Origin of the sequence: Aurantimonas sp. C2-5-R2 (assembly GCF_036549495.1) — a bacterium.
GTDB lineage: Bacteria > Pseudomonadota > Alphaproteobacteria > Rhizobiales > Rhizobiaceae > Aurantimonas > Aurantimonas coralicida_A.
The window spans coordinates 55,845-102,189 of sequence record NZ_JAZHLJ010000012.1; the positions used below are offsets into that span (position 1 = coordinate 55,845).

The window sequence follows — 46,345 nt, forward strand, 5'->3', positions numbered from 1 at the left end:
AGTCGATCCAAGCCGAGGTGTCAACGAGGATCACTTGTCGCGCCGCATCTCATCCAAATCGCCTTCCCAGGTGACCTTGCCACGCAACGCCATCAGATCTTCATAAGCCTTGCGACGCTTGACGAGAAACGCCAACCCCGCCTCGACGGTTTCGCGTTTCGTCCTCAGGCCGGTGGCATCCATCGCGGCCTTCATCAGCTCATCGTCGATCTCGATGTTGGTGCGCATGATCAACCTCCGATGTGTAAAGCCGACATCATTCTACACATGGCGTTACTGATCTTCAACGGACGCCCCCCTTTCGCACTGCCGCATACCGTGGCAAAAGCCGCCCATGCTCCAGATAACCGATCTTTCCGCGCGCGTCGCCGGGCGCCTTCTCATCGATCATGCCAGCCTGACGCTGCCGAGCGGCACCAAGGCGGGTTTGGTCGGGCGCAACGGCGCCGGCAAATCGACCTTGTTTCGCATCATCACCGGCGATCTTGCGGCCGAAACCGGCTCTGCGTCCTATCCGAAGAACATGCGCCTCGGCCAGGTGGCTCAGGAGGCCCCGGGCACGGAAGAGTCGCTGATCGAGATCGTCCTGAAGGCCGATACGGAACGCCTCGCCCTCCTCGACGAAGCCGAGACCGCAAGCGACCCGCACCGCATCGCCGACATTCATTTACGCCTCGCCGACATCGACGCCCACTCGGCCGAAGCCCGCGCCTCGGCGATCCTGTCCGGCCTGGGCTTCGACATGGCCGCGCAGGCCCGTCCCGCCTCGTCCTTTTCCGGCGGCTGGCGAATGCGTGTCGCGCTCGCGGCGGTGCTGTTCTCGCGGCCCGATGTGCTGCTGCTCGATGAGCCGACCAACTATCTCGACCTCGAGGGCACCCTGTGGCTCGAGAATTTCGTCGCCCGCTATCCCTATACCGTGATCGTGATCAGCCATGATCGCGACGTCCTCAATAATGCCGTCAACTCGATCATTCATCTCGATCAGAAGAAGCTGGTCTTCTATCGCGGCGACTACGACCAGTTCGAGCGTCAGCGCGCCGAGAAGCTGCTGTTGCTGCAAAAGGCGATCGTCAAGCAGACCGCCGAGCGCAATCACATGGAAGCCTTCGTCGAACGCTTCCGGGCCAAGGCGTCCAAGGCACGGCAGGCACAGTCGCGTCTGAAGGCACTCGAGCGGATGCAGCCGCTGCAAGGGATCGTCGAGGAGCACGTCACGCCCTTCATCTTCGACGCTCCCGAAAAGGCGGCAGCGTCGCCGATCATCCGTATGGAAGGCGTCTCCGTCGGCTATCAGCCCGGGCGTCCGATCCTGTCGAAGCTCGACCTGCGGATCGACACCGACGACCGCATCGCCCTCTTGGGTCAGAACGGCAACGGCAAATCGACCTTCGCCAAACTCCTGGCCGAGAGGCTGCGGGAGCAATCCGGCACGGTCACCCGCGCGCCGGGGCTCAAGATAGCCTTTTTCGCCCAACACCAGATCGACGATCTGCGGCCGGCGGAAAGTGCGGTCCAGCACGTGCGCCGCCTGATGCCGGACGCGCCGGAAGCCAAGGTCCGTGCCAAGGTCGCGCGCATGGGCTTGCCGACCCAGAAGATGGACACGGCCGCCGAAAAGCTCTCGGGCGGCGAAAAGGCGCGGCTTTTGATGGGGCTGGCGACGATCGACGCGCCAAACCTCCTCATTCTCGATGAGCCGACCAACCATCTCGACATCGAGGCGCGCGAGAGTCTGGTGCGCGCCCTCAACGATTATCCGGGCGCGGTCATCCTGATCAGCCATGACCGCCACATGGTCGAGGCGACGATGGATCGGCTGTGGATCGTCGCCGAAGGCACGGTATCGCGGTACGACGGCGATCTGGAGGACTACAAGAAGCTTGTCCTGTCCGGCGGGACCAAGGGCAGTGGCGTGCAGGATCCGGGCGACAATCCACAGGCATCAGAACCCGCCCCTTTGTCCAAGATCGACCAACGCCGTATCGCCGCCGAGAAGCGCGAATCGCTCAAGCCGCTCAAGCAGAAGATCAGCCAGCTGGAAATTCAGATCTCGCGGCTACAGAAGACCCTTGAGGGACTCGACGAGTCGCTCGGCGACCCGGCGCTCTACACGCGCGATCCGGCGCGGGCGAGCGCCCTCAACAAGCAGCGGTCGGATGCCGCGAAGACGCTCGCTGGCTGCGAGGAAAACTGGCTGGCACTCACCGAAGAGCATGATTCCGCAATGGCGGCAGAGTAGGCGCGGCGAGCGCAAAGCAGCGCACGAGCGGTATCAGTCACGCGGTGGACGCTACACCTTCTTGACCCACCTGCCCCCATCGGTCTGCTGCCAATAGGTGACGTCGTGGCCGGCGGCTTTCTCGACCGTCCAGCGCTCCCGCGCCCGGCCGATCTGGTCCTCGTCATGGCCATCGAAGAGATAGACCGCGCGGACATAGCGCTCGAGCGCGGCGGGCGCCGCGCCTTCGACCAGGAACCGCACATGCGGATCGTTACCCTCCTGACCCGCCTCGACGGTCAGCAAGATCGGCTGCAGCGCGCCGGAGCCGTCGGCATCGCTGCCGTGCGGCAGAAAGCTCTCGTCCTTGTAGACCCAGAGATGATGGTCGAGAGCGTCGCGACGCTCCTCGCTGGCAAATTGCACGACGACGCGCCAGCCCTTGGCCAAGCTTCGCTCAAGAAGGCCCGGCAGGGCGTCCTCGAGCCGACTTTCCGTCAGATGGTAGAACAGGACCTCGGTCATGAAGCCCGGCCCGTCCTAGTGTGACTGATAGTGGTCGGCGACGAGTTGGTTAAGCAGACGCACACCGTAACCCGACGCCCAGGACTGGTTGTATTCATTGGACGGCGACCCCATCGCGGTACCGGCGATGTCGAGATGCGCCCAGGGAACGTCGTTGACGAAGCGCTGCAAGAACTGCGCCGCGGTGACCGATCCGGCCGCACGACCGCCGCCGATATTCTTGATGTCGGCGAATTTGCCTTCGATCATCTTGTCATATTCGGGAGCGAGCGGCAGCCGCCAGACCTTCTCGCCTGACGTCTTACCGGCAGCCGTCAGGCGCTCGGCGAGTTCGTCATTGTTGGAGAAGAGCCCGGCATGATGATTGCCGAGCGCCACGATGATCGCCCCGGTCAGGGTGGCGAGATCGATCATGAACTTAGGCTTGAACCGGTCCTGACAGTACCAAAGCGCGTCGGCCAGCACCAAGCGTCCCTCGGCGTCGGTGTTGAGGACCTCGATCGTGGTACCGGACATCGCCTTGACGATGTCACCTGGGCGCTGAGCGTTGCCGTCGACGGCGTTCTCCACCAATCCGACGATGCCGATCGCGTTGACCTTGGCCTTGCGGCCGGCGAGTGCCCGCATCAGGCCGGCGACTGCCGCCGCGCCGCCCATGTCGCCCTTCATGTCTTCCATCGACGCGGACGGCTTGATCGAAATGCCACCGGTGTCGAAGACGACGCCCTTCCCTACGAAGGCGATCGGCGCCTCGCCCTCGGGACCGCCGTTCCAGCGCATGATTGCCAATCGCGGCGGGCGGGGCGAGCCCTGCGCAACGCCGAGAAGCGCATCCATCTTCAGATCGCGCATTTCCTTTTCGGTCAGGATCTCGACCTCGAGTCCGTGTTCACCAAGCGCCGCGATGCGATCGGCGAACTCGACCGGCCCGAGCGTATTGGCCGGCTCGTTGACGAGATCGCGGGCGAGCACCGTACCGGCGGCAACGGCTTCTGCGAGCTGGTAGGCGGCCCTGGCCGCGTCCGGATTCTTGACGGCGATCGCGATCCGCGTCACCACGTCGGACTCCTCAGGCTCCTCGTCTTTCTTCGGCTTCTTGGTCTTGTAGAGATCGAAATCGTAGGATCGCAATGTCGCGCCGACCGCCAGGGTCGCGGCGTTCTCCGCGCTGACAGATTCTCCAGCGGGCCGTTCGCAGCGCACGGTGACGGCTTCGGCGCCCTTGGTCTTCGCGGCAATCACCCCGCCAATCTTCAGCCAATCCTCTTCCACCAGCGCCTTGTCGGAATGGGTGCCGACGACCAACAGGCGATCGACAGCCACCTCGCCTGGCGCCAGAAGATCCAGCGTGGCCAGCGACTTACCTTTAAATTTTGCGACCTTCGCGGCCTTCTCCACCAGCGCCTTCACCCGGGCATCGATGCCATCGGCCAGCGCTCCCGCTTTCCCGGCCAGCACAACCATGACGCCTTTGGGCGTTGCATCGCGCGAGACGAATTCGATCGTTGGAAGAGTGGCCATGAAAACTCCTGGAAGATTGTCCTGACTGGACCGGGTCGGCAGCAGCGGTTGTATCGCTCGCCCCTATGATGGTCCCGACCATAGGCTTTGCAAGAGCGATCGCAGCCGTTACACGACGTTAACCACAGTCCTTCGCCCTTCTTTAGCCAAGCTGCTACTGTCATTGGAGGGGCATCGTCCGGCTTCCGGTCAGCCTCGGACGCTAAAAGGCCAAGAGTGATGCCATCGGGCGGCACCTTGTAACGCGCGAGTCTCATGACGCTCCTCGAACGATATCTCTTCAAACGCGCCATTACCTATGCCGCAGCTTCTCTGGCGTCGTTGGTGTTGATCGTCTGGATCGTGCAGGCGCTGGCCCGCATCGATATCATCAAGACCAGCGCATCGGCGGCGGGCAACATTTTCTGGATCGCCCTGATGCTGCTTCCAGATTTGACAGCCGGGGTGGTCCCATTCGCGGTCCTCATCGGCGCGATCCAGGCACTGAACTCGCTGAACACCGACTCCGAACGTCCGGTCATTGCCGCGTCTGGCGCCTCACAATCGGTGATAGCCAAACCCATTATCGCGCTCGGCTTGATCGGCGGACTGCTTATTTTGTTTATCGCCCACATCATCGGCCCAGCCTCGGCGAGCGCCTTTCAAAACGGAATCCGCTCGATCAATGCCGACACCATTACGCTGTTTCTGCAGCCGGGCCGGTTCGAACGGGTGCAACCCGGGCTCGTGGTCAGCATCGGCGCCGCGCGGGGCTCGACCGTCGAAAGTCTCGTCATTGCCGATACGCGCGACGAGACGACCGATCTGACCTATTTCGCCCGCGAGGCAAAAATCCTCAAGCAGGACGACCAATCGCTGCTCCTGCTCTACGACGGCCAACTGCATCGTCGGAGCAAATCCGATGGCGGGATCTCCGTGATCGAGTTTCAGACCTATGCTTTTGACCTTGCAGAGCTGAAACCCGCCACGCAAGGCGACTGGATCCGGGCGTCCGAGCGGAGCACTTTCGCGCTGATTTGGCCCGACCCGAACGATACGCTCTCCCAGACTCGGCCCTCCGTCCTGACGGAGGAATTGACGGACCGGATGACGAACTGGCTTTACGCTTTGGCCTTCGCGTTATGGGCGGTGGTGGTCGCCGGCCAGCCGCGCACCAATCGGCAAGGTACCGGGCCGGCGATGGCCCTTGGGCTGATTGGCGGCCTGGGTCTGAAGGCGATCGGCTTCGTGACGCTATCGCTGATCGAAGAGAGCTACGCCTGGGTCCTGGTGACATATGCGCTACCGCTCGGCGCCATCGCCCTGAACGCCGTCCTGATCATGCGCGATTTCAATCTGTCCCGCTGGTCGCTCTTCGAAAAGTTCGCCAACGCGTCATATCGAATCGGTGCGGCGATCGGGCCTTGGATGCCGTTTCGCCAGTCAGCGCGGGGCGCCGCCGGACGATGACCAACTGGACTTTGAACCGTTATTTCTTCCGACTTTACGTGGTCAGCTTCCTGTCGACGCTGCTTGCCGTCTTCGCGCTGATCTATCTGATCGATATGATCGAGATCAGTCGGCGGGGCGGCCTCCCGGATGTGGGCGTCGGAGCGGTGGCCCTGTTTTCGGCGTTGCGCGTCCCCTCATTTATCGGCCAGGCATTTCCTTTCATTATCCTGTTCTCATCGGTGTACACGCTGCTGACACTCAATCGCCGGCTTGAGCTCGTCGTCGCCCGCGCCTCGGGCGTGTCGATCTGGCAGATTCTGATCCCTTTCGCAGCCGGCTCCCTGCTCATCGGCCTCGCGGCCACCTTCGTCTACAATCCACTGTCGGCCTATACGAAGTCTCTCGCCCAGGACATGCAGGCCATGTCCGACGGCACGGCGCTCGCCGACGATTCCGACCGCGTCCCGTGGCTGAGGCAGAGCAGCGAAGGAATCAGCTCGATACTCGGCGCGACGACGGTGGCGCGTAACGGCGCGCTCCTGGGCGGCGTGACGGCGTTCGTGCTGGGCGATGACGGAATTGTGCGCGATCGCATCGATGCTCCCCGCGCCACCCTGACCGACGGAGCATGGATCCTCGAAGAACCGCGCATCACGCGCATCGGCCGTACACCGGAGTATCCAGCAAGCTATCGGCTTCCGACCAGTCTCAAGCCTGAATATATTGAGCAACGTCTTGCCGACCCGGAGGCGATCTCGATCTGGGATCTCGGATCGAAGATAAACGTGGCGGCGAGCCTTGGCTTTAACTCCATGGCATTTTCGATGCAGTACAATACCCTGGTCGCCCAGCCGGCACTGTTCATCGCTATGACCTTGCTCGCCGCGACCGTGGCAACGAGGTTTTCGCGGACCGGCCAATCTGGTAGGACGATAGCAGGTGGCGTATTGGCCGGTTTCGTGCTGTACGTCGTGACGTTTCTGGCGAAAGCCCTGGGTAGCAACTCGGTGGTTCCGCCTGTAATTGCCGCCTGGTTTCCGGTCCTGGCGGCAGGACTGGTTGGGGTAACGATCCTGCTCCATCAAGAGGATGGCTGAGTCATGAGTGCGAGGGGGACCGATCGCGGACGACTGGGGGGGACCCGGTCGCATCTGAAAGCCTTTCTTCTGGTGGGAACGGCCGCTTGCGGCCTCGGTTTCGCTGGCACGCCCGCGTATGCTCAATCGACACTTCCGACGGACATTGCTGCTCCCGATGGGGCGCAGATGTTTCTCGAAGCCGATACGGTTACCTATGACAGCGACAGCTCGGTCGTAACGGCTTCCGGCGGCGTCCAGATCGACTACGGATCCTACAAGCTGGTCGCCCGCCAAGTCGTCTACGACCAGAAGACCCGTCGGCTGGTCGCGTCCGGCGATGTCGAATTGCAACAGCCTGACGGCAATAAGCTCTACGCGGACACGATCGACATCACCGACGATTTCCGCGATGGCTTCGTCAAGGCGCTGCGGATCGAGGCGCCCGACAACACGCGCTTCGCCGCAACCGAGGCGGTCCGGCGCGACGGCAGCGTCACGACATTCCAGCAAGGCGTCTATACGGCGTGCGAGGCATGCCGGGCGCATCCGGATCGGGCGCCGCTCTGGCAGGTGAAGGCGCGCAAGATTGTCTGGGACCAGACCGAGAAAGAGATCCGCTATTATGGCGCGCGCTTCGAATTCTTCGGCGCCCCGATCGCTTACCTGCCCTATTTCCAGTCCCCGGACCCGACGGTCAAACGCAAATCCGGGTTTCTGACGCCGGCTTTCCGTTCGTCCGAGGAACTGGGCTACGGGCTGCGCGTGCCGTATTTCATCGCACTGTCCGACGACAAGGACGTCACGGTCGCGGGCACCTACTACACAAAGCAGGGCTTCCTGGCCGAGGCCGAATATCGCCAGGCGGTCAGCAACGGCTTTTTCACTCTGCAGACGGCGGGAATCATCCAGCAGGATCCTGGTGCTTTTGCCGACAAGAATACCGCCTCCTACACCACCCCCGATTTCGCCAACACCGACCGCGGCATGATTGGCACGACGGGGCGCTTCGCGCTGAACGAGCGTTGGACCGTCGGTTGGGACATTCTCCTGCAATCGGATGAGAACTTCTCGGCCACCTACGACATCGCGAATTTCGGTTCGACCTTGCATACGTCGGAAATCTACCTGACCGGCCTCGGCGACCAGAGCTACTTCGACCTGCGCGGCCAAAAGTTCGAATATCAGTCGGTGAATCCCAATCAGGACGACACGCAGCCGCTCGTCGCCCCGGCCTTCGACTACGAACGGATCGAACAGGAGACCGTCCTCGGCGGCGAAGTGAAGCTGGACCTCAATGTCGCTTCGCTCTACCGGGATGAGGATTCGCTCTCCAGGATTTGTGAACCGTCGGCAATTCTCGAGATCGACAGCCGAACGGTTTGCCGCAAGTACCGGACCGACATCCTACGTTACAATGGCCTCGAAGGCGACTACTCCCGCGGCACCGCGCAAGCAGCCTGGAGCGACACCTATACGCTGTCATCGGGGCTTGTCCTCAGTCCAACCGCATCCTTGCGCGGCGACCTCTTCGCCACGGACATGGAATCCGATGGGATTGGCAGTTCCATCGGCGCACTCACTCGTGACGAGTCCGGTGCACGCGGCATGGCGACGGCTGCGATCGAGGCGCGCTATCCCTATCTGATCGAAACCGCGAACGCCTCCCATGTAATCGAGCCGATCGGCCAGATCGTCGTTCGGCCGGATGAAACCCAAATCGGTTTCGTTCCGAACGAGGACGCGCAGAGCCTCGTCTTCAACACCGGCAATCTGTTCCAACTCGACAAATTCTCAGGCTACGACAGGATCGAGGGCGGGACCCGCGCCAATATCGGCCTGCGCTACGCCGGAACGTTGGACAGCGGCTATACGATCGATACCGTCGTCGGCCAGTCCTACCAGCTGGGCGGAATCAATTCGTTCGCCCAAACCGATTTGGCGCTCGTGGGCTTCGATTCCGGCCTCGAGACCGACCGCTCCGACTATGTGACCTCTTTGGCCTTCGGGACGCCGATCGGGCTCGAATTCGGTGCCCAGGGACGGTTCGACGAGGTCGACTACGCTTTGCGCCGAAGCGATGTCTACGGCTCCTATTCTTCAGCTCTGGCCAGCGCGCAGATCACCTACACGAACATCGCGGCCCAGCCGACCTATGGTTCGATCTCCGATCGCAGCCAGGTCACGGCCTCAGGCAGCCTGAAATTCGCTGAAAACTGGACGGCTTCCGGTGCTTTGGGATACGACATTGAAAACAGCGCGGTAGTCGAAAAGAAGTTCGGCATCGGGTATGCCGACGAATGTTTCAGCCTGCTTGTTTCCTACAGCGATACGATCGATCGTTATACGCAGGAGTCGAATTCGAAGACGCTGATGTTCCAGGTCGGCCTGCGAACGATCTCCGATTTCAGTCAATCCTACGATCTGAGTGAAGAGAAGTAGTCCCGCACCTGGCCTTCGTAGGTTCGGAGCCGCCCTTCGTCGCTGGGGTACGCGAGGCACTTGCCATCACCATCCTTTCGCCAAAACCTCGCTATAGGTGACGTACCAATGTACCTGCACGCCATCATCAAGGGAGTTGGTCGGACCATGACCGTTCGCGATTTCATCAACCACACAGCGGTTGCCCTTGCCCTTGTTGCCGCGTCCGCGACAATGGTTGCCACCACGGGGGCTCCCGCCCAGGCGGCGTCCGAGGTTAGCATCGTCGTCAACAATCAACCGATCACGACCTATCAGATCCGCCAGCGCGCGGCCTTCCTCAAACTGCGCCGGGTCGGCGGCAACGCCACGCAAAAGGCGACCGACGAGTTGATCGACGAGGAACTGAAGAAACAGGAAATCCGGCGACGCGGGATCAACATCCCCGATGCCGCCGTCGAGGAGGCCTTCGGAAAATTCGCGGCGGATAACAAAATGAACCAGACGCAATTGAGCGAAGTGCTCACGCGCGCCGGTTTTTCCGCAAGCGCCTTCAAGGATTACATCCGCGTCCAGATGGGCTGGGGTCAGGCCATCCAGTCCAAGCTGCGGACCAGCGACAAGCTCAGCGAGCAGGAGGTCGTTCAGCGCATGCTCGCTCAGGGCGGCAAGAAACCGACGACCACCGAATACACGCTGCAGCAAGTCATTTTCGTCGTGCCCGAAGGTCAGCGTCAATCGCTCATTGGCAAGCGGACGAGCGAGGCCAACGGCATGCGCTCGCGCTTCCGCTCGTGCGAGTCGACGTACGACGTCGCCAAGTCGCTGCGGGATGTGACCGTGCGCGATCTCGGCCGCGTCGCCCAACCGGAACTGCCGCCACGCTGGAAGGACGACATCATCAACACGTCGATCGGCAGGACGACGCCGGTGAAGGAAACCGACCGCGGCGTCGAGTTCATCGCCGTCTGCAACAGCCGCAACATTTCGGACGATATCGCCGCGGCCATGGTGTTCCAGTCGCGCGACCTGGAAAAGCTGGGCGAAGGTGGCGAGCCAGATGCGGCCTTCCTCAAGGAACTCAAGAGTAAGGCCCGGATCGTCCGCCGATGAGTTCACCGGCCACACAGGCCTCGACCAATCTCGCGCCGATCGCGGTCACTGTGGGCGAACCGTCGGGGGTGGGACCCGACATCGCCCTGGCGATCCATGTCCATCACCGGAACGATCTGCCGTTGTTTTTTCTCCTCGCCGATCCGGTGATGCTGGCCAAGCGGGCAAACCGCCTCGGTTACGACGTCGACATCCACACCATCGCGACGCCGTCTGAGATGGCAGCGATCCGGCCAGGCGCGCTGGCGGTGCTCCCGTTGGTGAACCGTCATCTCGAAGCCCCCGGCGTCGTCGATCCCGTCAACGCGGCCGGCACGATCGAGGCGATCGACCGGGCGACGGCGCTGGTTCTTGAAGGTCAGGCCTCCGCGCTGGTCACGGGCCCGATCGACAAGAAAGCGCTATACGACTTCGGGTTTCGACATCCCGGCCATACCGAGTATCTCGCCGATCTCTGCGGGAGACGACTCGGTGCATCGTTCACCCCGGTGATGCTCCTGACCGGGCCGGAACTGTCCTGCGTTCCCGTGACGATCCATATTCCCATCGCCGCGGTTCCCGGCAGCCTGACAGCCGAACTCATCGAAACGACATGCCGGATTGTCGCGGCCGACTATCGCGAGCGCTTGGGAATCCCGGCGCCGCGCCTGGCGGTATCCGGCCTCAACCCCCATGCCGGTGAAAAGGGCGCGATCGGCAGCGAAGACGAGGCGGTCATACGGCCGGCAATCGCGCATCTGCGCGCCGCCGGGATCGACGCATTCGGGCCGCTGCCCGCCGATACGATGTTCCATCCTGAGGCGCGGCGCGGCTATGACGTCGCCATTTGCATGTATCACGATCAGGCATTGATCCCGGCGAAGACGCTCGCCTTCGACCAGACCGTCAATGCGACGCTCGGCCTGCCGATCATCCGAACGTCTCCCGACCACGGCACTGCCTCTGACATCGCCGGAACAGGGAAAGCGCGCGCCGACAGCTTCATCGCTGCTCTGCGTCTCGCCGACAGAATGGCGACAGCAGCCGCTGTTGCAAGCACGGCCACCGGCGCGTGAGCCCGTCTGATACGCTGCCGCCCTTGCGCGCCGTGATGACCGAGCATGGCCTCGATCCAAAGCGCGGTCTCGGCCAGAACTTTCTGCTCGACCTCAATCTGACGGCGCGGATCGCGCGGCAGGCGCATCCGCTTGTTGGAGCAACGATCGTCGAGGTCGGTCCTGGGCCCGGCGGACTCACGCGCGCCCTACTGGCCGAGGGTGCCGATCGGGTCATCGCAATCGAAAAGGACGGGCGCTGTCTGCCGGCGCTCAGGGCGATCGCGGCTCACTACCCTGGCCGTCTTGAGATCATTGAAGCCGACGCGCTGACAATCGATCCGGCGACGATCGCGCATGCCGGGCCGCTGAAGATCGTGGCCAACCTGCCCTACAATGTCGGAACCCAACTGCTTTTGAATTGGGTCGCGACGGCGCACTGGCCGCCCGTGTGGTCAAGCCTGACGCTGATGTTCCAACGCGAGGTGGCCGAACGCATCGTCGCGGTCCCAGGCTCGGATCATTACGGCCGCCTCGGTGTGCTTACTGGCTGGCGGACACGCGCGCGCATCCTGTTCGACGTCTCACGAGAGGCGTTCACGCCCCCCCCAAAGGTGACCTCGTCCGTGGTCCAGCTGCTGCCGATAGCCGATCCCGAACCGGCTTCGCTCGACGCGCTCGAGCGCGTCACCGCTGCCGCATTCGGTCAGCGTCGCAAGATGTTGCGCCAGAGCCTCAAATCCCTGGGCGGCGAAGCGTTGCTCGAAGCGGCGGACATCGACCCGCGGCGCCGCGCCGAGACGCTGACCGTCTCGGAGTTCGTCCGCCTCGCCAATCAAATCCGTAGCGCGTAGCTTCTAATCGATCTCTTCGGCAAACAGCGTGGCGGTAAAGTCGAACAATCCCGGTCGCCGGTCGCGGCGAAGCCGCTCGGCGTTGATGATCGATCGCACCGCCGAAAAGGCGCGGTCCAGATCATCATTGACGACCACATAGTCGTAATCGCGCCAGCGCTCGATCTCGACGCGCGCATTCTTCAGCCGTACCGCGATGGTCTCGCCCGAATCCTCGGCGCGGCGCAAGAGCCGGGCTTTCAGCTCGGCCATCGTCGGGGGAAGAATGAAGATCGAGACGATGTCCGCCTTGGCCTGCTCCTGCAGTTGCAGAGCGCCCTGGTAATCGATGTCGAAGAGCATGTCCCTGCCCTCCCGCATCGCTTTCTCGGCGGCATCGCGCGGCGTGCCGTAGAAGTTGCCGTGCACCTCGGCCCATTCGAGCAACGCGTCGCCGGCTCGCATCCGCTCGAATTCCGCCCGGTCGATGAAGCGGTAATGAACGCCGTCGATCTCGCTCGCCCGGCGCTTGCGCGTAGTGACGCTGACCGACAGCGAAAAACGCGGATCGGAATCGAGGAGATTGCGCGCGATCGTGGATTTCCCGGCTCCCGACGGCGAGGACAGCACGAGCATCAGACCGCGGCGTGCGATCGCGAGCGCGGATTCGGTATCGAATATCGACGTCATTCTATGTTCTGCACCTGCTCGCGGAATTGATCGATCACCACCTTCAGTTCCAGGCCGATGGCGGTCAGCAACGTCGAATTCGACTTGGAACAGATCGTATTCGATTCGCGATTGAATTCCTGCGACAAAAAGTCGAGTCGCCTCCCGATCGGACCGCCTGTGGCCAAAAGCGCCCTGGCCGCTTCCACATGGGCCCGGAGGCGATCGATCTCCTCCCGGATATCGGCCCGCGCCGCAAGGATCGCCGCTTCCTGATGCAGACGACCTTCGTCGAGCCGCTCATCCGCGTCGAGAAGCTCACCGATCTGGCCTCGCAGGCGCTGGCGGATGGTTTCCGGCGATCGACTGGGATCGTCCTCGGCGCTCTCGATCAACGCCGCGATCTCGCCGAGACGCAGCGAGAGGATCTCGGAAAGGGCGAGGCCTTCGGCTTCCCTGGCTGCGACCAGTTTTTCCACGGCCGCGAGGAAGCCTTGGGCAACGCCCTTCTGGCGCATTTCGCGGGCCTCTGGCGCCAGCGTCCGCTCGGCCACCTCCACAATGCCCTTGATCGCCAGGATTCCGTCTGAGGACGGCGGGCCGGCATGGCCGTCGGCGACAAGGCGGCTCGACAGCGACAACACCTGATCCAGCATCGCTTCGTTGACGGTGAAGACCGGCAGTTCGTCGTCACGCCGAAGCTGCAGGCTGGCCTGGATGTTCCCGCGGGTGAGCCATGCGGCCGCAAGCCGGCGAGTGTCCGCCTCGATCGCCTCGAAGCCCGGCGGCAGGCGCAAGCGCAGGTCGAGCCCCTTGCCGTTGACCGAGCGCAATTCCCAGGCGAAGTCGACGCCGTCGGTGGCCCCTTCGTGGCGGGCAAAGCCCGTCATGCTCTGGACGGACATCGCCTCACCCCTCGTCTGCTATCCGGTGCCAGGTCGCCTATTGCGGCGCTTCCGCGTCGACCCGTTGCTGTCGCTCGATAGCCCGGTATTTCTGCACATTGCGATTATGCTCATCGAGCGTCGATGAAAAGACATGCCCGCCGGTGCCGTCGGCGACGAAATAGAAATCATCGGTTTCGATCGGATTGGCCACGGCTTCCAACGCGGCGCGTCCGGGATTGGCGATCGGACCCGGCGGCAGTCCTTTGATCTTGTAGGTGTTGTAGGGCGTGTCGCTGTCGATGTCGGATTGCGTAACCGGCCTGTCGCTCGGTTTGCCGCCGCCGCCATAGACGCCGTAGAGAAAGGTCGGGTCGGACTGCAACCGCATGCCCTTGTTCAGACGATTGATGAACACGGACGCAACATGAGGCCGCTCGCTGGCGATCCCGGTCTCCCGTTCGACGATCGAAGCGAGCGTAATGAACTCACCAACATCCTTGACCGGAATGTCGGGATCGCGCTTCGCCCAAATCTCCGCGACCAGATTGTCCTGAGCCTCTTTCATGCGCTGCACGAGTTCCTTGCGCGTCGCGCCGCGCTGCACGAGATAGGTGTCTGGGCGCAACGTGCCCTCGGGGAGCATGTCCGGCATCTCGCCCGTGAGCACCTCCGCTTCGGCGATCCTCTCGTATGCTTTCTCGACGGTCCAGCCCTCCGGCACCGATACCGAATGGGTGATCGAAGCGCCTACGCGAAGCTTTTCCATGACCTGACGCATGGAGGTTCCCGGAGTGAAACCATACTCGCCGGCCTTCAGGGCGCCGCCGGCGCCCGCGAAACGAACGCCATATTCGAAGATTTGGGCATCGCTGATGATCCCCTCACGTTCGAGCCCACTTGCGATCGTCTGCACGCTGGTGTTGCGCGGCACGACATAGGTCGTTTCCTCGCGCAGCGGTCCCTGGCCCTCGAACTGACTTTTGCCCCAATAGACGACCGCGCCGACGCCGAGCATCAGAAACAGCAAGGCTGAAAGGCAGAAGTTCAGGAAAATAACGAGTTTGTTGCGAGAGTGGCGCGAGCGACGCGCCGATTTTGGCGCGCGGGACCCGTCCCCGCCGCCGCTTCGATGCGAGCCGCGATCCCGTTCAGCACCTGGTTGGTCGATCACCGGATCACTCCTGAATGAAATTCCTCGTGGCAGCCGAAGCATCACCGGAATGTGGCGAAAGCCCGGATGGCGCTAGGTCCGCGCCCTGCTCGTCCGCCACTCACTCAGTCGGCGAAACGACGCAGAACCAGCGATGCGTTCGTTCCACCGAAGCCGAATGAGTTCGACAGCGCGACGTCGATCGGCTTCTCGCGTTTCACATGCGGCACGAGGTCGATCTTCGTCTCAACCGACGGATTGTCGAGATTAAGCGTGGGCGGCGCAACATTGTCGCGGATCGCCAACACCGAGAAGATCGCCTCGACGGATCCGGCCGCACCGAGAAGGTGGCCGATCGCCGACTTGGTCGACGACATGGTGATGCCGTCGGCCGCATCGCCGACAAGGCGCTCGATGGCGCGAAGCTCGATCTCGTCACCGAGCGGCGTCGACGTGCCGTGAGCGTTGACGTAGTCTAGGTCCGACGCGGAGACGCCAGCCCGCTTCATGGCGGCCGCCATGCACCGATAGGCGCCGTCGCCATCCTCCGCCGGCGCAGTAATATGATACGCGTCGCCCGAAAGACCGTAGCCGATGACCTCGGCATAGATTCGGGCACCGCGGGCTTTGGCGTGCTCCAACTCTTCCAGAACGACGATACCGGCGCCCTCGCCCATGACGAAACCGTCGCGGTCGCGGTCATAGGGACGTGAGCCCCTGGTCGGCTCGTCATTGAAGTGGGTGGAGAGAGCCTTACACGCGGCGAATCCCGCCAGCGACAATCTGCCGACCGGAGATTCGGCTCCACCGGCCACCATCACGTCCGCATCGCCAAAGGCGATCAGCCGTGATGCGTCGCCAATCGCATGGGCTCCGGTAGAGCACGCGGTCACCACCGAATGGTTCGGCCCCTTGAGACCATTGCGGATGGAGACGTGGCCGGATGCCAGATTGATCAGGCTGCCGGGAATAAAGAACGGGCTGACACGGCGCGGCCCTTTCTCGGCAAGGATCAGCGCAGTCTTCTCGATGCCGCGCAAACCGCCGATGCCGGACCCGATCAGAACACCAGTGGAAATCTGGTCCTCATAGGCTTCCGGATGCCAGTTCGCGTCATCCAGCGCCTCCGATGCCGCCGCGACGGCATAAAGGATGAAATCGTCGACCTTGCGCTGCTCCTTCGGCTCCATCCAGTGGTCTGGATCGAAGGTGCCGTTCTGGCCATCGCCGCGCGGAATCTGGCCCGCGATCCGACAAGGCAGATCGTCGACCTCGAAGCCCTCGATCCGCCCCAAGCCGCTTTCGCCGTTCAGCAGACGCTTCCATGTGACGCCGGCACCCGCCCCGAGGGGGGTCACCATACCGACGCCCGTGATGACTACTCGTCTCATCAATCGCTCAATCGCCCCGGCGGACGCTCCGCCAGAAACGTCAGGCCTGGTTCTTTTCGATGAACTTCACCGCGTCGCCGACCGTCAGGATCGTTTCGGCGGCGTCATCGGGAATCTCCACGCCGAACTCTTCCTCGAAGGCCATGACGAGCTCGACCGTGTCGAGGCTGTCGGCACCCAGATCGTCGATGAAGCTCGCGTTCTCGGTGACCTTTTCCTGCTCGACGCCCAGATGCTCGACGACGATCTTCTTCACTCGCTCAGCGGTATCGCTCATGTTCAGTCCTCTATTGCGATTGGTGCTGCCGCTTTCGTTAGACGCGGGGCGGCGCTTTATCAAGCTTGGTGGTCCACAGTGTCGCGGTCCACCACAACGAAAACGGCAAAATCTCTTCTTGGTGGCGGGCGCTTAGCATGCTCCGTCGCGCGGGCCAAGCGTCGCGCACAGGGTCGTGTCAGATCATGGCCATGCCGCCGTTGACGTGCAGCGTCTGCCCAGTGACATAGGCCGCCTCGTTCGACGCCAGGAATACGGCCGCTGCGGCGATTTCGTCCGCTTCGCCCATCCGCTTCATCGGGATTGCCCCCATGATCGCGTCTTTCTGCTTGTCGTTGAGCTTGTCCGTCATGGCGCTGGCGATAAAGCCGGGTGCGATGCAGTTCACCGTGACCGAACGCGACGCGATCTCCTGGGCGAGCGATTTGGAAAACCCGATCATCCCGGCTTTCGCGGCGCAGTAATTTGCCTGGCCCGGATTGCCGGTGACGCCGACGATCGAGGTGATGTTGATGATTCGACCGAATCGGCGGCGCATCATCGGATGCGTCAGACCACGGGTGAGACGGAAGGCCGCGGTCAGGTCGATCTCGATGACGCTGTCCCAGTCTTCGTCAGACATGCGCACGAACAGCCCGTCGCGCGTCACCCCGGCATTATTGACCAGGATATCGACCCCCTGCATCTGGCTCTCAACCGTTTCGGCCAGTGCCTTCTGCTCGTCCCGATCCGCCAGATTGGCGGGAAACACCATCGCGCGATCTCCGAGTGACGCGGCGACCTCTTCCAGCTTCTCCCGACGGGTGCCGTGGAGACCGACGGAGGCGCCGGCGCCGTGAAGCGCCCTGGCGATCGCCTCGCCGATTCCGCCGCTGGCTCCCGTAACGAGCGCCTTGCGCCCGGTCAGATCGAACATCTGTGTCCCCTCTCTCGTTTTCGGTTCTTGCCGTCTGTGGATCAGCCGCCTTCGACAAAGGCCCGCACGTCCTCGGCGGTTCCAATGGCCTTCGCCTCGAGGCTGCGGTCGATGCGGCGGGCAAGCCCGGTCAACACCTTGCCGCTGCCGATCTCGACGAGGCTGGTGACGCCCGCGCCCGCCAGCCACTCAACGCTTTCGCGCCAGCGGACCTGACCGGTCACCTGACGAACCAGGCGCTCCCGTATTTCGTCCGGCTCGGATGTCGGGGTCGCGGTGATGTTGGAGACGACCGGCACGACCGGTGCGTCAATCCTGGCCTCGGCAAGGGCCTCGGCCATGCGATCCGCAGCCGGCTGCATCAGCCGGCAATGGAAGGGCGCGGAGACCGTGAGCGGGATCGCGCGCTTGGCGCCCTGCTCGGGCGCCAGCGCCACAGCCCGGTCGACGGCCGCCTTGTCGCCGGAAATGACGATCTGCCCGCCGCCATTGTCGTTCGCCGGTTCGCACACGCCGTCCTCGGCCGCGTCCTGGCAAAGCCGCGCAACTTCGCCCGCTTCGAGCCCTAAAATCGCAGCCATTGCCCCCCGCCCCGGCGGGACAGCCTGCTGCATGGCCAGACCGCGTATGCGCAAGAGCTTGGCTGTGTCGGCAAGCGTCAGTGCGCCGGCCGCCGTCAGCGCCGAATATTCGCCGAGCGAATGCCCGGCGACGAATTTCGCCTGACCGATCCCGAAGCCTTCCGACTCAAGCGCGCGGACTGCGGCCATGGAGACGGCCATCAAGGCCGGCTGCGCGTTCTGCGTCAGGGTCAGCCTGTCTTCGGGGCCCTCGAAGATCAGAGACGACAGTTTTTCGCCAAGCGCTTCGTCGACCTCCTCGAAGACCTTGCGACTATCCGGATAGGCGTCGAACAACGAGCGTCCCATGCCGACGCTCTGACTGCCCTGCCCTGGGAAGACCAATGCCATAGTCATGCGAGTACTCCCGATCATCCTCGTAACTGACGCTCGCAATGGTTTGGGGAAGGCGTCCCTGTCAAGGGCAGCGGCATTCGCGGCGAAGTATCGCAATAAAACGGTGGTGTGCGGGTTTGTACGATCAACTTAAGATTGTCTCAACGGAATCCGAAGAAAATATCAGTCGACCAACTTTGACGACACGACCACAGGTTTATCGATGGCGGAATCGACATTGAAAATACGCTTCAGATGAAGAAGGCGGATTGCGACCAGAGGCGTATCACGGCCGAGCACGCCATGATGCGCGAGATGCTGGTTAACACGGACCACGGCGTCGTGCTCTATGATCCCGATGCGGCCGAGGGTCAGGTCGTGGCCTTCTTCAACGCCAAGGCAGCGAGCTATATGGAGCTTCCTGCGGGCATGTTGCGGGTCGGTCTGCCGCGGCATGCCATCACCGCGTATTGCCAGCAACGCGGTGACCATCCCGACGACTTCATCTCGGCCGACCATTTGGCACGCGTGGAAAACGGCACCGCGGTGGAGGTTCTCGCATGTCGCCCTTCCGGACGCCGGATTCTCGCACGCTCCTTTCCCAGAATCGCCGAGGCTGGTTCGCTCACTCTCTATATCGACGTGACTCGCAGTATCGTCAGCGCGCAACGATTGCGCGAAAGCCGCGCGGAATACCGCGCCATGGCCGAGACCGCGCCAATCGGCTTCATTAAAATAGATGCGACGGGAAATGTGCTGTTCGCCAATTCCGCCGCAGGCGAGATGTTCGAGGGGGCCCCGTCCCGAACCGATCTCTCCGCGCGCATCAGGCCGAGCGACGGCGAGTCTTTCGCAGACAAGATTCGCATGTCCCAAAGTTTCCAGGCCGAACTCAAAATGCCGTACCATTCGCGGCACCTGATCGTGGCGATGTCACCGTGGAACGGTGCTCCCGTCGTCCCCGAGCGCATGTTGGCGCTGACCGACGTTACTTCGCTGACCGTTGCCCGCAAGCAGATCGAGCATATGGCCCGACATGACCCCTTGACCGGGCTCGGCAATCGCACGCTTTTCGCGGAGACTTGGGCGAGATTGATGAACGGTGACGAGTGCCACCAAACCGTCGGCGCCATGATCACTGTAGATCTCGATCATTTCAAGCTTGTCAACGACGACTACGGACACGGGGTCGGCGATCTGCTGCTGCGAAACGTCGCCGAGCGCATCCAGTCGGGTTTGGAACGAAATGCAACGGCCTTCCGCCTTGGCGGTGACGAATTCGCGGTCGTCATCGAGAAGCCCAATCCGGGCGAATGCCTGGCGGTTGCGAACGCGTTGGTGGGTCTCGTTTCACAACCCTTTCCGATCGCCAATCTGACGCTGACCATCGGCTGCTCGGCGGGCATCGCCTCGATGCCCGAAGACGGCAGAACCGTCGACGATCTGCAACGAGCGGCCGACGTCGCGCTCTATCAGGTCAAGCGTAACGGCCGCAGCGGCGTCGCTCATTTCGACCCCGCTCAAGAACGGGAGATGGGCGAGCGACGGCGCCTGGAACTGGATTTGCGCCGGGCCGTCTCGGAGGAATCATTCACCCTCGTCTATCAGCCGCAACTGGACCTCCGGACGGGGGCGGATCACCGGCATGGAAGCTCTGATCCGATGGGAAAACAAGCGCTTGGGACGGATGGTGCCGCCGTCGCAGTTTATTCCCATCGCCGAGAGCTGCGGACTGATCACGCTGATCGATCTGTGGGTGATCCGGAACGCGGTCGAATGCATGCGTGCGTTCATCGATGCCGGCATCGAGCATCCCTTTACCTCGATCAACCTTTCGCCGATCTCGTTGGCACGTGAGGAAATCGTCAGCCAGTTAACCCACGCCCTTGAGATCCACCGGGTTCCCCCGAACCTTCTGGAGATCGAGATCACGGAAAGCGTGGCGATCACCGACAAAGAGCTGGTCGGGAAAACCCTGCTGGCCATCCAGAATGCAGGCATCAAAATCGCGATCGACGACTTCGGCGCCGGGCATACAAGTCTGGCATACATCCAGGCGCTTCCGATCAACCGCGTCAAGATCGACCGCTCGATCATCAATGGCATCGGACGGGACGAATCCACCCACGCCATCGTTGCCTCGATCCTCCACCTTTGCGGTCGACTGGGACTCAAACTCACAGCAGAGGGAATCGAGACGGCGGAACAATGGGAAGAACTGCGCGCCCTCGGCACGATCGAGGGGCAAGGTTTTTATCTGGGGCACCCGGAAGCACCCGAGGTCCTGCTCGAGCGACTGCGGCGAGAGAGGCCGAGCAGTTCGCCCTATCCTCACGTGGCAACCGCCTGACCTCCGAGCGCCCCGATGCAGTCCGCGCACCTGCGTCGGATGGACCTACCGACATGGCCGCAGCTTGACGCGCGTGCCGCGACGGCGCCGATAGCGGACGCGGCGTCGCCTCCATTGCTTCGATTTCAACAAGGGCTTGAAAATTCCGCGCAAACCGGATAGGTCCGCGACCGTCAATGCTTGGGTCTCAGCTGGGGGCTGAACGGAAGGCTGCCGGATTGCCGGCAACAGGATGCCGCAGGGCATCGGCTTCCCGTGTCTCCGCTCTCGACGCTCTCGTACAGGCGCCTTTCCAAATTGACCCGATCGTCGGGTTTCGCAGGGAAGTCGCAGAGGCTTAGCCGCTGTACCCAGGCAAAATGCGAACGAAACATGGAAAGGCGATAGCGCATGGCTCTTTACGAGCACGTATTCCTCGCGCGCCAGGACATCTCCAATCAGCAGGTCGATCAGCTCGTCGAGCAGTATCGTGGCGTGTTGGAGTCCAATGGCGGGTCGGTCGGCAAGGTCGAGAATTGGGGTCTGAAGACCCTGACCTACCGGATCAACAAGAACCGCAAGGCCTACTACACCCTCATGAACATCGACGCCCCGTCGGCGGCGGTCCAGGAAATGGAGCGCCAGATGCGCTTCAACGAGGACATTCTCCGTTACATCACGATCCGCGTCGAGGAGCACGAGGAAGGCCAGTCGGCCATGATGCAAAAGCGCGATGACCGGCCCCGCCGTGGCGGTCGCGACGATCGTGGCGGCCGCGAAGACCGCGGGGACCGCGGTCCCCGGCGCGATCGCGACGACGATCGCCCTCGCCGTCCCCGCGACAACGATTCGGAGTAGCCCCAGATGGTCGATATCGCTCAGCTTCCCACCCGCCGGCCGTTCCACCGCCGCCGCAAGTCCGATCCGTTCGCCGGCACCGATTCGCCGAAGATCGACTACAAGGACGTTCGCCTCCTGCAGCGCTACATTTCCGAGCGCGGCAAGATCGTCCCGTCCCGGATTACCGCTGTGTCGCAGAAGAACCAGCGCGCGCTTGCCCGTGCGATCAAGCGTGCCCGTTTCCTGGGCCTGCTGCCCTACCTGATTAAGTAAACTCGTCTACTCGATTCGGAGCGGCGTCTCGCGATGCCGCTCCGCTTCCCTCCGCGTCAGGCCGCGGACGGAATGTCATTCAGCCTAGTTGGGGCCGAGGCCTCTAACTGCCGCGAGCAGGACAGCGCAAGACATCATGAAACCAGCCACGCTCCTCATCGCCGTCGTATCGGGCCTTGCCAGCGCGCTTCTGTTCGCTGGGCTCGTGCTGCAATCGACCTCGGCGATCAGTTTTGCCCTGGCGGCCCCGATCCCGATCGCCATCGCCAGCCTCGGCTGGGGTTCGGTCTCTGGCTTTATTGCGTCCGCAGTCGCCGGCATGACGATTTACGCCATTGCCCTGTCCGTCCCGAGCGCGCTGACCCTGTTCGGGACCATGGCGCTGCCGATGGCGGTCGCGGGCCACCTTGCCGGGTTGGCGCGGCCCACGGTCGAACCCTTGCTGGCCAACGGAGCCGCCTCGGCCGGCAATTCCGGGAGCAATCTCGACTGGTACCCCCTGGGGCGCGTGCTGTTCGCGATCGCCGCGATGGCGATTGCCGCTTGCCTGTTTCTCGGGTGGCTGCTCGGCTATGACCCGGACGCGTTCGTCCCGGCGGTTGTCGAGGCGCTCGGCCAGGGCGGCGGCCCAGGGATGGAGACGCTGAGCGAAACGCAATTGCGCGAGTTCGCGAAACTGGTCATCGCTCTCGTGCCTTACGTCCAGCCGGCGCTCCTGACCGTCACGCTCGTCAGCGGGCTTTATCTCGGCGCGGCCGTCGTGCGCGTATCCGGCCGCTTGCCGCGACCCAAGGATGATATCCCCTCGGCGACCCACTTGCCGAAAACAACCCTTCTCATCTTCGGCGTGGCGCTTGCGGTCGCCTTCATCGGCGGAACCATCGGCCTCGTCGCCGCCGTTGTCGTCGGCGCGTTGGGGGCCGCCTTCACCCTGGTGGGGCTGGCGAGCCTCCATCGTCGCACCCGGGGGCGTCCGGGCCGAGGCCTGGTGCTGTTTACGAGTTATGCGGCGATCCTGCTGCTGTCTTTCCCGATCGTGCTGTTCATGGCGCTCGGGCTCTTCGAAACCTGGCGCGGCCGACAAGGGCCGTCGCTCAGCCAATCCTGAACAACCGATCCCGATCCAGAAAGGACAAGATCATGGACGTCATTCTTCTCGAACGCATCGCCAAGCTCGGCCAAATGGGCGACACCGTAAAGGTGCGCAACGGCTTCGCCCGCAATTTTCTCCTGCCGACTGGTCGCGCGCTGCGCGCCAACGATGCCAACCGCGCGCGCTTTGAAGCGGAGAAGAGCCAGCTGGTAGCTCGCAACGAAGAGCGCAAGGGCGAAGCCAAGAGCGTCGCCGCGACGCTCGAAGGCAAGCGATTCGTCGTCGTGCGCTCGGCCGGCGAAACCGGCCAGCTCTATGGGTCGGTATCGACCCGCGACATCGCCGACATCCTCGCTGGCGAGGGCTTCAAGGTCGGCCGCAACGAGATCCAGCTCAACGAGCCGATCAAACGGATCGGGCTGCACCCAATCACCATCGCGCTTCATGCCGAGGTCGAAGTCGAGATTTCGATCAACGTCGCCCGCTCTCCCGACGAGGCAGAGCGTCAGGCCCGCGGCGAGGAACTCACCTCCGCCGATGCCATCTACGGCCTCGACGAAGAGGAAAGCTTCGACGACGAGGAGCAGGAAGACGGCGAGGAGCGGGACGACGGCGAGGATGCTTCGGGCGAAGCGTCCGCTTCCGACGACACGGCAGAGAGCGACGAAGCTCAGTAGAACCGCGGGCTGACCGGCGCGATTTCAGCCGCGTTCGGCATGCAGTCAGCGTGAGAGTGTGAAAGGCTTCGCTTCGGCGGAGCCTTTTTTGTTGCCATTGGCGTCTTTGCACCTAAATCTAACAGCGCAGCTTATATTTTCGCACTCCGGCGGCCATGAGTGGCCGCGGATTCTCTGGACCAAGGTCAGGGGATTTCGATGACGAACCGCGTTCTGTCTACCTATCTCTCCCACCTTTTTCGCTTCGGGAACCTGACCGTCACGGATCCGGATGGCCGTTCGTCGCGATGGGGCGACGGGACCGGCAAACCGTTGCATATTCGGTTCAACTCGAAGTCGGCGGAGTGGGGTGTCGCAATCAACCCCGGTCTTAAATTCGGCGAAGCCTACATGAATGGCGGCGTCGATATGGTCGAGGGCAGCATCTTCGACCTCCTCAGCCTGGTGTTCCGCAATGGCGGCAGCGATGCGGCGAACGAACCCTGGATGCAGGCGATCGCCCGGATGCGACTGCTCTATCGCCGCTATATCCAGAACAACACGCCGCAACGGGCACGCGCCAACGTCCATCACCATTACGACCTGTCGAGCCAGTTATACGATCTGTTCCTCGATACGGACCGGCAATACAGTTGCGCCTATTTCGAAGATCCGAATGCCAGCCTCGACCAGGCCCAGCTGGCCAAGAAGCGCCATATCGCAGCCAAGCTCTTCTTCGACCGGCCGGACCTGCGGACGCTCGACGTCGGCTGCGGCTGGGGTGGGCTCGGGCTGTATATGGCCCAGCACCTTGACGCGAAGGTGACCGGGGTCACGCTGTCCGACGAGCAGCTGGCGATCGCGCAACGTCGGGCTGCCGACTCGGGGCTTACCGGACACGCCGATTTCCGATTGGAGGACTATCGCGACACCCAAGGCCCCTTCGACCGGATCGTCTCGGTGGGCATGTTCGAGCATGTCGGTCTCGACTTCTATGAAGACTATTTCGGGCAATGCGCGCGTCTCCTCGACGACGACGGGGTCATGCTGCTGCACACGATCGGGCGAATCGAAGAGCCGGCGAACACCAACGCCTTCATCGGCAAATACATTTTCCCGGGCGGCTACCTGCCCTCCCTGTCGCAGGTGACGAAAGCCACCGAGCGCAGCGGCCTGATCGTCACCGACGTCGAAGTTCTCCGGCTGCATTATGCCGACACACTGCGGCATTGGCGGGAACGCTTCGAAGCCCGGCGCGAGGAGGCCAAGGCGATCTATGATGAGCGATTCTGCCGCATGTGGGAATTTTACCTCGCGGTGTCCGAAACGGCGTTTCGCTGGCAGGATCTCGTCGTGTTCCAGGTCCAGCTGACGAAGAAGCTCGATACCCTCCCGACCACGCGCGACTACATCTACGAAACCGAGACCCGGTTGCGGCAGAAGGAACAGGCTGCGGACCACGCTAGACGTTCCGAATCATGGGGCGGCCGCAACGCGGCGGAGTAGCCAGCGCGGTTTTGCGCGCAATCTGGTGTCAACGTGCGGCGGATTTTATCCCCGGAGTTATGCACAGCGCTTCACAGGTTTCAGCGAACCCATTCATATCGTCGCAAGAGTGCCAATTTGCTAGGATCACGGCGGTCCATGGTGTAGTCCGAGCACATCCTGAAACGGCGGTAGAGGTCACGCGGCATGGCGGATGCGGCGCGTAAAATCGATGACGAAACGGCGTTGTATCGTGAGGCTCCGAGCAACATCGAGGCCGAGCAGGCGTTGCTCGGCGCCATGCTGGTCAACAACGACGCCTATTATGTCGTCCACGACTTTCTGAAACCCGACCACTTCTTCGAGCCGCTGCACCGGGAGATCTTCGGCAAGACGTCCGAGATGATTCGGATGGGCAAGATCGCCAATCCGGTGACGATCAAGACGTTCCTCGCGGCCAACGACAAGGTGGGCGATTTCACCGTCGCACAATATCTCGCGCGGCTTGCCGCCGAGGCGACGACCATCATCAACGCCACCGACTACGGTCGGGCGATCTACGATCTGGCGATTCGCCGCTCGCTGATCCGGATCGGCGAGGATGTGGTCAACATCGCCTTCGACGCGCCGCTCGACATGGAGCCGAAGAGCCAGATCGAGGACGCGGAGCGCCGCCTGTTCGAGTTGGCCGAGACCGGCCGCTACGACGGCGGCTTCCAGTCCTTCACCGACGCGGTAACGCTGGCCGTCCAGATGGCCACCGCCGCCAAGGACCGCGATGGCGGCCTCTCCGGCGTCTCCTCGGGCATTATCGGGCTCGACGGGCGCATGGGCGGGCTGCAGGCCTCCGATCTGATCATCCTCGCGGGCCGTCCGGCCATGGGCAAGACCTCGCTCGCGACCAATATCGCCTTCAACATTGCGGCGGCCTACGAGCCGGCCGAGCAGGCGGACGGCAGCTTCAAGGCGAAGAACGGTGGCGTCGTCGGTTTCTTCAGCCTGGAAATGTCGGCCGAACAGCTCGCCACCCGCATCATTTCCGAACAGACCGAGATCTCCTCGTCGAAAATCCGGCGCGGCAACATCAACGATCAGGAACTGTCCAAGCTGATCGGCTGTTCGGAGATGATGCAGAAGCTGCCGCTTTATATCGACCAGACCGGTGGTATCTCGATCGCGCAGCTTTCGGCCCGCGCCCGGCGCCTGAAGCGGCAGCGCGGGCTCGACGTGATGATCATCGACTATGTCCAGCTGATGCAGGGGTCGAGCCGGACCCAGGGCAACCGCGTCCAGGAAATCACCGAGATCACCACCGGCCTCAAGGCCCTGGCCAAGGAGCTGAACGTGCCGATCATCGCCCTGTCGCAGCTGTCGCGTCAGGTCGAAAGCCGCGACGACAAGCGACCGCAGCTCTCCGATCTGCGCGAATCGGGGTCGATCGAGCAGGACGCCGACGTGGTGATGTTCGTCTATCGCGACGAATATTACCTCGCGAACCGGGAGCCCAAGCCGGGCCCCGACCATTTGAAGTGGGAGCAGGAGCTGAACGACGCGCGCGGCAAGGCCGAGGTCATCATCGCCAAGCAGCGTCACGGCCCGACCGGAACCGTTCCCCTCGCCTTCCAGGCCGAATACACCCGCTTTACCGATCTTGCGGACGACAGCTATCTTCCCGAGCGGTTCGAGTAGTCTCCCGCCAATGCCGCTTTCTCCAATCCCGGCCAGCGTGAGGCCGGACCGCATGCCGGTCGTCGAGATCGACCGCGCCGCGCTGATCGCCAATTGGCGGATGCTGGATTCGCGTAATCCCGGCGCCCGTACTGGCGCGGCGGTCAAGGCGAACGGCTATGGTCTTGGCGCCGCCGAGGTCGCCGCGGCGTTGTCGGAAGCCGGTTGCCGCGACTTCTTCGTCGCCTGGGCCGAGGAAGGCGCCGCCTTGCGTGACTCGCTGGACCGGTTGCCGGCCAACGCCTCGACCGCGTCTGCGGCGCCTCGCATCTACGTGCTTCAGGGTCTGGAGCCCGCTGCGGTTCCGCTCCATCTGGCGCGAAACCTGACGCCGGTGCTCTCGACGCCGGACGACATCGCCGTCTGGCGCGAGGGGATGCGCGCGACCGCACGCAAAGCGCCCGCCGCGGTACAGCTCGAAACCGGCATGAACCGGCTCGGCCTCGGAACCGAAGATGCCCGCTTGGCCGCCGACTTCGCCGCCTCCGGCGAGCTCGACCTGTGCCTGGTCATGAGCCATCTGGCCTCCGCCGACGAGGCGACATCGCAGAGCGCCGAGCAACTCGAACGGTTTCGGGCGCTCGCCGGGCTGTTTCCGTCGGTTCCCCGGTCCTTTGCCAATTCCGCTGGTGTCTTTCTTGGCCCCGACTACGCATTCGATCTGACACGGCCCGGCATCGCGCTGTATGGCGGCGAGGCAGGCCCCGGCTCGTCGGAAGCGGTCAGGACCGTCGCGCGGCTGACCGCCTCGGTTCTCCAGGTGCGAGTCGCCAAAACCGGCGAGGCAGTCGGCTATGGCGCGGCGGCAAGGCTGAGCAGAGATACCCGAATCGCCACCGTCGGCATCGGCTATGCCGACGGCTACCACCGTGCCGCGTCGGGCGCCGGCGTGGGGATGCGTCAGCTGCGGCCCGGAGCGGACGCCATACTCGCCGGCCGGCGGGTCCCTGTGCTCGGTCGAGTCTCGATGGACCTCACCCTGCTGGATATCACCGACCTTCCCGAAGATGCCGTCCGCCCCGGCGCGCGGGCGGAATTCTTCGGCCCGGACATGCCGATCGACGCGGTGGCGACAGCCGGCGGCACCATTGCCTATGAATTGCTGACTGGCCTCGGGCCGCGGGTGAATCGGCGCTGGCCAAGCGACGGCACATTCAGCTGAGTTGCTGACCCATCCAGAGGCGAATCTGGTCGGATCCGAAAAGCAGCACGGCGACCCCCAAGCCTGTGATCACGACAAGATGCAGGAACGCGATCGCGTTCAGCCATGTGCGGAAAGGCTCTTTGTGGGTCTTGTGGCGAATGATTCGCTGGGCGGAAATGGCGCCGATGCTGCCACCGAGGAGGGCAAGACGCAGGAGGCTTTTCTCCGGTATGCGTCTTGCGCCGGCTCTCGCTTTGGCCTTGTCGAAAACGAAGGCGAAATAGGCAGCGATGTTGATCGCCAGGAAATATAGTCCGATCCACAACGCCATTTGATCGTCTTTCGAAGAATGTCCGATTGGCGAAAAGCGCCTTCCAAGCGCTGTCTTGCGCCGGCTTATCGGCAATCTAACATCGGGCTGCGGTCCCGCTCGCACGATTGCCGCACGCATGGCTCTGTCTTGCGTCGCCGTTCGGAGTTGCGGTCGGGCGGGTTTTGTTTATGTTTCGTTCCAGTCGCCGCCCCGTTTCCAAGGTTTCAATGGCCAAACCCAAACTCAGCTTCATATGCCAGAACTGCGGCGCGGTCACCACGCGCTGGCAGGGCAAATGCGACGCCTGCGGTGAGTGGAACACCATCGTCGAGGAAAACACGTCCGGCGGGATCGGCGGTGGACCGCAACGCGGCCGGCGCAAGGGCAGCCCATCGGCGCTTCTGCCGCTCTCGGGCGAGATGGAAGAAGCCCCGCGCATCGTCTCCGGCATCGACGAATTCGACCGGGCGACCGGCGGCGGCATCGTGCGTGGATCGGCTTTGCTCATCGGCGGCGATCCCGGCATCGGCAAATCGACGCTGCTGATGCAGGCGGCCGCGGCGCTGTCGCGTGGTGGCAACAGTGTCGTCTATGTCTCCGGCGAAGAGGCCGTGGCGCAGGTGCGCCTCCGCGCCCAGCGCTTGAAAGCCGCCGATACGTCGGTGCAGCTCATGGCCGAGACCAATGTCGAGGACATCCTCGCGACGCTTGCTGAAGCCCGCCGGCCAGACCTCGTCATCATCGATTCGATCCAGACGCTGTGGAGCGACATGGCCGAATCGGCGCCGGGAACCGTGACGCAAGTCCGCACCGGCGTGCAGGCGCTCGTGCGCTATGCCAAGGCCAGCGGCGCGGCGGTGATTCTCGTCGGCCACGTCACCAAGGACGGCCAGATCGCAGGCCCCCGGGTTGTCGAGCACATGGTCGACGCGGTCCTCTACTTCGAGGGCGAAGGCGGCCACCACTACCGAATTCTGCGCACCGTCAAGAACCGCTTCGGACCCACCGACGAGATCGGCGTCTTCGAGATGAGTGACATCGGACTGCGCGAAGTACGCAACCCGTCGGAACTGTTTCTCGGCGAGCGCAACGAAAAGGCGCCTGGCGCCGCGGTTTTCGCCGGCATGGAAGGAACCCGCCCGGTCCTCGTCGAGATTCAAGCCCTGGTCGCGCCTTCGGCTCTCGGGACGCCCCGCCGCGCGGTCGTCGGCTGGGACCAGCCGCGACTCGCCATGGTCCTGGCGGTGCTCGAAGCCCATTGTGGCGTGCGACTCGGCCAGCATGACGTCTATCTCAACGTCGCCGGGGGCTTCCGGATTTCCGAACCGGCGGCGGACCTCGCGGTCGCGGCGGCGCTCGTATCCTCGCTCAGCGGCGCCGCCCTGCCCTCCGATTGCGTCTATTTCGGCGAAGTCTCTCTCTCCGGCGCGGTGAGGCCCGTCGCCCATGCGGGACAGCGCCTCAAGGAAGCCGAAAAGCTCGGTTTTCGGCAATCGGTCTTGCCGGCGGCCAGCGCCGATCTGCCGCGCTCGGGCGAGATGGTGCCGCATGAAGTGGAGACCCTGCCCGACCTCGTCGGCAGGGTCGCGTCAGGCGGTCTTCCATCCGACGGTTGATTTTCACGCCGCCCCCTAGTGTAAAATGGACACCAAAGAGGTAAGGCGTCATTCGCAGGCATGTCATACTGGCATCTGCCACCCGCGCCTGATCCGAACGTCCACGGGACCGATCATCCATGACCGTTACTCTTCTCGACGCGATCCTATTCGCACTCATGCTGGTTTCGGCGCTTCTTGCCATGGTGCGCGGCTTCTCCCGCGAAATCCTTTCGGTGATCTCCTGGCTGGTGGCGGCGGTTGCCGCCTTTCTCTTCTACAAGCCGCTGACGCCCTATTTCGCCGAGTACATCTCATCCGACACAGTGGCGATGGCGGCCTCGGCAGCCGCGATCTTCCTCGTCACGCTGATCATCGTGTCCTACATCACGCTGCGGATCGCCGACTTCATCATCGATAGTCGCATCGGCGCGCTCGACCGCGTTCTCGGCTTCGTCTTCGGCGCCGTGCGCGGCCTCCTTCTCGTCGTGGTGGCCATGCTGTTCTTCAATTGGCTGGCGCCGGAGAACCAGCCGGAATGGGTCGCCAACGCCTGGTCCAAGCCGTATCTGGACAATTTTGGCAAGCAATTGGTCGCGGCGCTGCCGGAGAACCCCGAGCAGATCATTCTCGAGAAGATCAAGGGCGCCGACGGCGAGTCGGCGACGGATACGCCTCCCGCCCCGGAAGAACCCGCATCCGTCGAGGGAGCGATCGAGGATTCAAGCGGGACGGAGCCGACGCAGCCGCAGTAGCGGGCGCCAGGATTCCGAATCCTCCGACAGCCACACCCTCGCGTCCCGCCCCATACGGGCCTATATGGTGAAGACCTCATCGCAAGCCGACAGACACCGGCAAACGGCGGATAATCTCATGGACGAAACGCCATTCGGCGACGACGAACTGCACGAAGAGTGCGGCGTCTTCGGCATTTTCAAACGAACCGATGCCGCCGCCGTGGTGACGCTCGGCCTTCACGCGCTTCAGCACCGCGGCCAGGAAGCGGCGGGGATCGTTTCCTATGACGGCTCGCAATTTCATGTCGAGCGCCATGCCGGTCTGATCGGTGATACCTTCACCAAGCAGGCCGTTCTCGAGCGTCTGCCGGGAACCTCCGCGATCGGCCATACCCGCTACGCCACCACCGGCGGCGGCGGCTTGCGCAACGTCCAGCCCTTCTTCGCCGAATTGTCTGCCGGCGGCTTCGCGGTCGCCCACAACGGCAACATCACCAACGCCCTGACCATTCAGCGCGAGCTGCAACGCCGCGGCTCCATCTTCTCCTCCACCTCCGACACCGAAACCATTCTGCATCTCGTGGCCACGAGCGCAGCACGGCATTTCGTCGAGAAGCTGATCGACGCCCTATCTCGGCTCGAAGGCGCTTTCTCGCTGGTCGGGCTCTCGTCGAAGAAGATGGTCGGCGTGCGCGACCCTCTCGGGATTCGGCCGCTAGTGCTCGGCGATCTCGAGGGATCGCCGATTCTCGCATCGGAGACCTGCGCCCTCGACATCATCGGCGCCGACTTTGTTCGCGACATCGAGCCCGGCGAACTCGTCGTGATCAGCGAGGACGGAATCGAGAGCATCTTCCCATTCCAGGCGCGCCGCCCCCGGTTCTGTATCTTCGAATATGTCTATTTCGCCCGCCCGGATTCGACCGTGGAGGGCCGCAACGTCTACGAGATTCGCAAGAAGATTGGCGGCGAACTGGCGCGTGAGAGCCATGTGGAAGCCGACATCGTCGTGCCGGTTCCCGATTCCGGCGTTCCCGCGGCGATCGGTTATGCTCAGGAGGCCGGTCTGCCCTTCGAGCTCGGGATCATACGCAACCATTATGTCGGCCGAACCTTCATCCAACCGACCGACTCCATTCGCCACATGGGCGTGAAGCTGAAACACAATGCCAACCGCAGGATGCTCGAAGGCAAGCGAGTCATCCTCGTCGACGATTCGATCGTCCGTGGCACGACCAGCCAGAAGATCGTGCAAATGGTGCGCGAAGCCGGCGCGACCGAGGTCCACATGCGGATCGCCTCGCCGCCGACCCGCGCCAGCTGCTTCTACGGTGTCGACACGCCGGAAAAGGCCAAGCTGCTTGCTTCGCGCATGACGATCGAGGAGATGGCCGACTTCATCAAGGTCGATACGCTGTCGTTTCTGTCGATCGACGGCCTGTACCGCGCCACCGACGAGCCCTCGCGCAACAAGCTGACGCCGCAGTTCTGCGATGCTTGCTTTACCGGCGACTATCCGACCTCGCTGACCGATCAGGACGGCACGGAAAACGTCCGGCCGCTCTCGCTGCTGGGTGGTGCGGGCTGAACACGGAACGCTCCCTGAATATCGCGATCTTCGCGGGGAGGCAGTACCGTGGGGAAACATAGGACCTGAGCGCGTTCGGCCAAGCCGTTGCCGGCAGGGCTCAAAGCTACGGATGGCGCCTTTCAGGCGGATTGATATGACGCAAATGCTGACAGACAAGATCGCGCTGGTCACAGGGGCCTCGCGCGGTATCGGCTACCACATTGCCAAGGGCCTCGCCGCCGAGGGCGCGCATGTCATCGCGCTGGCGCGCACCGTGGGCGGCCTCGAAGAACTCGACGATGAGATCAAATCGGCCGGCGGATCGGCGACGCTCGTCCCCCTTGATCTGACCGACATGGCCGGGATCGACCGCCTCGGTGGCGCCATCAACGAGCGCTGGGGCCGACTCGACGTCCTGGTCGCCAATGCCGGGCTGCTCGGCGTCCTTGCGCCGATCGGCCACATCGAGGCGAAGACCTTCGATAAGACGATGACGGTCAACGTGAATGCGACCTGGCGACTGATCCGCACCGTCGATCCATTGCTGCGCAAATCCCAGGCCGGTCGCGCCATCGTGATGTCGTCCGGCGCCGCCCATTCGGCCAAGGCGTTCTGGTCGCTCTACGCGGCCTCCAAGGCGGCCTGCGAGGCGATGGTGCGTTCCTGGGCGAACGAGACGCAGAGCCTGCCGCTAAGGGTCAATTCGGTCAATCCGGGCGCGACGCGCACCGCCATGCGGGCGCAAGCGATGCCGGGCGAGGATCCCAAGACCCTGCCGACCGCGCGCGAGGTGGCGGCGAAGATCGTGCCCCTCGCCTTCTCGGACGTGGTCGAGACCGGCAAGCTCTTCGACGTGCGCGAAAATCGCTTCCTGGATTACCGCGACCCCGCCTGATCCGCGGCCGCCGAGCGGGTTTCGCGTTTCGCGCGCTTGCCGAAGGCTCGCACCGAAAAGCCAACCGAAATAAAGTAGGCGATCGCGGTCAGCGTCAGCGTCTCCCAGAAGAAGCTGAGCAACAGGGCGACGTAGAGAACGAAGCCCAGGATGATCGGGATGGCGTAGTCGCGCGGCACCCGGATGCCCGCCCCCTTGCCCGACCATGTCGGCAGGCGGCTCGACATCAAAAGGCCGATAAACACGAGATAGACCGACGCGATCGTCGCGGTGATCTCGGGGAATCCGAGATTAAGACCGGAAAAGCCCACATACATCGGGAACAGGGCCAAGCCCGCGCCGGCCGGTGCCGGTACGCCGACGAAGAACGCCGAATGCCATTTTGGGCGTTTCGGATCGTCGAGCATGGTATTGAAACGGGCGAGCCTGAGTGCGCAGGCGCTCGCATAGAGAAGCGCCGCGATCCAGCCGAAGGCTCCCGCCTCATTGAGCATATAGGTGTACAACACGAGACCCGGCGCGACCCCGAAATTGACGATGTCGGCGAGCGAATCCATTTCCGCGCCGAAGCGGCTCTGGCCCTTCAATAGCCGCGCAACGCGGCCGTCGATCCCGTCGAGGAACGCCGCGCCGAGCACCATGCCGACCGCGAACTCGAACTGGCCCTCGAAAGCCAGGCGGATGCCGGTCATTCCCGCGCAGATCGACAGGATGGTGATGAGGTTCGGGACGATGTGGCGGAACGGAATGCGCCGGCGTACCGGGCCGTCTTCCACGTCGGGCTTACCCGGATCGAACGGAGGAAACGGAGATTCGATCGGCATCAGTCGCGCCTCGACGGCCAGGTTGGCAAATTGTCGCCGAACTCGGCGATGACGGTTTCACCCGCAATCGCGATCTGTCCTTCCGCAACGCGCGGCCGAGCCCCGTCGGGCAGATAGATATCGAGACGTGAGCCAAAGCGGATCAGGCCAAAACGCTCGCCCGCCTCGATCCGATCCTCGACCTTGGCCCAGCAAATGATCCGCCGTGCCACGAGCCCGGCGATCTGCACCACGCCGATCTCGCCCTTCGGCCCGTCGATGACCATCGAACTGCGCTCGTTGACCTCGCTCGCCTTGTCGAGCTCGGCATTACGGAATTCGCCTTCGCGATAGGCAATGTGCCGGATTCGGCCCCGCATCGGCGCCCGATTCACATGACAATCGAAGACATTCATGAAGACCGAGATGCGCAGCATCGGGTCGGTGCCAAGATCGAGTTCGGCCGGCGGCACAACATGGCCGACGAGCGACACGCGGCCGTCCGCCGGGCTGACGGCCAGATGATCGGCGATCGGCGTCACACGCTCGGGGTCACGAAAGAAATAAGCGCACCAGGCTGTCAGGATGAGGCCGATCCAGAACAGCGGCTCCCATAGAAAGCCGAGCACGACGGCGACCACGAAGAACGCAGCGATAAACGGGTAACCCGCCTTATGAATGGGTACGAATGCGTTTCGGATCGAGGCAATGATATCCACGGTCTGTCTTCTTCCTTCCTGATCCTGCGGCACGTCCCGCTTGCGATAAGGATAGACGAGAGTTGAGGCAAGCAGGCACGCGACGAGCGCCGCCGATCGGCGGCGATGGCGGTCACCCGACGTTCGAAGTTCGGGCGCGCCTCCAAAGATGTGGCGCGACCAGACCGCCGGCAAGGCGATGCGGCGTGGTCGGCGTTAGACTTCTTCGGTTCGGCGCCGTTCGATGACGCCGAACTCGTCCGCTTCGCGAGCCCGCCGAAGCGCTTCTTCGGCTTCCGTCGCCTCACGCTGCATCGCCCACATCTCGGCGTAGAGTCCAGCCGCTTCAAGGAGTTCGCGGTGTGACCCGCGTTCGACGATCTCACCCGATTTCAGGACGATGATTTCGTCGGCGTCGATGATCGTGGAGAGCCGATGCGCGATGGTCAGCGTCGTGCGCTCCTTCGACACCAGGTCGAGCGCCGCCTGTATCTCCTGCTCGGTGTGCGTATCGAGCGCCGAGGTCGCCTCGTCGAGCACAAGGATCGGCGGGGCTTTGAGGATCGTGCGGGCGATTGCCACCCGCTGCTTCTCTCCCCCGGACAATTTCAGCCCGCGCTCGCCGACCATCGAATCAAAGCCATCCGGCAATTCCTGGATGAACCCGGCAATCTGCGCGAGTTCTGCCGCGCGGCGCACTTCCTCTTCGCTCGCTCCGATGCGGCCATAGCGGATGTTGTAGGTGATCGTATCGTTGAACAGCACCGTGTCCTGCGGCACGATTCCGATCGCGGCGCGCACCGATTCCTGCCGCACGCGGGCGATATCCTGACCATCGATCAGGATGCGGCCGGACTGGATATCGTAGAACCGGAAAAGCAACCGCGAGATGGTCGATTTGCCGGCTCCGGAAGGGCCGACGATCGCCACCGACTTGCCGGGCGGAACGTCGAAGGAAATGCCTTTCAGGATGACGCGCGCCGGATCGTAGCCGAAGCGCACATCCTCGAAGCGGATCGCGCCTTCGCTGACCTTCAGAGCCGGGGCATCGGCCGGATCCTTTACCTCCGCCTCGACGTCGAGCAGATCGAACATCGCCTCGATGTCGGTCAGCCCCTGACGGATTTCGCGATAGATGAAGCCGATGAAGTTGAGCGGAATCGACAACTGCATCAGCATCGCGTTGATGAAGACGAAATCGCCGAGCGTCTGGGTTCCGGCTCGCACCTCAAGCGCCGACATCACCATTGCCACGGCCATTCCGGCGCCGAAAATCAGCCCCTGACCGAAATTCAGCCAGCCGAGCGACGTCCAGATCCGCGTCGCTGCGATCTCATAACGAGACATCGCCTTGTCGAAGCGTTCCGCTTCCATGGACTCGTTGCCGAAATATTTGACCGTCTCGAAATTCAACAGCGAGTCGATCGCCTTGGTGCTGGCGTCGGTGTCGGAATCGTTCATGTCGCGGCGAATGCCGATCCGCCAGTCGCTCGCCTTGATCGTGAACCAGCTGTAGAGCCCCACCGTGGTGGCGATGGCGGCCAGATAGCTGACGCCGTAGGCAAAGCCGAAGATGATCGCCACGAGGGCGAATTCCAGGATGGTCGGCAGCGTGTTGAGGATCGTAAACCGCACGATCGACTCGATGCCCTTGGTGCCGCGTTCAATGATGCGCGACAGGCCGCCCGTCCGTCGCTCCAGATGAAACCGCATCGACAACTGGTGCATGTGGACGAAGGTCCGATAGGCCAGCCGGCGCACGGCATATTGGCCGACCCGCGCGAACAGCGCGTCGCGAAGCTGGTTCAGCCCGACCGAGAACACACGCGCGACATTGTAGGATACCACCAGCGTGATAGCCCCGGTCAGCGCCAGCGGCAGCCATGCGCGCGCCGAATCAGCCCCGTCCAGCGCGTCCGTGGCCCATTTATAGAAATACGGAACCAGAACCGTAAGCAGCTTGGCCAGTACCAGGAAGAAAGTCGCATAGGCGACCCGCATCCTGAGATCCGGCCGGTCCGACGGCCACATGTAAGGCCAGAGATTGGCCAGCGTCGTCAGGGTCGATCCGCTGTCGCCCGATATTCGTTTCCCGGCTTTTTGCGCCAAGATGGTCCTTTCCAACGAAGCGGCGCGACGGGAGGAGCCGGCGCGCCGTCGACGTTCTGAAGTTGGTTCGGGACGGTCAGGGCCCCGGCGAGAGCGAGGCAGCCGCCGCCGCGCCCCTATTCGATGCGTCCACGTCGACCGCGATTACATCGTCGAACTGGACGAATAGCCGAAGCGCAAAACACTTTCATGGGGGAACATCGGTCGAAGGCGTCCCGATTCAAGCGGACGGGAACAGCCTAATTGCGTTGTGCCGGCTCGGCGTCCGCTTCCCGCGCGTCGTCTTGCGCCGCAGGCAATCGGAAGACCTGTCCTGGATAGATCAGGTCCGGGTTGCGAATGCGATTGCCGTTGGCGAAGTAGATCACGGTGTAGCGGCTGCCCCGTCCGTAGGTGTCGCGGGAGATTCTCCACAACGTGTCGCCTTTGCGGATGATCACCCGCCCGGTCGCCGTCGCAAGGGGGGCTTGGCGGTTGATCGGAACATCGAGTGCCGCGGCGCTCACCTCGCTTTCGGTCGCGACGACGGAGCGCTGCTCCTGCAAGATTGCCGACGCTGGCCTCTCGCCAACAGTACCGGACCCCGGCTGGAGTGGTATCGTTGGCTCGGAAACCTTGGTTTCGGTGCGCGACGCCATCAATGGGGGCGACGAGTCCGTGTCGGTCGCGTCGGGCGCTGCCGATGCTTCGGCGCGCGCGCCTTCCTGCCCGATTTCCGGTGTCTTGGGACCCGTCGGCGAACGCGGCTCTCCTATTTGGACCGGTGGGTTCACCGAGGGTCGATCCGTCGGCGGGGTCGCATTGGCCTCCTGCCGAGCGGGCGCAGCCGACTGGGTTTGCGAGGCTGGGAGCGTGCCCTCCGGCGGGGAAACCGGGGGCTCGTTTGTCGTTGCCTCATCGCCCTGGAAAGAGCCTGCCGCCTTTGTATCCGGCGGCGGACTGCGTTCCGGTATCTCGGCCGCCGCTTTTTTCGGCTCGGCAGTGCGGCCTTCCACCGAATCGCTGTCCACGACCGGCGCCGAAGCTGCGGCGATTCGTGTTTCAGCCTCCGACCGGTCGGCCATTGCCACGCCTGGAGACGGACTGACCGCCGCCGCACCGTTGGCAGGGGGCGGCGCGATCGCCGCGACAGCCTGCCCCTCGGGCCGCGTGAAGGGCACCTCCGCCCGCGCCGTCACATTCCCGTCGACCGTCACCTGATCGGCCCGCACGAGGTGGTCGCCAACCGCGACCGGACGCTCGGCAGTCACCAGAAATCGATTGTCGGCGGTCGCCCTGTTCTCCGCCACCAGGACGTTGTCGAGATAGATGCGGACCGATGTGCCCGCGTCCGCGGACCCCGCAACGAAAATCTGCTCACCCTCGACTTCGACGGCTTCGATCCGCAACCTCGGCGACGTCGCCGGCTCCGGTGCCTTGTCCTTCTCACCCGCCTGACTCGTATTCGACAGGAACGCGGCGTCCGTATCGATCGGCTTTTCCGATCCGGCAGCAGGGGCGGATGTCGGAGCCTCGTCTTGCGAAATCGCTGTCGCGGATCTGCCGGCAGCCGCCGTTCCGACGTCTGTGCTATCCGCTCCGGCCGCTTGTCTTGGTGGCGACACCGGGACTGTCATCAGGCGCGACGCCTCGTCAGGCGCTTCCACCATCGCGAGCACGTCTTCTCCCCGTCCCGGCTGCGGCACGCTGACGATTGCGGTCTCACGTGATCCGGTGGCCGTGCCCTCGGGCGTTATCGCGGTGAGCGAAATCGCGTGCTCACCCGGCGTCAGCGGCTCAGGCAGGACGATGACGAACTCGCCCGCTTCATTGGCGGTGTCCTCACCGACCACCGTCGCGCCCGCGTGCAGCGTGACCCGGCTTCCTGGCGCGGATCGTCCGGCAATGAGGGTCGAACCATCCGGCTCGACGCGCAGAAGGTCAAATAGCGGTCGATCGCCGGCTGTCGCTTCGCCTTCTGTCGGAGGAACTGAACTCGCGGATTCCAACGGCGATGCGGGCTGTTTCTCCGCAGTCGTCGCGTCGGCGGCTTCGACCTTTGCAGAAACTTCCGGGCGCGGCGCAGTATCGGTCGGATCTGGCACGATCCGCGCCGCTTCGTCCGGCGCTGGAGATTGCTCAGACGATGTCGCGCGCGCGTTGGCCGTTTCCGTCTCGCCGGCATCACTGGTCGATGGTCGATTCGGATCGGATTGCGAGACCGACGCGCTGTCCTGCCGCGTCGCGACGTCCTCGGAAGCCGGCAAATCCTCCGTTTGCGCGATGCGCAATTTCTCGCTGCTCAGCATGTCCCAGTATCCGAGCACGATCGCGACAAGGAGAACCAGGCACAGGAAAACGATTCCGAGGGCTTTTCGCTGCATGATCGCACCATCTTCGCCGGTTCAACGTCGCCGGATCGAAGAATTCGAGAGATGTTACACGACCTTTATCGGAGCACCGCCCGGCTCACAAGGTCGCGCCTTGCGGCAGACAGCTCCGCCGCATCGAACGGCGCAACCCCTTGCGAACACTCATGAAGGGAGGCGAAGTCCGTCAGTTCCCGCAATCGCCGGAAAACCGCTCTCTCGATCAACGAACTGGTCGCGACTTTGCCCGCGTTGGGCAAGCCGGGGACGGCTGCTCCACCGCATGCCCTCTCCGATTCGGCGTTGCGTTCGCAACAACTATCTGGCATTCCTGTAACGTGGCCTTTCGCAAGGCGCGACATCGAACGGGAGGGCTTTAGCGGCGATGACCATCATTGATGTCAAGACGGAAATTACCGGCAATCTCTGGAAGATCGTCGCCGAGATCGGCCAGGACCTCAATGAGGATGACCCGATCATGATCCTGGAATCGATGAAAATGGAGATCCCGATCACAGCGCCCGAGGATGGCCGCCTGGTCGAAATTCTCACCGCCGAAGGCGAGACCGTCACCGAAGGCACGGTTGTGGCCCGCATCGAGGCCTGACCATGGGCGCGATCAACAAGGTTCTCGTCGCGAACCGGGGCGAGATCGCCTGTCGTGTTTTCCGTAGCGCTCGAGCGCTCGGCCTCTCGACGGTTGCCGTGTATTCGGAGGCCGACGCAGCGAGCCTTCACGTCGCAGCGGCGGACGAGGCGGTCGCCATCGGGCCATCCTCACCCCGCGAAAGCTATCTGGACGCCAAGAAGATTCTCGAAGCCGCGCGCCAGGTCGGCGCCGACGCGATCCATCCGGGGTACGGCTTTCTCGCGGAGAATGCCGCGTTCGCCGACCTTGTGACGGCCGAGGGGCTGCACTGGATCGGCCCGACCGCCGACATCATTCGGCGAATGGGTGACAAACAACGCGCCCGCGAGATTGCGCAGTCTGCCGGCGTTCCCGTCGTGCGGGGCAGCCGGACATACGGTGTGGGCGACACCGACGGTCTCGAAGCAGCCGGGCGAGACGTCGGTTATCCTCTGCTGGTCAAGGCGGTCGGCGGCGGCGGCGGCATCGGGATGCGCCGGGTGGACGAGGAATCCCAACTCGCGTCGACCGTTACCGCCACCCAGTCGATGGCGGAGAAATCCTTTGGCAACGGAGCGATCTTTCTCGAGCGGTTCGTTCCCCGTGCGCGTCACATCGAAATCCAGGTTTTCGGTTTCGGCAATGGCGAGGCGATCCATCTCTTCGAGCGGGATTGTTCCGTCCAGCGGCGGTTTCAAAAGGTCATCGAGGAAAGTCCCGCGCCCGGCCTTCCCGGGGCCGTGCGCCGGCGCATGGGCGAGGCGGCCGTGTCGCTTTGCGCTCACACCCGCTATGGCGGCGCCGGAACGGTCGAATTCATCGTCGACGCCACCAGCTTCGAGTTCTTCTTCCTCGAGATGAACACACGCATTCAGGTCGAGCATCCGGTGACGGAAATGGTGGCCGGCGTCGACCTCGTCGCCATGCAGATCGACTTTGCCCGCGGTCGGTTCACCGGCGCGGACCAGGAGAGCATTCGGTCTTGTGGACACGCCATCGAATGCCGGCTCTATGCCGAAAATCCGGCGAAGATGTTCATGCCGGCGCCTGGCCCCTTGACCGTTTTCCGGCCACCTGCCGAAACCGAACATGTGCGGGTCGACAGCGGCTACCGCGAAGGCGACGTGATGACGCCGTTTTACGATCCGCTGATAGCCAAGCTGATCGCCCATGGCGGCGACCGCCGGCAAGCCTGTGAGCGCGCCGAGCAGGCTTTACGAAACTGGCCGATCGAGGGGCTTCGCACCAATCGGGATTTTCTGATCGGGTGCCTTCGCAACGACGCGTTCCGCGCGGGCGATTTGTATACCGGCTTTCTCGATGAGCACGCCAAGGCAATCCTGGCGACGTGATCCAGCCACGGCAAGATCCGACGCCATAGCGGTTGCCTGGGCTATGGTGCCGGTTGCCACGTCACCCGAGCGGCGCGGACGTATCGCGTGACCGCAATCGCTGCTCCAGATGCGCGACGGTGGCGAGGGCGCGGGCCATTGCGGGAATTTCGTCGAAGACCGGAACGCCGATCTTGCGCGCTTTCTCGCGGTAATGGCGGCGGCTTTCATCGAGTTCGGGCGAACCGTCCGTGCGCAGCGCCAGCGCGAAATGCGCGATTCCCGGCCACTTCGCCTGTGTCTCCTCGATCACCTTGAACAAATTGCCGACCGGATCGATCGCCCCCCGACCGACGAAGGCGGCAAGGTTCAAATGCATCGCCACGACGTCGGGCTTTGCATGACGGTAGACGATGTCGAGAATTTCACCCGCCACCCAACCGTCCTTTTCCTGCAGGGTTCGCACCGGCGTGTCGATCGGATTGACGACGCTGGTGCCCGGCGGCAATCCCAGCGCCTCCAGCGGTACGCGCGCCGCTTCGCCGAACGGCGCGACATCGAGCCCCATGCTGGCGAAAATGTCCGTGCCCAGCACGCTGGAGCCGCCGCCATTGCCGAACAGCGCGACGTTCCTCGTCGGCTTTTCCGGCCGCAGATCAAGGTGCTGCAGGGCCAGCAGGACGTCGATGAATTCGTCCACCGTTTCGACGAGCGCGACCGGCAGCTGCGCGGCAAGCGCCTCCCACGCTTTCCCGTCGCCGGCAAGGGCGCCGGTATGCGACGCGGCGGCGAGGCGCCCCTGTGCGGAGCGTCCGCCCCTCAAGATCACCACTGGCTTTGTCGGCTGGGCAGAGCGAAGCAGGTCGAAGAAGGCCCTGCCCCGCTTGATGTCTTCGATATAGACACCGATCGCCTTTGTCTGTTCGTCCGCGAGATAATACGCGACGAGTTCATGCGGCTCGACGTCGGCGCTGTTGCCGATGGTCACCAGGCCGCTGAAGCGCAGGCCGCGCCATTGGCCACGCTTGATGATGTCGGTCGACAAACCGCCCGACTGGGAGACGACGCCGATGCGCCCCAGTTCGCGCGGCGCGTCGCTCGGAAAAGTGAGGCCGCCGCGCGGCGAATAGGTGCCTAGACAATTCGGCCCCAGGACACGCACGCCGCCGGCTTTAGCGCCCGCCACGAGATCTGCCTGAAGCGCCCTGCCCTCGGCGACTTCACCGAAGCCCGACGAAATCACCTGGGCGATACGACAGCGCCCCCTGGCGGCCGCGAGCACATCGGGAATTCGGCCCGCGCCGACGGCGACATAGGCGTAGTCGACCGCCTCCGGTGTCTCGCCGAGCGACGGGTAGGCCTTCAGCCCCTCGATCTCTTCCGCCGAAGGATGGATCGGGTAGATGGCGCCGGAAAAGCCGAAATCCTTCAACCGGCGGATGAAGGTATTGGCTAGCGCGACGTCCTTGGAGGAGGCACCGAGGACCGCGACGGTTCTTGGCTCGAACAACGGTTTGAATTCGATCAGCGGATCGCCGGATTCCGCCTTCTCAGGTTTCGAGACGGGCCGGTTCTCCCGCTCGGTGAGAATGACACGGGCATCGGCCGCCATCAGCCCCGAGGCCGAAACGATGACGGGATTGAGATCGAGTTCGGCGACATCGTCGCCGAGCGCCATCAAGAGGCCGCCCGGACCGCCGATCCTCACCATCGCCTGGACCAAAGCCTCCTCGTCGACCGCCGCTTCGCCCCGGATGTCACCAAGCAGGGCAAAGCCCCTCAGTTCGCGGAGCATGGCGCGGGCGTCGGCCGCATCGATCGGACATAGCCGGAACGCCACGTCCTTCAGAACCTCGACGAAGATACCGCCAAGGCCGACCATCAGCATCGGTCCGAATTGTGGGTCTTGAATGCCGCCGATGACGATCTCGCGGCCCGGCGGAATCATCTCCTCGACCAGCCAGCCGTCGATCGTCGCGGCGGCAATCACCGGCCTCAGCGCCATCGCCTCGACGGCGGCCCGAACTGCGTCGGCACCGTCCAGCCCGAGCGCGACCCCCCCGGCATCCGATTTGTGGAGGATGTCCGGCGACACGACCTTGACGACGAAGGGCGCGCGCATCCCCCTCGCCCTGGCTTCGGCATCGGCGGCGTCGCGCGCTAGCGCGGAGCGGGGCGAACGCACCCCGTAACGCGCGAGTAATTCCTTGCCGGCGGCTTCGTCGAGTGATCGTCGGCCCCGTGCACGCGCCGCGGCAATGATGTCCCGGCCAAGCGGCTCCTGTATGGTCATCGCAATCGCTCCCTCAGTAGCTGGTCGGCCAGGCACGCATCAAATGCTCGCCGACGCCGCCGGAGCGGCGCCGCGTCTGGATGTCGAACATGCGGATGAGAAAATCCCGCGTCTCCTGGGGTTTGATGACGTCATGCGCCGAGAAAATGCGCGCCATGTCCCATATTTCGAGATCCTTCTGGATCTCGGCCAGCGCGGCCTCGAACCCGTCCTGCCCGGCGTGCAGATTGTGCACGATGCTGGTGGCGAAGACCGGGTCCATGAAGCTGACCTCGGCGGTGGGCCAGGCCACCATCGCGCTGTTGTGCGCCCCACCGCCCATGGCGACATAGGCGCGGCCGTAGGCCTTGCGGCAGATCACGGTGATCTGGGGCACGGTCGTCAGGCAGGTCGCGTTCATGAAATTCATGATGTGCCCGGGCGCTCCCCGGCGTTCGGCATCGGTCCCCACGACGAATCCGGGGGTATCCAGCATGCGCACGATCTGAATGTTGAAGCTGTCGCACAACACGGTGAAATCGATGATCTTGCGACACGCCTCGGCCGACAGGGCGCCGCCGCCGAGATGCGGGTTGTTGGCGATAATGCCGGTGACCTTGCCGGCGAGGCGGGCGAGCCCAACGACGGCGGACTTGCCGAAACGCGGTTTGATCTCGAGAAACGAATCCCTGTCGACGATCACCTCGATGATCTTCTTGATGTTGTAGACCTGCGTGCGCTTCTCGGGCAGCAGGTCCAAAATCCGGTCCTGCTCCGCGCCGGAGCCTTCGGAGGTCGTCGTCTCGAGCGGCAGGACGCCATTGTGGCTCGGCATGTAGGAGAGGAACCGGCGTATGGCGGCCATCGCCTCCTCGTCCGTATCCACGAAGTGGTCGATGAGCCCCGTCTGATCGGCATGAAGGCGCCAGCCGCCGAGTTCCTCCAAATTCACCTTCTCGCCGATCGCCATCGAGACCAGCCGGGGGCTGGACACGGACATGATCGAGCCCTTCTTCATGACGGCGAAGTCGGAACAGCAACACAGCCAGGCCGACGATCCGAAGGAGGTGTCGAGGGCGGCCGCGACCCACGGCGTATCGCGCATCCGGCGAAACTGGCTGGTGTCATTGCCGAGCATCGCGCCCATACCCTTGGAGCCCATGGCGTCGGGCAGGCGCGCGCCGGTCGACTCGCCGACATGGATGAAGGGCATGCCCTTCTCGGTGCAGGTCTTGCGGATATAACCGATCTTCTTGGAATTGGTGGCGCTGGTCGAGGCGCCCTTGGTGGTGAAGTCGTTGACGACGACGCCGACGTCGCGGCCATCGATGCGTCCGAATCCCGTTATCTTGCTGTCGCGCGGCGTGGCGGCGGCATCGGCCTCGAAAACCGACTGGCCGAGCAGGCCTACCTCCAGGAAGCTATCCTTGTCGACGAGTGCGTCGAGACGCTCCCCCGCGTTCAACTGCCCCCTCTCGCGCCGCTTGGCGAGTTTCGCCTCGCCGCCCATGGAACGCGCGGCCTCGCGGCGTCGATCGAGTTCGGCCAAAATCGTTTCATGCGCCATGCGTCTTCTCGCCTTCTCGCTGAGTTCTATTCGAAGTCGCGCCGCTCTAGGGCGGCTGGAAGTCGCGCCGCTCCAGGGTGAACCGTTCGACCGCGTCGCGATTCAGGCGGGGGCGATAGCCGGCTGGAAGCCGAATGGCTCCGTCCTGAAACGGCATCGGCTCGACGAACAGGCGATCCCGGGGTTTCAAGAACCCGTTGAACTCGCCGGCATTGCGGATCGTCGTCCTGGCGACGCAAGCTTCCAGCCACCCCTGAATCTCGCTTCCCAGACCGTCCCCGAGCACAGGCTCCATGCCGTTCTGTCGCACCGCGTCCAAGCCTTGCTTCAGACGGTCGAGGCCGCCGAACCGCTTGAGCTTGAGCTTGCAGTAGCCGACGCCCGTAATCGTGGCCGCGCGATCGATGTCGGCCAGCGTGCAGATCGGCTCGTCCAGCATCAGCGGCACGCGCGATACCGCGGCAACCGCGGCATTGGCGTCCCAATCGTCGGCGTCGCAAGGCTGCTCGAAGAGCTCGATGCCCTCAGGGTTCAGCCGGGACGCGAAACGCTCACCGTCTTCTCGGCTGTAGGCGCGATTGGAGTCGAGCCGCAGCGTCGCCCGTCCCTGCGTCGCTTCTTGAATGACCGCGACGCGCTGGAGATCGGCATCGACATCCTTGCCGACCTTGACCTTGAAGGTTCCGAATCCCTGCGCCAGCCAGGCTTCGATTTCCTCGACGATCGCCGCAGGCTCGAGCGCGTTGAGAGGCGTGAGCAGCGGCAGGATCGTCGCGTCCGGCAAATCGAGCAGGGGATTGGCCTCAAGCACCTCGATCGCCGTCGCAAAGGCCGTCGCAGCAACCTTGCTTGTGGCGAACCGGTCGAGCACCGATGCCTTGGCCGCCGCCGTTTCGACTCCGATCGCTGCCTGCAAGCTTTCGCACAGAAAAGCCCAGCCGCCGTCCCGCGTTTCAGCGCTGGAACCCGGGGATATGTGGCCATCGGCGAAACCGGAGCGCCCATCGTCATCCTCGACCTCCACCAGGAACGGCTCGAAGGATTCGAACGTGCGATAGGAGAGCCGATAAGGACGGATCAGCGGCAGACCGAGCCGCCGCAGCGTCGCCCGTTGAATTTTCGCCATGGCGCACCTCCCCCGCATCCACCGGACATGGTCACCTGGGCCTTCTCCCGTAGGGCCTCAGAAGCGATGCAAACCGTGGGTGCTTACGTAGTTGCTATGACTACTACTTCGATGCGAGGATTGCAATGCGCTGCCGCCGCCGCTCCGGGGCAGCCGGGAATCGCGATCGGGACGCGTTGCGGCGATCCGGTCCATATGGCCGTGGCCGATGGATGCGGCCGGGCTTCGATATGGCACGCTGATCTCGTGCGGATGAGCCGACTCGGATTGCGAAAAGGGATCAGGGGTCAGGGTTAGAGCATCCGGCGAATAATTTGAATCGACGGGTTCCCATTTGATGTTCGGTTTGATTCTCTGTGAGCAGGAGGTGCTTCATGGGAAAGG

At 63.5% G+C, this 46,345-nt stretch carries 40 protein-coding genes and 1 pseudogene (1 of these 41 running past the window's edge); 22 read left to right on the top strand and 19 right to left on the bottom strand.

Annotated elements, in window-relative coordinates; genetic code table 11:
* Both vapC and VQ044_RS08225 read right to left on the bottom strand, forming a co-directional pair.
* On the bottom strand, positions 1-34 hold the beginning of the coding sequence (gene vapC, locus VQ044_RS08220) for a type II toxin-antitoxin system VapC family toxin (RefSeq protein WP_327646458.1). Its footprint begins 359 nt before the window's first position; only the first 34 of its 393 coding nucleotides appear in the window; its start codon is at positions 32-34; its stop codon lies off the left edge, out of view.
* Complete coding sequence (locus VQ044_RS08225) at positions 31-228, bottom strand: type II toxin-antitoxin system VapB family antitoxin (RefSeq protein WP_327646456.1); 198 nt, start codon at positions 226-228, stop codon at positions 31-33. Before VQ044_RS08225 ends, vapC begins: the two co-directional genes overlap by 4 nt.
* Positions 229-334: 106 nt before the next feature.
* Here VQ044_RS08225 and VQ044_RS08230 point away from each other — a divergent pair, with 106 nt between their 5' ends.
* Entirely contained in the window at positions 335-2,242 is a 1,908-nt protein-coding gene (locus VQ044_RS08230; RefSeq protein WP_327624590.1) for an ABC-F family ATP-binding cassette domain-containing protein, read from the top strand.
* Positions 2,243-2,293: 51 nt separating this feature from the next.
* On the opposite strand, the gene VQ044_RS08235 is transcribed toward VQ044_RS08230, so the two are convergent.
* Both VQ044_RS08235 and VQ044_RS08240 read right to left on the bottom strand, forming a co-directional pair.
* Positions 2,294-2,746, bottom strand: coding sequence for a DNA polymerase III subunit chi (locus tag VQ044_RS08235; protein WP_327646454.1), 453 nt, complete (start codon positions 2,744-2,746; stop codon positions 2,294-2,296).
* Between the two features lie 15 nt (positions 2,747-2,761).
* The gene (locus VQ044_RS08240; protein ID WP_327646453.1) at positions 2,762-4,267 is read right to left on the bottom strand and encodes a leucyl aminopeptidase; all 1,506 of its coding nucleotides are present in this window, start codon (positions 4,265-4,267) and stop codon (positions 2,762-2,764) included.
* Positions 4,268-4,522: 255 nt separating this feature from the next.
* Between VQ044_RS08240 and VQ044_RS08245 the strand changes: the two genes are divergently transcribed.
* The 6 genes from VQ044_RS08245 (at position 4,523) to rsmA (ending at position 12,196) form a co-directional block, all read left to right on the top strand.
* Entirely contained in the window at positions 4,523-5,716 is a 1,194-nt protein-coding gene (locus VQ044_RS08245; RefSeq protein ID WP_327624593.1) for an LptF/LptG family permease, read from the top strand.
* Positions 5,713-6,795 carry an LPS export ABC transporter permease LptG gene (gene lptG, locus VQ044_RS08250; RefSeq protein WP_327646452.1) on the top strand — a complete coding sequence of 361 codons (1,083 nt, stop codon included), beginning with the start codon at positions 5,713-5,715 and terminating at the stop codon, positions 6,793-6,795. Before VQ044_RS08245 ends, lptG begins: the two co-directional genes overlap by 4 nt.
* A gap of 168 nt (positions 6,796-6,963) precedes the next feature.
* Complete coding sequence (locus VQ044_RS08255) at positions 6,964-9,216, top strand: LPS-assembly protein LptD (RefSeq protein ID WP_327646451.1); 2,253 nt, start codon at positions 6,964-6,966, stop codon at positions 9,214-9,216.
* A 147-nt stretch (positions 9,217-9,363) separates the two neighbouring features.
* Positions 9,364-10,308, top strand: a complete 945-nt coding sequence (locus VQ044_RS08260; protein WP_327646450.1) for a peptidylprolyl isomerase — start codon at positions 9,364-9,366, stop codon at positions 10,306-10,308.
* Positions 10,305-11,363: a 4-hydroxythreonine-4-phosphate dehydrogenase PdxA gene (pdxA, locus tag VQ044_RS08265; protein ID WP_327646449.1), complete on the top strand. Its 1,059-nt coding sequence runs from the start codon at positions 10,305-10,307 to the stop codon at positions 11,361-11,363. Before VQ044_RS08260 ends, pdxA begins: the two co-directional genes overlap by 4 nt.
* Positions 11,360-12,196 carry a 16S rRNA (adenine(1518)-N(6)/adenine(1519)-N(6))-dimethyltransferase RsmA gene (gene rsmA, locus VQ044_RS08270; RefSeq protein ID WP_327646447.1) on the top strand — a complete coding sequence of 279 codons (837 nt, stop codon included), beginning with the start codon at positions 11,360-11,362 and terminating at the stop codon, positions 12,194-12,196. The genes pdxA and rsmA overlap by 4 nt, the downstream gene beginning before the upstream one ends.
* 3 nt (positions 12,197-12,199) lie before the next feature.
* Here the strand turns inward: rsmA and gmk are convergent, their stop codons facing one another.
* From gmk to fabD, 7 genes are all read right to left on the bottom strand, one after another.
* Positions 12,200-12,865, bottom strand: a complete 666-nt coding sequence (gene gmk, locus VQ044_RS08275) for a guanylate kinase (protein WP_327646445.1) — start codon at positions 12,863-12,865, stop codon at positions 12,200-12,202.
* Positions 12,862-13,749 (bottom strand): YicC/YloC family endoribonuclease, encoded by an 888-nt coding sequence (locus tag VQ044_RS08280; protein WP_327646444.1) that lies wholly within the window; start codon positions 13,747-13,749, stop codon positions 12,862-12,864. The genes gmk and VQ044_RS08280 overlap by 4 nt, the downstream gene beginning before the upstream one ends.
* A gap of 37 nt (positions 13,750-13,786) precedes the next feature.
* On the bottom strand, positions 13,787-14,902 hold the full coding sequence (mltG, locus tag VQ044_RS08285; RefSeq protein WP_327646443.1) for an endolytic transglycosylase MltG: 1,116 nt from the start codon (positions 14,900-14,902) through the stop codon (positions 13,787-13,789).
* A 104-nt stretch (positions 14,903-15,006) separates the two neighbouring features.
* Complete coding sequence (gene fabF / locus VQ044_RS08290) at positions 15,007-16,272, bottom strand: beta-ketoacyl-ACP synthase II (RefSeq protein WP_327646442.1); 1,266 nt, start codon at positions 16,270-16,272, stop codon at positions 15,007-15,009.
* Positions 16,273-16,312: 40 nt separating this feature from the next.
* A complete protein-coding gene (locus VQ044_RS08295; RefSeq protein ID WP_026358398.1) occupies positions 16,313-16,549 on the bottom strand; it encodes an acyl carrier protein in 237 nt (78 codons plus the stop codon).
* 178 nt (positions 16,550-16,727) lie between these two features.
* Positions 16,728-17,465 (bottom strand): 3-oxoacyl-[acyl-carrier-protein] reductase, encoded by a 738-nt coding sequence (gene fabG / locus VQ044_RS08300; RefSeq protein WP_327646441.1) that lies wholly within the window; start codon positions 17,463-17,465, stop codon positions 16,728-16,730.
* A gap of 41 nt (positions 17,466-17,506) precedes the next feature.
* The gene (gene fabD, locus VQ044_RS08305) at positions 17,507-18,442 is read right to left on the bottom strand and encodes an ACP S-malonyltransferase (RefSeq protein ID WP_327646439.1); all 936 of its coding nucleotides are present in this window, start codon (positions 18,440-18,442) and stop codon (positions 17,507-17,509) included.
* A gap of 294 nt (positions 18,443-18,736) precedes the next feature.
* On the opposite strand from fabD, the pseudogene VQ044_RS08310 reads away from it, so the two are divergent.
* The 9 genes and pseudogenes from VQ044_RS08310 to alr form a co-directional block, all read left to right on the top strand.
* A pseudogene (locus VQ044_RS08310) lies at positions 18,737-19,915 on the top strand (diguanylate cyclase domain-containing protein); the annotation flags it as partial.
* Positions 19,916-20,108: 193 nt separating this feature from the next.
* Entirely contained in the window at positions 20,109-20,771 is a 663-nt protein-coding gene (locus tag VQ044_RS08315) for an EAL domain-containing protein (RefSeq protein WP_327650904.1), read from the top strand.
* A gap of 390 nt (positions 20,772-21,161) precedes the next feature.
* Positions 21,162-21,608: a 30S ribosomal protein S6 gene (gene rpsF, locus VQ044_RS08320; protein ID WP_327646437.1), complete on the top strand. Its 447-nt coding sequence runs from the start codon at positions 21,162-21,164 to the stop codon at positions 21,606-21,608.
* A 6-nt stretch (positions 21,609-21,614) separates the two neighbouring features.
* Complete coding sequence (gene rpsR, locus VQ044_RS08325) at positions 21,615-21,863, top strand: 30S ribosomal protein S18 (protein WP_206455025.1); 249 nt, start codon at positions 21,615-21,617, stop codon at positions 21,861-21,863.
* A gap of 136 nt (positions 21,864-21,999) precedes the next feature.
* Positions 22,000-22,971, top strand: a complete 972-nt coding sequence (locus tag VQ044_RS08330; protein WP_327646436.1) for a hypothetical protein — start codon at positions 22,000-22,002, stop codon at positions 22,969-22,971.
* Positions 22,972-23,003: 32 nt separating this feature from the next.
* Positions 23,004-23,633 carry a 50S ribosomal protein L9 gene (rplI, locus tag VQ044_RS08335; protein ID WP_327646434.1) on the top strand — a complete coding sequence of 210 codons (630 nt, stop codon included), beginning with the start codon at positions 23,004-23,006 and terminating at the stop codon, positions 23,631-23,633.
* Positions 23,634-23,831: 198 nt separating this feature from the next.
* Complete coding sequence (locus VQ044_RS08340; RefSeq protein WP_327646433.1) at positions 23,832-25,118, top strand: cyclopropane-fatty-acyl-phospholipid synthase family protein; 1,287 nt, start codon at positions 23,832-23,834, stop codon at positions 25,116-25,118.
* 186 nt (positions 25,119-25,304) lie between these two features.
* On the top strand, positions 25,305-26,786 hold the full coding sequence (locus VQ044_RS08345; protein WP_327646431.1) for a replicative DNA helicase: 1,482 nt from the start codon (positions 25,305-25,307) through the stop codon (positions 26,784-26,786).
* A 52-nt stretch (positions 26,787-26,838) separates the two neighbouring features.
* On the top strand, positions 26,839-27,987 hold the full coding sequence (gene alr, locus VQ044_RS08350) for an alanine racemase (RefSeq protein ID WP_327646429.1): 1,149 nt from the start codon (positions 26,839-26,841) through the stop codon (positions 27,985-27,987).
* Here alr and VQ044_RS08355 read toward each other — a convergent pair.
* On the bottom strand, positions 27,980-28,300 hold the full coding sequence (locus VQ044_RS08355) for a DUF1294 domain-containing protein (RefSeq protein WP_327646427.1): 321 nt from the start codon (positions 28,298-28,300) through the stop codon (positions 27,980-27,982). The two genes, alr and VQ044_RS08355, sit on opposite strands and share 8 nt — an antisense overlap.
* 209 nt (positions 28,301-28,509) lie before the next feature.
* On the opposite strand from VQ044_RS08355, the gene radA reads away from it, so the two are divergent.
* The 4 genes from radA to VQ044_RS08375 all read left to right on the top strand — a co-directional run bounded on the left by radA (position 28,510) and on the right by VQ044_RS08375 (position 33,079).
* Positions 28,510-29,898, top strand: a complete 1,389-nt coding sequence (gene radA / locus VQ044_RS08360; protein ID WP_327646426.1) for a DNA repair protein RadA — start codon at positions 28,510-28,512, stop codon at positions 29,896-29,898.
* 119 nt (positions 29,899-30,017) lie between these two features.
* Entirely contained in the window at positions 30,018-30,632 is a 615-nt protein-coding gene (locus VQ044_RS08365; RefSeq protein WP_327646424.1) for a CvpA family protein, read from the top strand.
* A gap of 118 nt (positions 30,633-30,750) precedes the next feature.
* Positions 30,751-32,202, top strand: coding sequence for an amidophosphoribosyltransferase (purF, locus tag VQ044_RS08370; protein ID WP_327646422.1), 1,452 nt, complete (start codon positions 30,751-30,753; stop codon positions 32,200-32,202).
* A gap of 136 nt (positions 32,203-32,338) precedes the next feature.
* The gene (locus tag VQ044_RS08375; RefSeq protein WP_327646420.1) at positions 32,339-33,079 is read left to right on the top strand and encodes an SDR family NAD(P)-dependent oxidoreductase; all 741 of its coding nucleotides are present in this window, start codon (positions 32,339-32,341) and stop codon (positions 33,077-33,079) included.
* Here the strand turns inward: VQ044_RS08375 and VQ044_RS08380 are convergent.
* From VQ044_RS08380 to VQ044_RS08395, 4 genes are all read right to left on the bottom strand, one after another.
* Positions 33,061-33,897: a CDP-alcohol phosphatidyltransferase family protein gene (locus tag VQ044_RS08380; RefSeq protein ID WP_327624641.1), complete on the bottom strand. Its 837-nt coding sequence runs from the start codon at positions 33,895-33,897 to the stop codon at positions 33,061-33,063. The two genes, VQ044_RS08375 and VQ044_RS08380, sit on opposite strands and share 19 nt — an antisense overlap.
* 5 nt (positions 33,898-33,902) lie before the next feature.
* Positions 33,903-34,601, bottom strand: a complete 699-nt coding sequence (locus VQ044_RS08385) for a phosphatidylserine decarboxylase (protein ID WP_327646419.1) — start codon at positions 34,599-34,601, stop codon at positions 33,903-33,905.
* A gap of 195 nt (positions 34,602-34,796) precedes the next feature.
* Entirely contained in the window at positions 34,797-36,689 is a 1,893-nt protein-coding gene (locus tag VQ044_RS08390; RefSeq protein ID WP_327646418.1) for an ABCB family ABC transporter ATP-binding protein/permease, read from the bottom strand.
* A gap of 239 nt (positions 36,690-36,928) precedes the next feature.
* Positions 36,929-39,052 carry a LysM peptidoglycan-binding domain-containing protein gene (locus VQ044_RS08395; protein ID WP_327646417.1) on the bottom strand — a complete coding sequence of 708 codons (2,124 nt, stop codon included), beginning with the start codon at positions 39,050-39,052 and terminating at the stop codon, positions 36,929-36,931.
* A gap of 370 nt (positions 39,053-39,422) precedes the next feature.
* On the opposite strand from VQ044_RS08395, the gene VQ044_RS08400 reads away from it, so the two are divergent.
* The gene (locus VQ044_RS08400) at positions 39,423-39,644 is read left to right on the top strand and encodes an acetyl-CoA carboxylase biotin carboxyl carrier protein subunit (protein WP_327624623.1); all 222 of its coding nucleotides are present in this window, start codon (positions 39,423-39,425) and stop codon (positions 39,642-39,644) included.
* 2 nt (positions 39,645-39,646) lie between these two features.
* Complete coding sequence (locus VQ044_RS08405; protein ID WP_327646415.1) at positions 39,647-41,017, top strand: acetyl-CoA carboxylase biotin carboxylase subunit; 1,371 nt, start codon at positions 39,647-39,649, stop codon at positions 41,015-41,017.
* 61 nt (positions 41,018-41,078) lie between these two features.
* On the opposite strand, the gene VQ044_RS08410 is transcribed toward VQ044_RS08405, so the two are convergent.
* Genes VQ044_RS08410 through VQ044_RS08420 form a run of 3 tightly spaced genes read right to left on the bottom strand, consistent with a single transcriptional unit; the run spans position 41,079 to position 45,961 of the window.
* The gene (locus tag VQ044_RS08410) at positions 41,079-43,289 is read right to left on the bottom strand and encodes an acetate--CoA ligase family protein (RefSeq protein ID WP_327646414.1); all 2,211 of its coding nucleotides are present in this window, start codon (positions 43,287-43,289) and stop codon (positions 41,079-41,081) included.
* Positions 43,290-43,302: 13 nt separating this feature from the next.
* On the bottom strand, positions 43,303-44,835 hold the full coding sequence (locus VQ044_RS08415) for an acyl-CoA carboxylase subunit beta (RefSeq protein WP_327646413.1): 1,533 nt from the start codon (positions 44,833-44,835) through the stop codon (positions 43,303-43,305).
* A 46-nt stretch (positions 44,836-44,881) separates the two neighbouring features.
* Positions 44,882-45,961, bottom strand: a complete 1,080-nt coding sequence (locus VQ044_RS08420) for a mandelate racemase/muconate lactonizing enzyme family protein (RefSeq protein WP_327646412.1) — start codon at positions 45,959-45,961, stop codon at positions 44,882-44,884.
* Positions 45,962-46,345 lie beyond the last annotated feature (384 nt).

What these genes read in the sequence shown, in the direction of transcription:
- VQ044_RS08225 (WP_327646456.1), bottom strand. Translation starts at nt 228, where the DNA reads ATGCGCACCAACATCGAGATCGACGATGAGCTGATGAAGGCCGCGATG.
- VQ044_RS08230 (WP_327624590.1), top strand. Translation starts at nt 335, where the DNA reads ATGCTCCAGATAACCGATCTTTCCGCGCGCGTCGCCGGGCGCCTTCTC.
- VQ044_RS08235 (WP_327646454.1), bottom strand. Translation starts at nt 2,746, where the DNA reads ATGACCGAGGTCCTGTTCTACCATCTGACGGAAAGTCGGCTCGAGGAC.
- VQ044_RS08240 (WP_327646453.1), bottom strand. Translation starts at nt 4,267, where the DNA reads ATGGCCACTCTTCCAACGATCGAATTCGTCTCGCGCGATGCAACGCCC.
- VQ044_RS08245 (WP_327624593.1), top strand. Translation starts at nt 4,523, where the DNA reads ATGACGCTCCTCGAACGATATCTCTTCAAACGCGCCATTACCTATGCC.
- lptG (WP_327646452.1), top strand. Translation starts at nt 5,713, where the DNA reads ATGACCAACTGGACTTTGAACCGTTATTTCTTCCGACTTTACGTGGTC.
- VQ044_RS08255 (WP_327646451.1), top strand. Translation starts at nt 6,964, where the DNA reads ATGTTTCTCGAAGCCGATACGGTTACCTATGACAGCGACAGCTCGGTC.
- VQ044_RS08260 (WP_327646450.1), top strand. Translation starts at nt 9,364, where the DNA reads ATGACCGTTCGCGATTTCATCAACCACACAGCGGTTGCCCTTGCCCTT.
- pdxA (WP_327646449.1), top strand. Translation starts at nt 10,305, where the DNA reads ATGAGTTCACCGGCCACACAGGCCTCGACCAATCTCGCGCCGATCGCG.
- gmk (WP_327646445.1), bottom strand. Translation starts at nt 12,865, where the DNA reads ATGACGTCGATATTCGATACCGAATCCGCGCTCGCGATCGCACGCCGC.
- VQ044_RS08280 (WP_327646444.1), bottom strand. Translation starts at nt 13,749, where the DNA reads ATGTCCGTCCAGAGCATGACGGGCTTTGCCCGCCACGAAGGGGCCACC.
- fabF (WP_327646442.1), bottom strand. Translation starts at nt 16,272, where the DNA reads ATGAGACGAGTAGTCATCACGGGCGTCGGTATGGTGACCCCCCTCGGG.
- VQ044_RS08295 (WP_026358398.1), bottom strand. Translation starts at nt 16,549, where the DNA reads ATGAGCGATACCGCTGAGCGAGTGAAGAAGATCGTCGTCGAGCATCTG.
- fabG (WP_327646441.1), bottom strand. Translation starts at nt 17,465, where the DNA reads ATGTTCGATCTGACCGGGCGCAAGGCGCTCGTTACGGGAGCCAGCGGC.
- fabD (WP_327646439.1), bottom strand. Translation starts at nt 18,442, where the DNA reads ATGACTATGGCATTGGTCTTCCCAGGGCAGGGCAGTCAGAGCGTCGGC.
- VQ044_RS08315 (WP_327650904.1), top strand. Translation starts at nt 20,109, where the DNA reads ATGGTGCCGCCGTCGCAGTTTATTCCCATCGCCGAGAGCTGCGGACTG.
- rpsF (WP_327646437.1), top strand. Translation starts at nt 21,162, where the DNA reads ATGGCTCTTTACGAGCACGTATTCCTCGCGCGCCAGGACATCTCCAAT.
- rpsR (WP_206455025.1), top strand. Translation starts at nt 21,615, where the DNA reads ATGGTCGATATCGCTCAGCTTCCCACCCGCCGGCCGTTCCACCGCCGC.
- VQ044_RS08330 (WP_327646436.1), top strand. Translation starts at nt 22,000, where the DNA reads ATGAAACCAGCCACGCTCCTCATCGCCGTCGTATCGGGCCTTGCCAGC.
- rplI (WP_327646434.1), top strand. Translation starts at nt 23,004, where the DNA reads ATGGACGTCATTCTTCTCGAACGCATCGCCAAGCTCGGCCAAATGGGC.
- VQ044_RS08340 (WP_327646433.1), top strand. Translation starts at nt 23,832, where the DNA reads ATGACGAACCGCGTTCTGTCTACCTATCTCTCCCACCTTTTTCGCTTC.
- VQ044_RS08345 (WP_327646431.1), top strand. Translation starts at nt 25,305, where the DNA reads ATGGCGGATGCGGCGCGTAAAATCGATGACGAAACGGCGTTGTATCGT.
- alr (WP_327646429.1), top strand. Translation starts at nt 26,839, where the DNA reads ATGCCGGTCGTCGAGATCGACCGCGCCGCGCTGATCGCCAATTGGCGG.
- VQ044_RS08355 (WP_327646427.1), bottom strand. Translation starts at nt 28,300, where the DNA reads ATGGCGTTGTGGATCGGACTATATTTCCTGGCGATCAACATCGCTGCC.
- radA (WP_327646426.1), top strand. Translation starts at nt 28,510, where the DNA reads ATGGCCAAACCCAAACTCAGCTTCATATGCCAGAACTGCGGCGCGGTC.
- VQ044_RS08365 (WP_327646424.1), top strand. Translation starts at nt 30,018, where the DNA reads ATGACCGTTACTCTTCTCGACGCGATCCTATTCGCACTCATGCTGGTT.
- purF (WP_327646422.1), top strand. Translation starts at nt 30,751, where the DNA reads ATGGACGAAACGCCATTCGGCGACGACGAACTGCACGAAGAGTGCGGC.
- VQ044_RS08375 (WP_327646420.1), top strand. Translation starts at nt 32,339, where the DNA reads ATGACGCAAATGCTGACAGACAAGATCGCGCTGGTCACAGGGGCCTCG.
- VQ044_RS08395 (WP_327646417.1), bottom strand. Translation starts at nt 39,052, where the DNA reads ATGCAGCGAAAAGCCCTCGGAATCGTTTTCCTGTGCCTGGTTCTCCTT.
- VQ044_RS08400 (WP_327624623.1), top strand. Translation starts at nt 39,423, where the DNA reads ATGACCATCATTGATGTCAAGACGGAAATTACCGGCAATCTCTGGAAG.
- VQ044_RS08405 (WP_327646415.1), top strand. Translation starts at nt 39,647, where the DNA reads ATGGGCGCGATCAACAAGGTTCTCGTCGCGAACCGGGGCGAGATCGCC.
- VQ044_RS08410 (WP_327646414.1), bottom strand. Translation starts at nt 43,289, where the DNA reads ATGACCATACAGGAGCCGCTTGGCCGGGACATCATTGCCGCGGCGCGT.
- VQ044_RS08415 (WP_327646413.1), bottom strand. Translation starts at nt 44,835, where the DNA reads ATGGCGCATGAAACGATTTTGGCCGAACTCGATCGACGCCGCGAGGCC.
- VQ044_RS08420 (WP_327646412.1), bottom strand. Translation starts at nt 45,961, where the DNA reads ATGGCGAAAATTCAACGGGCGACGCTGCGGCGGCTCGGTCTGCCGCTG.